The following is a 55,842-nucleotide window of genomic DNA, read 5'->3' as shown; positions in this document are numbered from 1 at the left end:
CGGTGGCTACCGCGCCGCCGAGGGTGTCGTGGGCTGCGGCCGGGGCGGTGGCGGGCAGGCCGGACTGGTAGACCGCCGTGGCGAGGCTGCCCAGCAGGGCGGTGCCGAGGGCGCCGCCCAGTTCGTAGCCTGTTTCCGAGATCGCCGACGCAGCACCGGCGCGGTTGACCGGGGCGGCGGAGATCACGAGGTCGTTCGTCAGAGTCTCCGACAGGGCCACCCCGCCGCCGACCAGGACGAACGCCACTACTACTGCGGCCAGTCCGGCGTCGGCTCCGATGGTGGTCAGGACCAGGAAGCCGGCCGCGCCGAGGAGCAGGCCCAGGCTGACCAGGACCGGCACCCGGACTCGGCGGGCGAGCCAGGCGGCTGCCAGGGCGCCGACGACGCCGGCGACCGTGGCGGGCAGCATCCACAGTGCCGCGGCCAGTGGCTTCAGGCCGAGCACCAGCTGCAGGTACTGCGGCAGCAGGAACAGCAGCCCGACCAGGGCGAACACGCCCAGCAGGTTCGTGATCACCGATCCGGCGAACTTGCGGTTGGCGAACAGGCCGAGGTCCAGCATCGGCTGGTCAAGCCGTCGCTGCCGGCGCACGAACGCCGCTCCCAGCGCGAGTCCGAGCACCATCGCGGCACCGGCCGACCAGGTGATCCCTTCCGTCGCGGCGATCTTCACGCCGTAGACGACCGGCAGCATCGTGCCGAGCGACAGCAGCGCCGACCACGAGTCGAAGCGGCCCGGGTTCGGATCGCGGAACTCCGGCAGCAGCAACGGGCCCGCGACGAGCAGCAGCACCATCACCGGCACGTTGATCAGGAAGACCGAACCCCACCAGAAGTGCTCGAGCAGCCAGCCGCCGACGACCGGGCCGACCGCCATCCCGCCGGAGAACGCCGCGCTCCAGATCGCGACCGCGGTGCGCCGCGTGCGGTCCTCGGTGAAGATGCTGCGGATCAGCGACAGCGTGGACGGCATCAGCGTCGCACCGCCGACGCCCAGCAGCGCCCGCGCGACGATCAGCATCAGCGGTGACGTGGCGAACGCCGCCAGCACCGAGGCCGCGCCGAACGCCGCACCACCGATGAGCAGCAGCCGCCGCCTGCCGATCCGGTCGCCCAGCGTGCCCATGAAAACCAGCAATCCGGCCAGGACGAACGAGTAGACGTCGACGATCCACAGCTGCTCCGCACCCGTGGGCGCGAGATCCTCGCTGAGATAGGGCAGGGCGAACCCCAGGACTGTCGTGTCCACGCTGATCAACAGGACCGGCAGCACCAGAACCGCCAAAGCCCACCACTGGCCTCCGCGCCGCACCATGGCGCACTCTTCCTTCCTTGTACCGTCCAGACGGTACAGTTTCGTTCCTGAGGTAGAAGGTAAACCGTCTGGACGGTATAGTCAAGGTGATGGCGAAACCTTCAGCACGAGAACGCATCCTCGGTTCGTACGAGGTCATCCTCGCCGACCGCGGCCCGGCCGAGATCACGCTCGACGCCGTCGCGGCGCACGCCGGGGTGTCCAAGGGCGGGCTGCTCTACCACTTCGGTTCGAAGGACGCCCTGCGCGACGGCCTGCTCGAACGCCTGGAGCGGCTCACCGACGAGGACCTCGAACGCGCGCGGAGCGCCCCGGAAGGCGTGGTCCGGCACTACCTGCGCTCGTCGATCACCGACGTCACGCGCGACCTCGCGCTGCACCGCACGACGATGGCCGCGCTCCGCCTTGTCCTCAACGACCCGATCGCGGCGGAGGTGTCGCGGCGCTGCACCGAGCGCACCCGCGAGCTGATGCTGGAGCACGTCGAGGACCCGGTGACGGCGGAGCTGGTGATGCTGGTCGGCGAGGGCCTCTACATGCGCGCGGCGCTCGGCGAAGAGGTGACCGACAGCCTGCTGGAGCAGATCGAGGACATCGCGGACCGGATCGAGGCCGGGGCGCCGGTCCAGGCGACGGTCGCCGCGGGACGACGGAAGGGCTGAGCCGCGGGGACCGCCAGGCACCTGACTTCAAGCCAGCGAGGAGAACTCCCTCCAGGCGTCACTCACGGACGACCACCTCAGCGAGCCAGCCCGTAAACCCGCTCGATCTCCACCGTCAGCACCAGCCGCCGATCCGCCACCATCGCCGCTCGGTACTCGTCCCAGTCCGGATGCTCGCCCGCCACCTTGCGGTACAGCGCGATCAACGCCTCCACCGCCTCGTCGTCCGGAGCCGAAGCGACCGGGGACAGCACCGCCCGCCCCTCCGCCACCGCGTATGACCAGCCGTTCGACGACGCCACGTGGTAGCTCACCCGCGGATCCCGGCGCATGTTCTTCGTCTTCGCGCGCGTGTCCGTGATCGACACCTGCAGCTGGCGGGCGTCGCGGTCGAAGTAATGCGACACCGTCGACAGCTGCGGGCGGCCGTCTCGTTTCAGGGTCGCCAGGACGCCGTGCTTGCCCGCCGCGATGAGGTCGTAGAGCGCTGTGTCGTCAGTCATACCCCTATGAAACCCCGGCGCGAAGGATCTGTTCCCGCCCTCAAACCGCTAGTGACCAGCGGCGTCCGCATACCGGGAGAAACCGGACGATACCCCTCCGGTTGAAATCTGCTTGCATGCGGCAACTAAAGTGTCTTGTGACACAACCATGGGCCGGCCGCTTGCGAAATACGCCGTACGGGCACACTCTTGCTTAAGGCAACTAGTTGCAGTCGCCAACCAATGGTTTGCTCCACCCCAAGGAAGACCCACATGGCACCTCAGAACTCCGCCGTCAGGCCAGAGGCCGACCTCGACCTTGCCGACCAGCTCGGGCACGAGCTGGTCCGGTTCATGCGCTTGATCACCAAGGCGAAGTCCCAGGTCGCCAAACACGGGCCGGACGGGATCGAGAGGGCCGCGTACGCGATCCTCTTCTGCCTCGTCCACGAAGGCCCGCAACGCACCAGCAAGCTGGCCGAGTTCCTGCACTCCGAGATCTCCACGATCAGCAGGCAGTCCAGCTCGCTCGTGCAGCACGGACTCGTCGAACGGCAGGCCGACCCCGAGGACGGCCGCGCCTGCTTGCTCGCCCCGACCGCCGAAGGCCTCCGCGTCTTCGACGAAAACCGCAAGCACCGCGCCCGGTGGCTCGCCGACGTGCTCGGCGATTGGAGCCAGGAGGAGCGCGAGACGCTCAACGAGCTTCTCGCGCGGCTCAACACAGGTATCGAAAAGAACAATCCGTCGCTGTCCGACACCGCGGCGACGGCACAGGCCAAGGGGGCCTCGAACGCATGACGTCCACCGTTGAAAAACAACCTCAGTCGCGAGGGGGAGCGCCCGCTGAAGACAGCGAGGGCGGTCCGCGGCTGACTCACCGCCAAATCGTCACGATCATCAGCGGCCTGATGTGCGGCATGTTCCTCGCCGCGCTCGACCAGACGATCGTGGGCACCTCGATCGTCCGGATCGCCAACGACCTGCACGGCTTCGACCTGCAGGCGTGGGCGACCACGGCGTACCTGATCACGTCGACGATCGCGACGCCGATCTACGGCAAGCTTTCCGACATCTACGGCCGCAAGCCGTTCTACCTCGCCGCGATCGCGATCTTCGTCGCCGGTTCGGCCGCCGCGTCGTTCTCGACCTCGATGTACGAACTGGCCGCGTTCCGCGCGGTGCAGGGTCTCGGCGCCGGCGGTCTGATGTCGCTGGCCATGACGATCATCGGCGACGTGGTCCCTCCGCGGGAACGCGCTCGCTACCAGGGCTACTTCCTCGCCGTGTTCGGTACTTCGACCGTGCTCGGCCCGGTGCTCGGCGGCTTCTTCGCAGGCTTCGACACCCTCGGCGGCCTGCACGGCTGGCGCTGGGTCTTCCTGATCAACGTGCCGATCGGCATCATCGCGCTGTTCGTCGTCGCGAAGGTGCTGAACGTCCCGCACAACCGCCACGACCACAAGATCGACTGGTGGGGCGCGCTGACCATGGTCATCGCCGTGGTGCCGTTCCTGATCGTCGCCGAACAGGGCCAGAAGTGGGGCTGGGGCGACCAGAAGTCGATCTGGATGTACATCATCGGCGGCGTCGGCATCGTGTTGTTCATCGTCGTCGAGAAGCTGATGAAGGACGCCGCGCTGATCCCGTTGCGGCTGTTCAAGAACTCGACCTTCACCGTGGCCATCATCGGCGGCGTGATCGTCGGCGTGGCGATGTTCGGCGCGATCACGATGATCCCGCAGTACCTGCAGGTCGTGCAGGGCTACACGCCGACCGAATCGGGTCTGCTGATGCTGCCGCTGATGGTCGGCATCATGTCCAGCTCGATCATCTCCGGCAAGATCACGTCGAAGACCGGGCGCTACAAGATCTTCCCGGTCGTCGGCACGATCCTGATCGCGGCGGGCGCGTTCTTCTTCGCCATGGTCAAGTACGACACCCCGATCTGGCACCCGCTGGTCGCCGCGCTGATCATCGGCCTCGGCCTCGGCCAGTGCATGCAGACGCTGATCATCGCGGTGCAGAACGCGGGCCCGCGCAAGGACATGGGCGTGTCGACCGCGTCGGCGACGTTCTTCCGGCAGATCGGCGGTACCGCGGGGGTCGCGGTGTTCCTGACGATTCTGTTCAACGTGCTGCCGGGCAACATCACCAAGGCGTTCGGCGGCCACCTGCCTCCGGGCGGGGGCGCCAACCTCGGCGACCTGTCGAGCAACACGAGCGTCATCCAGACGCTGCCGGAAGCGGTGCGCACGCCGATCCTGATCGGCTTCACCGAGTCCATCACCACGGTGTTCTGGGTCGCCGGCGGCGTCGCGCTGCTGGCCACGCTGGTGCTGCTGTTCATGAAGGAGATCCCGCTGGCGGGCATGAACCCGGCGGCGGCCGCGGTCGAAGGCGGCGAAGCGCTGCTGGAAGACCTGGACGAGCCGGTCCCGGCCCAGGAAGAGACCGCTGAGCTGAAGACGGCGGGTTCGCTGTTCGAGGAGGCCCCGAAGGAGCCGGTGCTCGTCGGAGCCGGCGGCAGGCACGCCCTGACCAACGGCCACGGCGACGCGCAGGCGGTGGCTGACGCCCGTCCGATGCCGATCACCAACTCGGTGGCCGACGCGGAATTCGGCACGGCCACCGGCTCGGGCGGCGTCCCGGTCACCGGCCACGTGCGCCGCCAGGACGGCAGCCACGTGAGCGCGGCCGCGCTGACCCTGATCGACCAGCAGGGCCGTCAGGTGGCGCGGGCGACCGGCAACGGCGACGGCAGCTACTCGATCCCGACCCAGGGTCCGGGAACGTACGTGCTGATCGTGTCCGCTCCCGGGCACCAGCCGCAGGCCTCCAGCGTGGTAGTCGGCGGGCACCCGGCGAACCTGGACGTCACGCTCACCGGTTCCGGCGAGCTGACCGGCGTGGTCCGTTCGATCGGCACCGCGACCCCGCTGGCGAACGCGACGGTCACGCTGACCGACTCGCGCGGCGAGGTCAACGGCGCGTTCATCACCGCCGAGGACGGCGTCTACACCTTCAGCGGTGTCGGCGCCGGGCAGTACACGCTGGTCGCGAGCGGCCCGCACTACCGCCCGGTCGCGGTCACGCTGACGGTGCCGGACAGCGGCGTGCTGCGCCACGACGTCGAACTCGCCGGCGCGGTGCTGCTCCAGGGCGTCGCGCGCACCGAGGGCGACCGGATCGTGCCGGACGCGCGGATCACCGTGCTCGACGCGAACGGCAACGTCGCGGCGGTGGCCCGCACCGACAGCGAGGGCCGCTACGTGGTCAGCGACCTGCCGATCGGGTCCTACACGGTCGTGGCGAGCGGATACCCGCCCGCCACCAGCCAGGTGACGCTGAACGACGGCGAGGCCCAGCACGACGTGCGGCTGAGCTACGACCAGGCGCTCGACGAGCTGGCCGACCGGTCATGAGCGGGGGCCTGCGCGCACAGCTGCGCTCGAACGGCGGATGGCCGGTCGAGAACGCGGTGCTCACGGTCACCGACTTGAACGGGCGCCAGGTCGCGCGGCAGGTCACGGACGCGAAGGGGGCGGTGGTCACCGACCCGCTGCCCCCTGGCGTCTACACCGCCGTGATCACCGCGCCGGGGTACACGCCGCTGGCCCGTACCGTGCAGATCGGCTCCGACGGGGCCGGGCTGCTCGGCGACATCGCGCTCGTGCCGGTTTCCGGCGCGGTCGAGCTGCCGCCGGAGGGTCCGTGGACGATCGACCCGATGCACTCGTCGGTGGTCGCCACCGCGCGGCACATGGGCATCGCGAGCATCAAGGTGCGGTTCCCGGACGTGGCGGGGCGGATCGAGGTCGCCCGGCCGGTCGAGCGCTCGAGCGTGCGCGCCGAGATCAAGGCGGGCAGCATCGAAAGCGGCATCAAGATGCGGGACGACCACCTGCGTTCGGCCGAATTCCTCGACGTCGACGCGTATCCGCTCATCACGTTCGAAAGCACCGGGCTTTCCCAGCTCGGCACGGACAACTGGGCGTTGCGCGGTGTGCTGACGCTGCACGGCGAACGCCGCGACGTCACGCTCGACCTGCGCTACACCGGGCACGGCCCGGACCCGTGGGGCGGCGTGCGTGCCGCGTTCCACGCCGAAACGCAATTGCACCGCAACGATTTCGCGATCAACTACAGCGCGATGGTGCGGGCGGGCGTGGCCGCGATCGGCACGACCGTCAAGGTGGAGCTGGACATCGAGGCGGTGCAGGGCGAGTCCCTGCCGCAGTTCTAGAGAAAACCGCGACAGGCCGCCCGGGAACTGTCCCGGGCGGCCTGTTCGTTGTCCTGGGCGAAAAGGGTGAACAGTCTGGTTACCCCAGGAATACCCAAAGTCACCGAATGCGGAGGATTCGATGGTTGCGTACTGCAGCCGGTCCCAGCCACGTAGGCTCTTCGCGTGAACCTCGACGCCGCCCAGCCCGCGCACGCCGCGGGAATCGGCCTGAGCTGGCTGGACACCGCCGGCCCGGTGCTCGTCTGGGTCATCGTGCTGTCGTTCGTGCTCATCGAATGCGCGCTCATCATCGGGCTGTTCCTGCCCGGCGATTCGCTGCTGTTCGGCGCGGGCGTGGTGCTCGCCCAGCACGGCTCGGACCTCAACGCGTGGCTGCTGTCCGCGGCCGCGTTGCTCACCGCCGTGGTCGGCAACCAGATCGGCTACTACATCGGCCGCGGCGCGGGCACCACGCTGATCGCCCGGCGCGGCGGGCGGATGCTCAACCGGCACAACCTCGAACGCGCGCAAGCTTTCCTGGACCGCAAGGGTTTCTTCGCGATCGTCGCGGCACGGTGGATCCCGTGGATCCGCACGCTGGCCCCGCTCATCGCCGGCGCCGCGCGGATGGATTCGCGGCGGTTCCTGCTCGCCACCACCGTCGGCGGCCTGCTGTGGGTGCCGACGCTGGTGCTGCTCGGCTACTACGGCGCGGGTCTGCTCGACGCCATCCCGTGGGTCAAGACCGCGGCGCTGTGGGTGAGCATCGCGTTCTTCGTGTTCGGCACCGCGTACGGCGTGCTGCGCTACCGCCAGGAAATGCGGCGTCCGGTCGACGAACCCGACGACGCGCACGCCTGAGTTTTCAGGCCGGGTCGGACCAGACTTCCAGCTGGATGCCGTCCGGATCGCGGAACACGATCACCGCGGAACCCGCGAAGGTCTGCGATTCCGTCGCGGGCAGGTAGGAAACGCCGTATTCGCGCAGGCGGTCCTCCCATTCGGCGACCTCGGCCCGGGACGACACCGAGAACGCGACGTGGTCCAGACCAGTGCGTCTTTCGTCGAACGCGGGCCGTTCGGTGTCCGGATGCTGGACCAGCACCACGGAGAATCCGTCTCCTGCCGAACGCAGAACTACTTTGCGCACCCCGGTTTCCGGGTCTTCGCGCCGATGGCTTTCCTCGAGGTCGAGCACCCGGACGTACCAGGGAACACTTCGGTCCACATCGGTCACGGTGAGCGCCAGATGGTGCACAGACGTGAGCTTGGGCATGACTTTCGCGGCCGTCCTTTCAACCCCTCGTTCCAGACTCGCACACCGGGACAACCGCTACGGGCGAGTTCACCGAGTTCCGGGGTCAATCGTGATCTGCCCGTCTCCGGGCGTCTCACTGTCCGAGATGGATCAGCGGCCGCCGCCGACCTCGAGCACCGCGCCGACGGTGAAGGACGCCTCCGGGGACAGCAGCCACAGCACGGCCGCGGCGATCTCTTCCGGCTGGCCGGCGCGCCCGAGCGGGATGACCGGACTGAGCCGTTCGACCCGGTCCGGCATTCCCGCGGCGGCGTGCAATCCGGTGTCGACCAGGCCGGGGGACACGACGTTGACCCGGATTCCCTCGTCGGCGACCTCTCGTGCGAGGCCGAGGGTGAGCGTGTTGACCGCCGCTTTGGACGCCGCGTAGTGCACCCATTCGCCCGCCGACCCGTTCCGCGACGCCGTGGACGAGACGTTCACGATCGCTCCGCCGGACCCGCCGTAGCGCGTCGACAGCCGTCGCACCGCCTCGCGGCAGCACAGGAAAACGCCGGTGACGTTGATGTCCAGCACCCGTCGGACGGTCTCGACGCTCTGCTCGTCCAGCCTGCCGGGCGTGTTGCCGGTGACGCCCGCGTTGTTCACCAAGCCGACGAGCGGGCCCAGCTCTGCCGCCGCCGAAAAAAGGTCGCTGACCTGCTGTTCGTCGGACACATCGGCGCGGTGCGCAAGCGCTTGCGCACCGTGGGACCGCACCCGTTCGGCGACCTCCTCGGCCGGCGCCGGGTCGCCGGAGAAGTTGACCACCACGTCGTAACCGCGGGTCGCGGCCAGTTCGCAGATCGCCGCGCCGATGCCCCGGCTGCCGCCGGTGACGACCAAAACCCCCACGGGTCACTCCTTACGAACGAGGCTTGAGCGGCTCCACGAACTGGGCGTCGAGCCACCGCATCTGCGCCATCCACATCCACCACGTCGCGTCGTCCGGACAGTGCTGCCCGTCGACCGCTTCGCCCCGCAGCCATGCTCCCAGCAGCGCGGTGATGGCCGTGCACACGTCGAGCAGCGCGCGTCCCCACCACCACTGGTGCATCGGAGTGTGCAGCTCGAGGACACCGCCGTGCTCCGGCAGCACCGACAACGCCCAGTCCAGCCGGGTCCGGACCTCGCTGAGCACCTCCGGTTCGAGCTGCGGTTCGCTGGTGGTCTCGCGCATCCGCTCGACCAGCAGCGCCAGCCTCGGATCCGGCCCCTGACCAGCGGGTTCGGACAACCGCCGGTCGACCAGCGTCCGCAGCCCGTTCAGGTGCGTGCGCACGAGCGGGACATACGGCGGGTACAGCACGGCGATCCGGGCTTCGCCGGCCCGGTCCCAGGTGACCGCGCCGGCGTAGGGATCCGTCGTCGCCGGATCGTCGAACATCACCCTGCTCAGAGGGCGAAATTCGTCAGCGGCAGGTTCTCGAGCACCAGGTCGGCGCGGTCGCGGGTGTTCGCGATCAGGTCCGCGTTGCGCTGGTCGGAGCCGAGCGCGCGCTGCCGGGCCTCGACCAGCGAACGGCCGTAGCGCCGGTGCCGGGACACCAGCCGCTCGATCCGCTCCGGCTCGTCCGGCGCGAGGAACCACGCCTCGGTGAGGTACTGCCGCACGCCGCTCCACGGGTCGTCCGGAAGCAGCAGGTAGTTGCCCTCGGTGATGACCAGCTGCACCTCGGGCGCGACCGGGACGGCGCCGGCGATCGGCTCCTCGATCTCGCGGCGGAACTCCGGCGCGTACACCGTCTCGCGGCCCTCGGCGAGCCGGCGAATCAAGTGCACGTAGCCGGCCGCGTCGAAGGTGTCCGGCGCGCCCTTGCGGTCGGTGCGGCCGAGCCGCTGCAGTTCGACCTGGGCCAGGTGGAAGCCGTCCATCCCGACGACCGCGGCCCGCGAACCGAGCGCGTTGGCGATCGCCCAGGCCAGCGTGGTTTTCCCGGAGGCGGGCGCGCCGATGATGCCGAGCACGTGCCGTTCCCGCGGTTTGGCCAGCTTCTCGGCCCGCGCCAGCAGATCCTCGAACGCCGTCATCGCACTCCCTCTTCTCTGCTCTTCGCCAGTTCCCCGACCGGCCCCGTCCACGAACGCGGACCGACATGCCGGACCCGTTCCGCTGCCACCGCGTTCGCGTATCCGATCCAGTCGGCGACCGCGCCTTCCCGCGTCGCGACCGCGTACGCGAGCGCACCGTGCCACACGTCTCCGGCCCCCAGGGTGTCCCGCGCTTCGACGAGCGGCACGGGGACCTGCCCAGAGTCTTCCGTAGTGCTCCAGGCGACCGGCTCCGGGCCCGCCGTCGTGATCGTCACTGACACTCCGCGTTCGGCCAAACTCGGTGCGGGAGCACGGAACCGCGCGGAACAGGCTGCCACGTGAACCAATGGCAGCAACTGGTCCAGTACCGGTTTCCAGCTGCCCGCGTCGAGGACGACCGGCACTTCGCGGGCGCGGGCTTCCTTGGCGACAGCAAGCGCTAGCTCAGGATGATGGCCGTCGACGAGGACCGCGTCCACGCGCTCGAAAATCTGGGCGAGGTCAGGCAGTTCCAGCGGCTCGTCGGAGGCGGCGTTGCGGGAGACGACGGTGCGTTCGCCGTCGCCGTCCCGCACCACGACCGCGCTGACCGGCGGCGCCTGCGTGCGTTCCGGAGCGAGGTCGACCAGGTCGACGCCGCAGGCTTCGAGGTCAGCCCGGGCGAGCGCGGCCAGCGGGTGCGCACCGAGAGCCGTCACGAGAGTCGCTTCGGCCCCGAGCGCCGCGACGGTCACCGCGGCGTTCGTCGCCGGCCCACCGGCCGCGACATCCACCTGCAGCGACTGCACTTTCTCGCTCGGCTCCGGGAATTCCGCGACCCGCTGTACGACATCGACGGTGCACAACCCCGCCAGCAGCACTCGCACGTCAGGTCAACCCGGCGTGCGTGGTGGACGCGACCTCGACGACTTCGCCGTTGTCGTCGAGCTTCAACGCGCCGGTGAGCAGGCCGACCACCTGGTTCATGCTGTGCGTCTTCGGCGTCACCACGGCGACGCGCTTGCCGAGCCGGTGCACGTGGATGCGGTCGGCGATTTCGAAGACGTGCGGCATGTTGTGGCTGATCAGCACCACCGGCAGGCCGCGGTCACGGATCCGGCCGATCAGTTCCAGCACCTTCGCGGATTCCGCGACGCCCAGCGCGGCCGTCGGCTCGTCCATGATCACCGCTTTGGTGCCGAACGCCGCCGCGCGCGCCACCGCGACGCCTTGCCGCTGCCCGCCGGACAGCGTTTCCACCAGCTGGGTAATGGATTTGACCTTGATGCCGAGGTCGTCCAGGATCCGCTGCGCCTCGGTGCGCATGGTCGCGCTGTCGAGCTTGCGCAACCCGATGCCGAACGGTCCCTTCAGCCGCTTTTCCCGGCCCAGGAACATGTTCGACGCGATGTCCAGCGCCGGCGCGACCGCCAGATCCTGGTACACCGTCTCGATTCCGTAGTGCCTCGCGTCCAACGGGGACTTGAAGTGGACCGTCTTGCCGTCCACTTTGATCTCGCCGGCGTCCGGCACCACCGCACCGGACAACGCCTTGATGAGACTGGACTTCCCGGCACCGTTGTCGCCGACCACGGCGAGCACTTCGCCTGGGTAGAGGTCGAAATCGGCGCCGTCGATGGCGGTGACCCGGCCGTAGCGTTTCACCAGGCCGCGCGCGGAAAGGGTCGGCTGCTGCTCGTTCGAGGAAGTCATGACTGCTGCTGCCTCCGTGCGATCCGGTCCACGACCACCGCGGCGATCAGCAACGCGCCGGTCGCCAGGTCCTGGTAGTTGCCGTCCACGCCCATCTGCGTCAGCCCCGAACGCAGCACGGCGACGACCAGCGCGCCGAACAGCGTGCCCAGCACCGAACCGCGTCCGCCGAACAGGCTCGTGCCGCCCAGCACCACCGCGGTGATCGAGTCGAGGTTGCCGAGCTGGAACTGGTTCGGGTCGGCGTTCGGCGTGCGGCCGAGCGCCTGCCACGCGGCGATGCCGAAGCACAGCCCGGCGACGAGGTAGACCGACAGCACGGTGCGGTTGACCTTGATCCCGGACAGCCGCGCGGACTCCGGCGCGTTGCCGACGGCGTAAACGTGCTTGCCCCACGCGGTTTTCGTGAGCGCGTACCAGACGGCGAGGAACATGAGCAGCGCGAGCGTCATGCCGTAGGTGATCGGGATGCCGCCGAAGAGGTACCGCTTCGTGCCGAGCCAGGTGAGCAGTCCGTCGGACACCGGAACCGCCTGGCCGCCCGCGATCAGCTTCGCGACCGCGGTCAGGCCGGTGAACGTGCCGAGCGTGATGATGAAGGCGGGCAGCTTGATCCGCGTCGCCAGGGTGCCGATGAACAGGCCGACCACGACGGTCAGCGCGACTCCGGCCAGCAGGGCGAAGAAAACGTTCGTGACCGCGGCCAGTTTCGCCATCACCAGCGTCGCCACGACCATCGACGACGCGTTGGAAAGGTCGATGCCCGCGATCAGGATGATCAGCGTCTGGCCGAGCGCGAGCGTGCCGACCACCAGCGACTGCTGGACCACTGTGGACAGATTGTCCAGGTCGAAAAAGGTGTCCGTGGCAAACGAAAACACCAGGACCGCCACGACCAGCGCCAGCGCGGGACCGACCGCGGGGGCGCGGAGGAAGAACTCGCCGAGCGTTTCGCGCTCGCGGTTGTTGACCGTCGCGGTCGTCATTTCCCGCCTCCCCAGCAGTTCTGCAGGCCCCACGCGGTGTCCTTGCTCGGCACCCCCGGCATCGGGTGGTCGGTGATCGCGGTCGAGCCGGTGTTGACGAACCCGCTCGGCTTCTTGCCGGTCTTCGCGTACTCGACCGCCGCGAGCACGCCCTGTTCGGCCATCTTCCGCGGGAACTGCATCACGGTGACGGCGAACTGGCCGTTCTTGACGTTCTGCACGCCCTCGCAGCCGCCGTCGATCGAACCGACGGTGAGCTGGTTGGTGAGGCCGCGCGCTTTCAGCGCCGCGTACGCGCCGCGGCCCATCGGCTCGTTCATCGTGTACACCGCGTTGAGGTCGGTGGTGCGCTGGAGGAGGTTCTCCATGCCCTGCTGGGCGAGGCTCTGGTCGCCGTTGGCGTTGGTGTGGCCCTTGATCTCCGGCGCGCCGTCCTTGAGCCCGATGCCCTTGAGGAACCCGCCGTGCCGCTGGGTGTCGACCGAACTGCCCGCGGTGCCGTCGACCATCAGGAGCTTCGGGTCCGCGCCCTTCAGCGCCGCCTTGACGTACGCGCCCTGCTGCTCGCCCGCCGCGAAGTTGTCGGTGGCGAAGGTGGCGTCGACCGCGTCCGGCGGTTCGGTGGCGGTGTCGAGGGCGATCACCAGGATGCCGGCGTCGCGGGCGTCCTTGATGGCCTTGAGCACGCCGGTGGACGAGCTCGGCGTGATCAGGATGGTGTTCACGCCCTGCTGCATCAGGTTCTCGATGGCGCGCACCTGACCGTCGTTGTCGCCGTCGAACTGCCCGGCGAGCGCGCTGAAGTCAGCGCCGTTGGCCTTGGCCGCGGCGGCCGCGGCGCTGCGCAGTTCGACGAAGTACGGGTTGGTGTCGGTCTTCGTGACGAGGCCGACCTTGGCCTTGCCGCTGCCGCCGGTTTTGGAGCTGCCGCCCCAGTGGCGTTCGACGGTGCACCCGGCGGTGGAGACCGCGACAGCGGCCGCCAAGGCGAGTGCGGTGAGACTCCGGTGTCTCATGGAGATGCCCTCCGAATCGAGGTGCGAGCTTGCCGATGGACGGGAAGGTAGACAGACTCATGCCATGACGCAAGCGTTTGCGCAAACGCTTGCCAACGCTCCTGGTTTCGCTCTCTCGATGAAGGACAGACATGCCGCGACCCCGCTCCGCCCGCCCGACCCAGCGCGACATCGCCGAAATGGCGGGCGTGTCGATCACGACGGTCTCGCACGTCGTCAACGGCACGCGGGCGGTGGCCGAGGAGACGAAAGCCGCGGTGCTGCGCGCGATCGAGACCACCGGGTACACCGGCGACGCGATCGCGCGCTCGCTGGTCACCGGGGGCACGCGGTCGATCGGGATGGCGATCTCGCTGGTCGCGAACCCGTACTTCGCGGCGCTGATGCACGCGATCGAGCGGGAGGCGTCGGCAAACGGATACACCGTGCTGCTGGCGGACACGCACGACACCGCGGGCACCGAACGGGACGTGGTGCGCGCGCTGCGGTCGCGCCGGGTCGACGGGCTGCTGATCACGCCCGCGCCCGGCGACGGGTCGGTGCTGGGCGAACTGGTGTCGCTGGACGTGCCGACCGTGCTGATGGACCGGCTCACCACCCGGACCGACATCGACCAGGTCGGCGCGGAGAACATCCAGGCGACGTCGGCGCTGACCGCGCATCTGGCGTCGCTGGGCCACCGCCGGATCGGGATGATCTCCGGCGCGCCCGGTCTGACGACGAGCGACGAACGCGTGCTGGGCTACCGGCTCGGCCTCGGCCGGTCAGGATTGAGCTGGTCGCCTGACCTGGTGGCGTGCGGACAGTCCTCCCGCGACGGCGGCGGCTTGGCGTTGAGCACGCTGCTGGCGCTGCCGGATCCGCCGACCGCGCTGGTGGTGGCGAACGACAGCATGATGGTCGGCGTCCTGCACGAGGCGCGGCGACGGGGTTTGCGGATCGGCCAGGACCTGCCGGTGGTGGTGTACGACGACGTCGAATGGGCCGATCTCGTGGACCCGCCGCTGACGACGATGGCCCAGCCGATCGACGAAATCGGCCGCCGGGCGGTGCAATTGCTGCTCGCTCGACTGGCGGATCCCGGCCGACCGGCCGAGACTGTGCGGTTGCCGCCGACCTTGCGGCACCGGGCTTCGTGCGGGTGCGCGTCGTGACTGCCCCGCGTAACCAGGCCCGCGGCCGTTCACTCACCTCAGTGATTCTCGGGACCCGATCGTCTCGGACCCTCTCTGGTGCGGCCCGACAGTGGCTACTGTTGGGTAGGTATCGACGACGAGGGCCATGAAAAATGACCGTTCTGGCGCCGGAGGTCTCCCACTGGGACCTGCCGGTCACCCATCGGTTCGGGGTGGCATTGGGGAGGCACGCCAGCCCGTACCACGACCAGCTGCTGCGTGCCATCCGCGGCGCTGCCGCGCGGGCGGGTTGCGACCTGCTGCTGGCCGACACCAGCGACTGTCCGCGCGCGGAAGCCGAAGTGCTGCGCGCACTGCAGGCGGACAGGATCGACGGCGTCCTTCTGGTGCCCGCGCCCGGTGACGAGGCGGTCGTGAACGGTCTCGTGCGGACGGGTGTGCCGACGGTTCTGGTCGACCGGATCGCCGGCCGCAACGACGTCGACCAGGTCGGTTCGGAGAACTTCCAGGCCATGTCCGCGCTGGTCGAGCACCTGGCCGCGCGCCGGCACCGGCGGATCGCGTTGATCACCGGCACCGAAGGCACCACCGTCAGCGAAGAACGCGCCCTCGGTTACCGCCTCGGCCTAGGCCGCGCCGGGCTGCGCTACAACCCGGAGCTGGTGGCGTCCGGCCAATCCACCGCAGGCGGCGCGGCCCGCGCTGCCGCGAAACTCCTGGACGGCTGGCCCTCGCCGACTGCCTTGGTGGTCGCGGGTGAAGCGATGCTGATCGGCGTGCAGTGGGAAGCACACCGCCGCGGCATCCGGATCGGATCGGAACTGGCGGTCGTCGGATACGGCGACATGGACTGGGCGCGCACGGTTTCCCCTGGCGTGACGACGATGGCACAACCCATCTCGGAAATCGGCCGCCGGGCAGTGCAGCTGCTGTTGGCACGCTGCCGCGAGCCGGAGCGCCGACCGGAGTCCGTCCGCCTCGCGCCACGGTTCTTGCACCGCGCTTCGTGCGGCTGCTGAGCTTTACAGGGTCGCCGCGGCCTCCAGCAGCATCCACCCTCCAATTTGGACAGACAGATCCCGCTCCGCCTTGCCCGGCGGGTTCGGGGCTGGCTTGCCCCAGTACGCGCTGAACAACGGTCCGGTTTTCTCTTGTGCCGCACCGTTCCAGCACGCTTCAGCTGAGTTTTGGACCAGCCTTTTCGCTGTTTCCGCTTCCGGCCTAGGCAGTTTGTTGGCCTTGTTGGCCGCGAGCGCGAGGTAACGGGCGGCGATCGCCGAGAAGAGCCCGCCGTCGCCCCCCTCCGATCCCGGGAGAATCCCTTGTGGTGCAAGGTGTTTCTCCACCGCGCGGATTGTGCGTGCGGCGTCGTCCCAGCGGGACTGTTCCAGACATGCGCCGAGGTAAACCCCTTGGCAGTACGAGAAAATATGCTTGACCACTTCGCCGGTGTCCGCCCGGATCCCGTCCCAGACCAAGCCGGTCTCCGGGTCTACGAGGGTGTCAGTGAGCCATTGCGTCATGGCGCCGGCGCGTTGTTGATCACCCGTCCGGGCATGAAATATAGCGGCGGGCCCGTTCGCGGGGGTATTCTTGAAGGAGTCGCCGCGCCGCCACCAAATTCCCCCGCCAAGGTCTTCTGTCCAGCCTTCGTGCAGCCGTTTGCTGATCGCCTCGATCGGTTCGTCCACTGTGGATAGTTGGAGTTGACGCACTCGCTGCAGCGCGAGCCCTAGCCAGGCTATGTCGTCGTAGTAGTCGTTTACCCAGGAACCGAAATTGCGCCGGTGCACCGTCGCGATGAAGCGGTCGATCAGCCGCGCGCGTTCGTCGGTGGGCTGACGGAGCTGCGCGTCGACGAGACTGTCGAGGAGATGGGCCTGCCACCAGTAGTTCCAGTGCCAGTGCAACCGCTGACTAATGGTGGGCGGCCACCCACTCCGACCTAGGACGGTGCCCGGGAGAGCCCATAGGCGGCGGAGGTGTCGGGCGCAGACCGCCTGTTCGGCTGAGGCGGCGCGTTCGAGTGCTGCGGCACGCTCGGCTGAGGCGTGGCTCTCGGCTGCCGCGGGTTGCTCGCTCGCTGCGGCACGCTCGGCCGGTGCACCCTCAGCCACCGCCGCCGCGGTGCGCTCGGCCGGGTCGATTGCGTCATTGGCTTGGTCGACTGTGCGCTCGGCCGGTGCCGCACGCTCAGCGGGATTCGCCGCGCCCGCAGCCGCATTCGGCGTGCGACCGGCAGAGTCGTCCGAGGGCGATGCGGCAGGGCCGGGCGCATCGCCACGCGCAGCAGAATCGGCGGGCTCGGCTGGATCGGCGGTCATGACCTGATTCTGCCTGCGCTGCGGAGAACTTGCCTCTCTACGCACACTCCCGTCTGAGCCGCGCGATCGGCGCTAGGCCTGGGTTCTCGTGAGCGGCCCCGGTTCTAACCGGCGTAGCCACTCACGAAGCACCCCATCGGTGGCAAAGCGGCGAAGTCACCAAGCCTTGGAGAGGTCCGCATGCTGTCGGATCCACGCGTGCATCACGATTCCGGCCGCAACCCCCGCGTTGATAGACCTTGTCGTGCCGAACTGGGCGATGGAGACCACTTTCGCCGAGTCCGTCTGTGCGGCTTCGGACAGACCAGGGCCTTCCTGGCCGAACAGCAGCAGGCACTTCCGGGGCAGTTCGGCGGTTTCCACCGGCTCTGCGCCGGGCGTGTTGTCCACCGCTACCACCGTCAAGCCCTCTGCGGTGGCGAATTCCAGCAGCGTCGCGACGTTCTCGTGGTGGCGGAGGTGCTGGTAGCGGTCCGTCACCATCGCGCCTCGGCGGTTCCAGCGGCGGCGGCCCACTATGTGCACTTCCGCGGCGGCGAAGGCGTTCGCGGTGCGGACGACCGTGCCGATGTTGTGGTCGTGCTGGAAGTTCTCGATCGCGACGTGGAACGGGTGTCGTCGGGTGTCCACATCGGACACGATTGCTTCGCGGCGCCAGTAGCGGTAGGCGTCGACCACGTTGCGGCGGTCGCCGTTGGCCAGGAGTTCGGGGTCGTAGCGCGGGTCGTCCGGCCAGGTGCCTGGCCAGGGGCCTACGCCTACCTCCTCGCGGTTCACCCACTCGGTGGGGCCCGCTTCGGGTTGTTCCGTCGTCACGAAGGACGATTCTCGCTCAGCCGAGGCTGACGCCGTGCGCCGGACTGTCGTCGTGGCGGTGGCGCCACCTCAGGTAGGCGCCCAGGTACGAGATCACCAGCACCGCCAGGGCCACCACGACCACCACTGGCAGCAGCGAGCGCGGGATCACCGTGCCGTAGAGGTAATACGCGTTGAACCCGCCGGGCAGGTCGCCGAGACCCTGCTGATGCCGGAAGAAATCTTCCAGCGCGGTGAGCGGGCACGGAATCGGCGTGACATTGACCAGCACGCCCCACACCGCGAAGAAAATGTGCACGAAAACGACCTTCGGCCACCGCCACGCGAGGAAGCCGCCGAAGCCGATGAAGAGCAGGGCGAGGATGTGCACCGCCACGGTGACATCGGCCAGAACATGCGCGACCGTCGTGTCCACCTTCGCCCCCTTCCCAGTGCACCTACCAGCGACGTTACTCCGATTACCCGTCCAGGGAGCGGGAAATAGGGGGACCTGATGTGATGTTCGACCCACCGGAGCAACGAGTTCACCCGGCAGGTAACGGAGGGATCACTCCGGGTAGGAGACGGGGCGGAACACCCGGCACGAAGGGACCCGACGCGCCGTAAATGACTTCGTTCCGTGCGCGCGAATCGACGGAGAAAACGAGGGAAAAGCGGGTTGACGAACGCGGAAGAAGGACCTCAGGCCGGCGAGCCGGTGCCGCCGAAACCCGGCCAGAGGGTGACCCCATTGAGCTTGAGGTCGTCGGGCAGCTGGCCATCGCGGCGCCCGTCCGCCGTCGCCCAGACGACCTCGGAGTCGGGGTAGAGAGTCACCACGAAGCCCACGTCAGCGGGGTGCGCGTACTCGATCGAGAGCACGTCGTCGACGCTGAGCACGACTTCGTCGCCATAGGGTTCGACGTTCCAGGTCCGGGGCTTGTCGTCGTTGTTGGTCACCTGGATCCGGATCATCCGCGCCCTCCCGTGGCTCGAAGCCGACGATACGCGGAAAAGGGCGTTCAGCCAGTGAACGCTGCTCCGTCGATGTCCGTCACGACCAGGCGGATGGTTGCGTCCGCCCACTCGGTCCCGTCGAGTACCTTGCGCACCTGGGCTTCGGCGGCCGACAGCAAGGGCGGCAGCGGCAACCGCAGAGCGACCACCCGGATCTCCACCGATTCCGCGGTCAGATCCACTGACCCGCCAGCGGGATCGGTCGGCAGCCAGCTGATTTCCGCGGCCACGCTCGTCGCGGGGCGGAGGCCGTCGACGGCCGACAGGGCGTCGGCGAGTCTTCCGGTCAGCGAACGCGGATCGGTCACTTCCGCCCCACTTCGATGTCCAAAATGGACACTCGGACGGCGTCCACGGAGCGGCCGGTCTGCGCGAGGACTTCCCGGAACACCGCGCGCTGCACCGCGCGGCCCACGGCGGCGGCCTGGTCCGCACCCGAGATGACCACGTCGACCTCGACCGTCAGGCTGTCCTCGTGGGCACGGACCCGGACGCCGTCCGCGGGAGCCGGTTCCAGGCCCTTCCAGCGTTGCCTGGCTTCGCGGGCCCACGCGGTCGCCAACCCGCGCAGGCCGGGTTCCAGGCGCACGACTCCGGCGGTTTCGGCGGCCGCGCGGGCGGCAACGCTCGCGATCACCGGGGCGGCGATCACGTATTCGGCGGTCATTCCCCGTCCTCGTACACGTCTTCCACCAGCAGATCCAGGCTGACCAACGAAATACCCACCCGCGAGGTCGCGGCAGCGGACACCAGTTCTCGTACGCGGGCCAACGTGTCAGCGCCGCTGGTGTTCCCCAGTCGCGCCGCGAGGGTGAGTTCGACCTCGACCTGGGCCGCGCCCGACGAATCGACGCCGACCTTTCGCACTCGCACCCGGCGGGCGCGGACGTCGCCGGCAGAATCGGCCGCATAGCGGAGCACGACCGCGACGGCTTGTTCGCTCACTTCGACCGAACCCGGTTCGGCGGCGGCGAGATCCAGCATCTGACCGCGGCGCACCTCAGCACGGACGGCCGACATGATCCGGCCGAACAGGTCCGGCGGGGTCGGGTCGGGCTCGTCGATCAGTTCCTGCGTCGCCGAGCGCAGGGCCAGCAGGCTTTCCCGCGCGGTACGGCAGTGGACGCACTCCGCCTGGTGGTCGTCGGACTCGTCCAGGCTCTCCCAGAGCGTTTCCAGTTCCCGGCCGCACGGCAGTTCGTAGTCCTGGTTCACCTCCACGGCTTCATCACCTCCGCCAGCTGCGCACGGGCCCGGGCGATGCGCCCCCGGACCGCGGTGGGGTTCGCGCCGACGATCTCGCTGATCTCGTCGTACGACCGGCCGTGCACTTCACGCAACAGCCAGCACGCCCGTTGCTGCGGGGTGAGCGTCTGAAGCGCCTCGTCGAGCGCCGCGAGCTGGCCGCTGACCTGCACCGCGTGCTCCGGCTGCGTGTCGCGGCGCGGCGATTCGGCCAGGTCGAGATCGACGTCAGCTTGCGGGCGGCGCGCCCGGATCACGTTGAGACAGCGGTTGGTCGTTCCGCGGTACAGCCAGCCGACGAACGCGTTGTCGTCGTTCAGCTGCGCCAGCTTCCGCCACGCGCCGAGGAACGCTTCCTGCACTACGTCCTCGGCGTCGCCGCGGTGATGCAGCATTTTCAGGGCAAGCCGGAACATCGGGCCCTGATAACGCTGCACGAGCTGTTCGTACGCGCGCACGTCGCCGTCTCGCGCACGGCCGACGAGGGTGGCGTCGTCGAGCGGGACACTGGTCGTGGTCACGGCACCCCCTTCCGTCAGGGGGACACCGCGTGGCGGGCATTCGTCACGCACGCATTGTGGGTGACTGTGCTCACTTCCGCTCGGTTGACTCCTCAGCTGAGCCCGAGGTCGTCCTTGCTCAGCAGGTACCGGTACTCGAGCCCGGCCTTCTCGATGGCTTCCCGCGCGCCGGTGTCGCGGTCGACGACCGTCGCGACGCCGACCACGGTGGCCCCGCCTTCGCGCAGCGCCTCGACCGCGGTGAGCACGCTGCCGCCGGTGGTGGAGGTGTCCTCGACGGCCAGCACCCGCTGCCCGCGCACCTCCACGCCCTCGATCCGGCGCTGCATCCCGTGTTCCTTGATCGCCTTGCGGACGACGAACGCGTCGAGCACCACGCCCTCGGCGGCGGCGGAGTGCAGCATCGCCAGCGCCACCGGGTCCGCGCCGAGGGTGAGCCCGCCGGTCGCGACGTAGTCCCAGTCAGCGGTGAGCTGCCGCAGCAGCTTGCCGATGAGCGGGGCGGCCGCGTGCTGCAGCGTCGCCCGCCGGAGGTCGACGTAGTAATCGGCTTCCTTGCCCGAGGCCAAGGTGACCTTGCCGTGCACGACGGCCAGTTCGCTGACCAGCCTGGCCAGTTCGAGTTTCGCAGTTTGATCCAACCCGGGGTACGCCACGGCCGAGAGTCTTACACACGGCACCGACAACTTCCGCGCGTCACTCCCCGGTCGCGACGGCCGTCACCGGACGCGTCCGCGTCGCCACCCAAGCGGGCAGGACCGCGGCGACCAAGGCGAGTACGATCGCGGTCGCGACGATCACCAGGTAGATGGAGATCGGCCCGTCCGGCAGCACCCGTCCGGTCGCGACGAGGCAGAACGGCACGATCGCGCCCGCCGAGACGACGGTGCCCAGCAGGATGCCGATCGCGGCGATCAGGCCGCCTTCGCTGGCGGCCATCCGCAGCACCTGGCCGCGAGTGAAACCGCCGAGGCGCTGCAGGCCGAACTCCCTTCGCCGCCGTGAGGTGGCCATGACCAGGGTGTTTACCACGGAGATCACCGTGTAGCCGACGATCATGCCGACCAGCAGGTAGTTCACCCACGCGCCGGTCTCGTCGTTCTTGGCGTTCGCGGCGGCCAGCGTGCTCCGGTCGCCGACGGAGACCGGGAGACCGGCGGTCGCGGCGGTCAGGCTGTGCGTCAGCCGGGCCTGGTCGACACCGGGCTCGGCGCGGACGAGCACCTGCCGGGGGAGACCCGCGGCAGTGTGCGCGGCGAGCAGGTCGGCGGGCAGGAGAAGCTGTTCGGCACCATCCCGCTGCTGCACGATCGCGACGATGCGAAGGGTCCGGTCGGTCCCGTCGCCGAGACGGAGCGTGACGGAATCGCCGACGGACCGGGAGACTTCGGCGGCGTCGGGCAACGCGATCGTGTCGCCTTTGAGGTCGGCGAGATTGCCTTGCACGACCGCGGCCGCGTTGATCGTCGCGTCAGTGAGGCCGAGCGCCGGGTAGCCCTTCTTGGTCTGGTTCTCGTCGAACGGCGCGGTGATGAACGCGCGGCTGCTGACGTACGACGAGACCGCCGCGACGCCGTCCGCGTGCCGGACGCGGTCGAGGGCCTCCGGAGAAATTCCAGTGGGGCCCGCGACAACCGCGTCGGCGCGGAGGTCTTCGGCGAAGGCCTGCGCGGAAGCGGCGGTGGTCGTGGTCTGCAGGTAGATGTTGGCGGTCGCGATGCCGACGGCGAGCATGATCGGCGTGACCGCGCCGGCCACCCGGGTGGCCGCGTTGCGCGTGTTGGTGATCGCCAGCCAGCCGGTGACGCCGCTGATCAGCCGCATCGGGCCCTGCAACAGGATCGCGGTCAGCTTCGTGACGCCCGGGCTGATCATCGCAACGCCGATCGCCCACAGCATCACTGCCGGACCCGCCGTGCTCGCCGCGATGGGTCCCGTCATCACCGCGAGCGTGACGATGCCCAGCGCGGTCCCGCCGCCGAAGCACAGCAGCGCGACGATCAGCCGCACCGGAGTCAGCCAGCTCCGCGGCACGGAGGCCTCGGCGAGCGCCTCGGTCGGCCGGATGCGACCGACCCGGAATCCGGCGACCAGCGCGGAAATCCCGACGGCGAGCATCGTCGCACCCGCCGCGATGATCATCGGGATCCAGCCCTGGTGGAACTGCACCTCGGGCGAGATGAACCCGCCCGAGGTGAACTGTTCGAACAGCCATCGGCCGAACACCGGGCCCAGCGCGGCCGCGACTCCGGTCGCGAGCACGCCGATGACCAGCGCTTCGCCGAGAACCATGCGCCGCAACTGCCGCGGTGTCGTGCCGATCGCGCGCAGCAGAGCCAATTCCCGCTGCCGCTGGCGCACCGACAGCATCAACGTGCTGGCGATGACGAACACCGCGACCGAAATCGACAGTCCGCCCGCGACACCGGCCAACGGAATCAGCCGTGCGCCGCTCGTTTGCGCCTCCGGGAATTCAGCGAGGCCGCGCTCATCCCCAGTCAGCACGGACACCCCCGACCCGAGGTGCAACGCGGCCGGATTGTCAGTGACGACGCCGAAGTAGTCGACCTTGCCGGGGTGGCCGGAGAGCTGATCGGCCACGTCGTCGGCGAAGAACGCGTCGGAACCATCAACCGTCCGAGCGACACGGTAGTGATTGATCTTCCCTTGCACCGCAAGGTCGACCGTCGCGCCAGCCGACACACCGCTGGCGGCGGGCAGCACCACTTCGCCGTCTCGCGGCGCGGGTCCGAGCAGCCGAGCGGACTCCCAGCCGTGCGCGACGAGAGGCTGTTTACCCAGCGATACCGGGAAATTCACCTCACCGACCACAGTGGACACACCAGGCGTCGCGCGAATCGTCTCCGCCATCGACCGGTCCAGGCGGACCCGCTCAGACAGCGCGACCGACTGCGTCTTGGGCTTGTCGGAGTGCTTCTGCAGCTCGAAATCCTGTTGTCCGGTAACAACTGCCGTCGCCCAAGCCAGCCGGTGCGGCGGCGTGGCGGACCGGATCCCGGTCTCCATCAGACCGGCGCAGGCGGACACGATCACCGCGCCGAGGAAGGCGGCCACGAACGCGGCGATGAACCCGCCGGTGCGGAAACGCAAGGTGCGCAAGGCAAGACTGAACATCAGAAGCCGCCCACCGGCGTCCGGTCGGCCCAGGCGCCGAGGTGCGTCATGCGTTCGGCGACCGCCGTCGCGGTCGGCCGGTGCAGTTCGCCTGCGACGCGGCCGTCCGCGAGGAAGACGACGCGGTCCGCGTAGGAGGCCGCGACCGGGTCGTGCGTCACCATCACGACGGTCAGCCCGCCGCGCACCGATTCCGAGAGCAGGCCGAGGATTTCACTCGCGGTACGGGTGTCCAGCGCGCCGGTCGGCTCGTCGGCGAACAGCACGGCCGGGCGGCTGACCAGCGCGCGGGCGATCGCCACCCGCTGCTGTTGACCACCGGACAACTGACCCGGCAGGTGCTTGCGCCGGTCGCCCAGCCCGACGTGCCCGAGCATCTCGGCGACGCGGCGGCGGTCCGGACGACGACCGGCCAGCCGTAGCGGCAGCACGACGTTCTGCTCGACGGTCAGCGCGGGCAGCAGGTTGAACGCCTGGAAGACGAATCCGACCTTGTCCCGGCGCAGCTTCGTGAGCCGCGTTTCGGAGAGCTTGCCCAGTTCCTGGTCGTCGAGCAGGACCGAACCGCTCGTCGGCCGGTCGAGTCCGGCCGCGCAGTGCAGGAACGTGCTCTTGCCCGAGCCCGACGGGCCCATCACCGCGGTGAACCCGCCGCGCGGGAAGGACAGGCTCACCCCGTCCAGTGCCGTGACCCGGCCGTATTCCTTGCGGACGGATTCAAGCCGCACCGCTTCCCCAGTCGCCATGGGGAAAACGCTATGGCTTGCCGGGGGAAAACACCCTGGGGCGCACACGCCGGGACGGGGTAGGGCTGTCCCTACCGCTAGGTGCGGCGGCGGTTGCCGAACCCGCCGGCGAGCTTGCGCAGCACCGGACGCGGCAGCAGTCCGCCGATCCCGACCAGGGCCTTGTACTGCAGGCTCGGCACCGAGATCACCTTGCCGCGGCGCAGGTCAGCGAGGGCTTCGTCGACGACCTGGGCCACGTCGAGCCAGAACGCCTTCGGCCCCTCCCGCTGCAGCCCGGCGCGCTCGTGGAACTCGGTGTGGGTGAAACCGGGGCACAGCGCCATCATCCGCACGCCCTTCGGCAGCGACATCGCGATGCCCTCGGTGAACGACGTGACCCAGTTCTTGCTGGCGGTATACGTCGAGCCGCGGCCGGAAAAGAAGCCCGCGACGCTGCTGACGTTGATGATGTCGCCGCGGCCGCGCTCGACCATGCCCGGCAGCGCCGCCCGGGTCAGCTGCAGCACGGCGGTCACGTTGACGTCGAGCTGACGCTGCAGGTCCTCGGCCGGGATCTCCCAGAACTCGCCGCTCAGCCCGAACCCCGCGTTGTTGACCAGCAGGTCGACCGGCCGGGTTTCGAGCAGCTCAGCGACCCGGCCGCGACCGTCCACTTCGGACAGATCGGCGGACAGCACGGTCACGTCGACGCCGTGCTCCGCGCGCAGCTTCTCGGCCAGCGCGGTCAGCCGCTCCTCGTCCCTGGCGACGAGGACGAGGTCGTGCTTCTCGGCGGCGAGCCGGCGCGCGAATTCCGCGCCGATGCCCGCAGTGGCTCCCGTGATCACAGAACTGGTGGTCATGTGGGTGAAGCTACCCGTTTTTCAGCTGCGTTTGCGCTGGTGGCGCAGTATGGTCCGGCGCATGGGCAAGCACACCAAGCGGACGCCCGGATATCTGCCCCGGATGGCCGCCGGTGCGGCGCCCCTCGCTCTGTTGCTCGCCGGCCCGGCCGCGGCGCTGGCGGACACCCCGCGCGGGGGACTGCCGCTCGACCTGCACCAGCACGGTTCCTCCTCCGACCTCCAGTTCACCCGCGACGAGACGGTCACGACGCGCGATCTGCCCGCGTCCTCCGCTTCGAACCTGCACCAGGCGCTCGCTCCGGACGCCGCCGGCCAGTCCCAGACGCACGACCTGCGTCTCGGCGAGGCAGGCCGCGCGTTCACCGGCAACGACCTCGGCGCGCACCACACGCAGCCGTTCGACGGTGCGCACGTAGCCGGTCTGGACCAGTCCATGCGACACGGCGTCCGGCTGCCCCACGGCGTCGAAGCGCTCTCCAGCAGCAAGACCGGCGCCGAGTCGGGTCTGGCCGGCCGGTTCTCCGGCGACCTGATGAGCGGCAGCCGCGTCGAACGCACCTCCGCGGACGCCGTCGACCTCGGCCCGGCGGGCTCGGTCGTCGCGAACTCCGACGAAAGCGTGCTCGGCCAGTTCACCGGCAAGCTCGACGTCGCGCGGCTGGAGTCCACCGAGCGGCACAGCGTGTCCGGCGACCTCGGCCCGGTGCACACGCTGGCCGCGACGAGCCAGTCGACCGCCGAGCGCACCGAGCGGTTCCACGGCGAACTGTCGGCCGCGGACATCGCCTCGGCGCGGGCGAGCACCGCTTCTACCGTGGGTGTCCCGGTTACCCGGAGCCAGCACGTGGGCGCCGAGGTGCTCGGAAATCCGGTCATCGACAACGGATGGACAGTTTCCGGGCCGCCGTTCACTTTTTCGCCCGGCTGAGTTCACCGCCGGGCCGGGTCCGCTTTCGGCAACCGAGTCCGGAGCGTTTCCGGATCGTGAAACGGTCCTCGGCCGAAGCCGTCGTGAGCTGCGGGGCGTCACCCGTTCGCCGTAACGAAGGGCGGGTTTCCTTTACCCACCGTGGCGGTTCGGCGCGCGAATCCGGGCTCGACCAGGTGGCGCCGCCACCGGGAGAGTCCCCAGCGGGAGGCCCGCATCCGCTTGGATAGCCTGCTGGGCGTGGTCGACCTCGAATCCGCTGCCGCCGAATCGGCGTCTCCGACAGCTGCCGGCAAGAGCAAAGCCGGGCGTCGGGCGCGGCTGCTCGCTGCGGTTTTCGGGATCGCCGGCGCGATTCTCGCGATCGCGATCCCGTTCCTGCCCGTCACGCTCGAGCAAACCACCCTCGACTGGCCGACCGCACAGGGCGGCACCAGGGCGGTGTCCGCCCCGCTGACCGCGCAGGCGCCGATCTCGCTCGACGCGAAGGTCTCGTGCACGACCGCGCGGGCGCTCGACGCGCGCACCGACGGCAACGCCGTGCTGTTCAGCACCAACCCGCCGAACTCCAGCATCGGCACCGTCACCGGGATGGCCCTGCAGGTCGGCGACGGTCAGCTCACGCTTTCCTCACAGGGCCAGCAGCTCGGCGCGGCCCCGATCGGCGAGGGCGACTGCACGATCACGGTGCATTCCGACCCGAAGCACACGACCGCGTCCGTCGGCGGCACCCACCTGGCGGACGTCAGCGACGACCACCGGCCGCAGCTCACCGGCTTCTTCTCCGACCTCAACAACCAGGACGACACGCACGGCCTCTCGGTCTCCGCGCAGGTCGACAACCGCTGGGCCAGCACCGCGACCGGCATCAAACTGGCCGCCATCGTGCTGTCGGTGCTCTGCTTCATCGGCGCGGTGCTCGCGCTGTACCGCCTCGACCGGCTCTCCGGCCGACGCGCGCCCCGGCTGGCCAAGCGGGGCTGGTGGAAGCTGAAATTCCTCGACATAGCCGTCCTCGGCACGCTCGGCGTCTGGTGGCTGATCGGCGCGATGACCGCCGACGACGGCTACTTCACGACCATGGCGCTCGTCCGCGGCGACGCCGGGTACATCGGCGAGTACTACCGGTGGTTCGCCGCGCCGGACGCGCCGATGGCGTGGTTCGTCGACATCTACGCGGCCATGACCAAGGTCAGTTCGCTGACGCCGTGGATGCGGCTGCCGTCGCTGTTGATGGGCGTCGCCTGCTGGATGCTGATCAGCCGGGGCGTGCTGCCCCGGCTCGGCAGGCAGGTGCGGATCAGCAGCGCGGCCGGCTGGGCGGCGGGCGCGGTCTTCCTCGCGTTCTGGCTGCCCTACGACAACGGCCTGCGCCCGGAAAACCTGGTCGCGCTGCTGTCGCTGATCACCATCTGCGCGGTCGAACGCGCGGTGGCGACCCGGCGGCTCGGGCCGGCGGCGGTCGGGCTGACCGTCGCGGCGCTGTGCGTTTCGGTGAACCCGCACGGGCTGATGGCCGTGCTGCCGTTCGTGGTCGGGCTGAAACCATTGGCGAAGATCGTGCTCCGGCACGCCCGCCAGTTCGGCTGGGTGCCGGTGCTCGCGCCGGTCGCCGCGGCCGGACTGGTGATCCTCGCACTCATCTTCTGCGACCAGACGCTGAGCGGCGCGCTCGAATCGGTGCGGCTGCGGTCTTCGCTCGGGCCGACCGGCGCCTGGTACAACGAGCTGGACCGCTACACGATGCTGTTCAGCAACGGCCCGGACGGTTCGATGACGCGCCGGTTCCCGGTGTTGTTGATCTTCCTCTGCCTGGCGACCTGCGCGGTCGTGCTGCTGCGGCGCGGCAACATCCGCGGTGCCGCGCTCGGCCCGAGCCGCAGGCTGCTCGGCATCAGCGCACTGTCCTTTGTGGTCCTCGCGCTCGCCCCGACCAAGCACTCGCACCACTTCGGCATGCTGGTCGCGGTCGGCGGTCCGCTCGCCGCGCTCACCGCGTTGTCGACGAGCACGACCGTGCTGCTGTCGCGCCGCAACCGCGCGGCGTTCTTCGCCGGGCTGATGGTGATCGTCGCGCTCGCTTCGACCGGGCCGAACGCCTGGTGGTACGTCTCGGCGTGGGGCGTGCCGTGGTTCGACCTCCCGCCGCAGGTGTTCGGCATCAAGCTGAGCACGATGGCGCTCGTGGCGGCCGCGGTCGCGCTGGCGATCGCGGCGATCGAGCACATGAAGCACAACGAGCACGAACCGTTCGTGCCGCCCGCGCCGGTGCCGCGGTCCGACCTGGAAAACCGCGGCCGGGCGCTGCGGCTCGGGCTCGCGCCGCTGTCGACGGTGTGCGCGATTCTCGTGCTGTTCGAGATCGGCAGCATCGCCAAGGGCATCCAGAAGCGCTGGGACACCTACAACATGGGTGCCGACAACATCCGCCAGCTGGCCGGGAAGAGCTGCGGGCTGTCCGACTACATCAAGGTCGAGCGCGATCCGAAGGCCGGCATTCTCGAAGCCGCGCCGCAGCAGCCGCAGAACGCCGCGCCCGGCTGGCAGGTGCCCGCAGGCGCCGACCGCGGGACCACGCCGCAGGAATGGCTGACCAGCACCCAGAAGGGCTTCGTCACCAACGGCGGGCTGCCCACGGACGACAAGTGGAAGCCGCCGCACGGCTTCGGCAAGGACGCCGCGCCGATCTGGGGCAGCTACCACGAGTCCGGCGACGGCGCGGGCGACCTGCGCACCCAGTGGTACTCGATCCCGGAACGCGCGCGCGACGGCTCGGTGCCGATCGTGGTCGCGCTCGCCGGCAAGACCGAGGACCCGAACGGACTGACCGCCGAATTCGGCAAGAACACCCCCGCCGGGTTCGAGGTGCTCAGCCGCGAGAAGCTCGACGCGAAGAAGAAGGACACCGACTGGCGGGACGCGCGGGTCAGCGTGCCCGAAGGCGCCGACCAGGTGCGGATCGTGGCGAAGGGCCGCGGGCTCGGCAGCGAGGGCTGGGTCGCGTTCAGCGCGCCGCGGGCGCCGAAGATCGCGAAGATGACCGACGTGGTCGGGAAGGACCCGGTGTTCCTGGAGTGGGCCGCCGCCGCGCAGCACCCGTGCCTGCGCCCGTCCTCGATCCACAACGGGATCGCCGAGATGCCGAAGTACCGGATCAGCGCGGGCGACGACCTGCGCACGGTCGGCCGGTACTGGTCTTCGCCCGCGGGCGGCGGACCGTTCGTGTGGATGAACGCGAGCGTCCAGATGGAGGCGTTGCCGACGTACCTGGAAGGCGACGTCGACCGTGACTGGGGGACGTTGTACGAGGTGACGCCCGACGTCGCGAACGCGCTCCCGGCTTCGGCGGCGCTGCATCAGCAGTCGGTGACGCACTCCGGACTGTGGTCGCCTGGACCGCTGGCCAAACCCGCCAACCCGACCGGCGAGACGTAAACCGGCTGTGCCGCGAAGGGCCCCTTGAGCCGCTCAAGGGGCCCTTCGCGCTTTTCAGCAGCGGTATCGGGTGAACTGCTCGTTCATGATCAGAAACGCGCCGAGCCCGTGGAAGTCGTTCGTCAGCCGCTTCCGCGCGAAGTAGAACTTCAGGTCCCCGACGTTCGTCCCCTCGCAGATGTCGGCGATGTTCGTCAGCCCGTCCGACCCGATCGACACCTTCTGCAGCACTCCCGCGTAGCCGCGCTGGGCGACCGAGGCGTAAGAAGCGGGCAGATATCCGCGCTCGATGCCCCGGGAGACGGTGAACGCGTACATCGAGGACGCGGACGTCTCCAGCCAGTTCCCGTCGTCCCCGCCGTGGTCGACGACCTGGTACCACCGGCCGGTCCGCAGATCCTGGAACCGGCGGTATCCGTCGGCGAGGAACTGGACGATCCCGACCAGCTCCGGCCTGCGGGGATGGTCGGCGGGCAGCACCTCGAGGATGTCGATCGCGGCCATCCCGAACCAGCCGATCGCGCGGGCCCAGTGGAAGCTGGAGTGCTTGCCGGGCCCGGTCGCCCACGGCTGGGCGCCGCTTTCGTCGTAGGCGTGGTAGATCAGGCCCTTCGCGGGTTCCTTGAGGTGTCCGAAGTAGACGGACAGGTTCTTGGCGGACTCCTCGTAGCAGTACGTCGGGTCGTGGAAAACCTTGCCGTACAAGGCGAGGAACGGTTGCGCCATGTACACGCCGTCGCCCCACAGCTGGTGCTGTCGGCTGACCGCGTGCCACATCCCGCCGTCGCTCGTGCGCGGATAGGTTTCGAAGCGTTTGCGCAGCTGATCGGCGGCCTTGCGGTACTTGGCGTTGCCGGTTTCGTTGTACAGCAACGGAAGCATCTGGCAGGCACGCATCGAGTCGAGGCTGCTGAAGCTGTTGGAGATGCCGTCGTCGGTGATGAACCGGTCGTACCAGGCGACGAGGTAGTCGAGGTACTTGCGCTCCTTGGTCCGCCGGTAGAAGAGGTACTGGCCGTAGAAGTAGAGGCCGAGCGGATAGCTCCAGCCGCCGATGGACGCCGGGGTGTAGCGCTTCATGGTGGAGTCGATGACGGCGCGGGACCAGTCGCGCGCGCCCGCGGCCGCCGCGACCCCGGGCAGCGCGAGCGAGCCGAGCGCCGCCGCGGTCCCGGTCAGTACCGATCTTCTCGAGAGGGACATGGGGGTGTCCTTCCTGCTGTCGGCGGCGGCGGGAAAGGCTGTCGAACGACCTCTACCCGGCGCGGGAGCGGTCCGGCAAGGTTCCTGTCCGGGATGTCCGGCGCGATCGCTGGATAGGCGCAGCGGGGCGTCCGGTCAGCGGGAACCCGTCCGCAATGGACACCCGAGCCGGGCGATTAGCCGATTTGTCGACGCGACCTGGCGGGTTCCGGCCAAACGGGGCGCGCCGACACGGTGCGGCCGTCCCGGTAGGAGGGCTCGGCAGCGATACCCTGACCGGCGTGGGTATCTCGGCGTGGATCTGGTTCGTCATCGCCGCCGTCGCGCTGGTGGCGGGGCTTGGCCTGCTCTTCGCGGACCGGGCCAGGGAGGGCTCGCGCAACCGTGAGCGGCAGCGCTGGGCCCAGTTGCGCGGCTGGCAGTTCGTGGAAGAGGACGAACGGCTGCCCCGGCAGTGGTCGGGAGGCGCGATCGGCTACTTCGGAGCCGACGCGGCGGTGAACGTCGTCGCGGGCTCCACCTTCACCTCCGACGGCCGCCGTCCGGTGTTCATCTTCGACATCGAGTCCCAAGGCCAGGTGCCCGCGGTGGTCGTGGCCGTGCGCTGTAACAAGACGCACCGGGTGCCGGTCGAGATGTGGCTGTCGAGCGTGCCGTTCCAGCGCGAGAACATGCCGGAGATGCTCGGCCCGATCGGCCAGCGCTACGCCTTCGCGGACGACTCCGAGGGGGCGCGCCAGGTCATCACCCAGGACCTGGTGGACGCGGCCGACCAGCTGGGCGGCGACGTCGGCGTGGCGTGGCTGGAGAACGAGTGGGTGCTGGCGAGCGTCGTGCCCGGGGCTGGGCCGTCGCGGCTTGAGCGGCTGCTGCGCGATCTGGGCGAGATCGCGGACATCGTGGACCCGTTCGACGAGGACTACGACTCGAACCGCACGTGGACGCCGTCTGCGGGGACTCCGGCTGCGCCTCCGACCAGCGCTCCTTCTCCGGCGGACACGCAGGCGACGCGGCCGGTCGATACTCGCGCAGTGGAGACGTCGGCGCCGTCGCCGGCGGACACCCGGATGACGGAGCGGCAGCCGTCTCCGCCCGCGCCGCGCACTCCGCCGCCGGGTGGGGGCGCGACTCCGACGGCTCCCGCGCGTCCGGTGGAACCTGGGCACGGCGAGGACACCTGAGGGTTTGGTTTTGGAACCGCCCGGCCGCGCTACTGCGGCCGGGCGGTTTCGCGTTCCGGGCTGGCAACTTGTGCCCGAGTCCTGCGACGAAGGGTTCGTGAGGGGAGCCTTCAAGCGGCGGCCCGCGTCGCGCTTACCTCCAAACGTCGTGAAGGGCTCCTTGAGGGAATCTAAGTCCCTTAAGGAGCCCTTCACGGACCACACTCAGACCCGCGACACCGTCAGCGTGTCACCGGTTTCCAGTTCCGGCAGGTCCACCCGCACGGTGTCCCCGTCCCGGACTTCGCCGGCGAGCAGTTGCTTGGCCAGCTGGTCCCCGATCGCCGACTGCACCAGGCGGCGCAGCGGGCGGGCGCCGTAGATCGGGTCGAAGCCGTTCAGTGCCAGCCATTCCCGGGCGCCGTCGGTCACCTCGAGGTGCAAACGGCGCTGGGCGAGCCGCTTGGCGAGCCGGGCGACCTGGATGTCCACAATGGACGTCAGTTGCTCGGTGCCGAGCGCGTGGAACACCACGATGTCGTCCAGCCGGTTCAGGAATTCCGGCTTGAACTGCCGTTGCACGACCTCCATCACCGCGTCGCGGCGCTGGCGTTCGTCGAGTGCCGGGTCCGCGATCGCTTGCGAGCCGAGGTTCGACGTCAGGATCAGGATGGTGTTCCGGAAGTCCACCGTCCGGCCTTGGCCGTCGGTGAGCCTGCCGTCGTCGAGGACCTGCAGGAGCACGTCGAACACGTCCGGGTGCGCCTTTTCGACCTCGTCCAGCAGCACCACCGTGTACGGGCGGCGCCGGACGGCTTCGGTCAGCTGGCCGCCCTGGTCGTAGCCGACGTAACCCGGGGGAGCACCGACCAGGCGGGCCACCGAGTGCTTCTCGGAGTACTCGCTCATGTCGATGCGCTGCATCGCGCGCTCGTCGTCGAACAGGAACTCCGCCAGCGCCTTCGCCAGCTCGGTCTTGCCGACGCCGGTCGGGCCGAGGAACAGGAACGAGCCGGTCGGCCGGTCCGGGTCGGCAACGCCGGCCCGTGCGCGCCGCACGGCGTCCGCGACGACCTGGACCGCCTGGTCCTGGCCGATGACGCGGCGGTTCAGCTCCTCCTCCATCCGGAGCAGCTTGCCCGTCTCGCCTTCCAGCAGCCGTCCGGCGGGAATACCGGTCCATGCGCTGACCACGTCCGCGACGTCGTCCGCGCCCACCTCTTCCTTCAGCATGACGTTCTGCTTGCTGGCCTCGTTCGCGGCCATCGCGGCCTCGAACTCCTTCTCCAGCACCGGAATCCGGCCGTACCGCAGCTCGGCGGCCTTGCCGAGGTCGCCGTCGCGTTCGGCGCGTTCCGATTCGCCGCGCAGTTGCTCCAGTTGCTCCTTCAGCTCACGGACGGTCTCGATCGAGCCCTTCTCGTTCTGCCAACGGGCGGTCAGCGCGGTGAGTTCCTCGCGCTTCTCGGCCAGTTCGGCGCGCAGCGCGGTGAGCCGTTCCAAGGAGGCAGCGTCGTCCTCTTTGGACAGTGCCATCTCCTCGATCTCCATGCGCCGCACGGCCCGTTCGACCTCGTCGATCTCCACCGGACGCGAGTCGATCTCCATCCGGATCTTCGAAGCGGCCTCGTCGACCAGGTCGATCGCCTTGTCCGGCAGGAACCGCGCGGTGATGTAGCGGTCCGACAGCGTCGCGGCGGCGACCAGCGCGGCGTCCGTGATCCGGACCCCGTGGTGCACCTCGTAACGCTCCTTCAGCCCGCGCAGGATCGCGATGGTGTCCTCCGGCGACGGCTCGCCGACCAGCACCTGCTGGAAACGGCGCTCCAGCGCCGGGTCCTTTTCGATGTGCTGGCGGTACTCGTCGAGCGTGGTCGCGCCGACCATCCGCAGCTCGCCGCGGGCGAGCATCGGCTTGATCATGTTGCCCGCGTCCATCGCGCCCTCGCCGGTCGCGCCCGCGCCGACGATGGTGTGCAGCTCGTCGATGAACGTGATGACCTCGCCCGCGGAGTCGGTGATCTCCTTGAGGACAGCCTTCAACCGCTCCTCGAACTCGCCGCGGAACTTGGCTCCGGCCACCATCGACCCGAGATCGAGTGCGACGACTCGCTTGCCGCGCAACGATTCCGGCACGTCGCCCGCGACGATCCGCTGGGCGAGGCCCTCGACGATCGCCGTCTTGCCGACGCCCGGTTCGCCGATCAGCACCGGGTTGTTCTTGGTGCGCCGGGAAAGCACCTGCACGACGCGGCGAATCTCGGTGTCGCGGCCGATGACCGGGTCGAGTTCACCGGAACGGGCCCGCTCGGTCAGGTCGACGCCGTACTTCTCCAGCGCCTTGAACGTGCTTTCGGGATCCGCGCTGGTGATCCGGGCCGACCCGCGCACCTTCGCGAACGCCTCGCGCAGCGCGTCCGGCGTGGCGCCGTGCCGCTTGAGCAGGTCCGCGACCTGGGCTCCTTCGGTGGCGAGGCCGACGAGCAGGTGCTCGGTCGACACGTACTCGTCACCGAGTTCGGTGGCGAGCTTCTGCGCCTGCGAGAGCGACTTGACCGCGGGCGCGTCGAACTGCGGCGTCGACACGGTCGCGCCGGTCGCCGACGGCAGTCCGTTGATGATCGGCTCGAGCTCCTTGTGCACCGTCTCCGGGTCCGCCCCGACCGCGGTCAGCAGCGGTGCGGTGGTCCCGTCACCCTGCGCCAGCAGGGCGCCCAGCAAATGGGCGGCCGACACGTGCGGGTTGCCGGCCACGGTGGCCGCCTGCGCCGCGGACGAGATCGCCTGCTGGGTCTTCGTGGTCGGGTTGAAAGCGTCCATCCCTCACCTCATGCGTTTGTGGAAATACCTGGTGACAGGCCCGACCAAGGCCCGTCGACAGGTATAACGTCAGCAAAGTTGAGTCTGTTCCGCTCAACTCTGAATTGGTGCCACCGCGGCCGCGGGCAGCCTCGGTCCCAGCCTGCCGAGCCCGAGCGCGGCAAGGCAAGCGCAACCCCCGACCAGCACCCAGGGTAACCAAGCCGCCACGGAAAACAACGACACGATCGCTGGAGCGAGCACCTGAGCCACAGTGAACGCGTATTGGAACGCGGCGAGGTAACGGCCCTTCGCTTCGGGCGGCGCTGCGGCCTCGGCGAGCGCACCGGAACGCGGCCCGAACACCAGGTCGCCAGCGGCGAACACGAGCGTGGCGGCCAGCAGGTACGGCACCTGCCAGCTTCGCGGAACCAGCAGCACGCCGACGCTCGTCAGGCACCACGCGGCGAACAGCGCGGACCCGGCGCGCATCGCGCTGATCCGGCTGAGGCCCCGGGTGAGCCGCAGCGCGACCGTGCCGCCGGCACTGGTCAGCACGGTCAGCAGGAACAGGATCGCGCCGGGCAGCCAGGTCGGCGCGTGCAATCGGTCGAGCACGAACACCGGGGTGCCGATGAGGAAGAAGTCGAGCGACAGCCCGAACAGCCCGCTCAGCAAGATCAGAGTCAGGTACGGGCGGTTGCGCCACACCCCGCTGCGCACGCGCGCCGCGGGCGCGAACCGGCGGCCGGGCGGGATGAACACCGCGACGAGGCCCGCCGCCGCGAGGAAAGTCAGCACGTCCACGAAGAGCGCGATGGGGTAACCGCTGTCGCCTAACCAGGTGAGCAGCGCCGACGACATCAGCCCGCCGAGCCCGAACCCGCCCGCGCGCACCATTCCGACCTCGGCGAACGGCCGGTCCTTCGGCACGTCCCCGGCGACCGCGGCGACGAGCGCGAACAGGCAGCTGAAGAACAATTGTTGCCCGGCACCAAGAAGGATGGCGGCCACCACAACTCCGCCGATGTCGTGCGCGAACAAATACGCGCTGATTCCGGCGGCCTGCAACAGTTGCGAGGCAAGAACTCCGGCTCTCGGCCCAGCGCGATCCACCAGCCGCCCGGCCAGCGGAGGCATGAGAAGCCCTGCCGTGGTGCCCAAAGTGACCGCGGTGCCCGCTTCGACGAGCGGGATTCCGATCACCCGCGTCACGTAAAGCAGTGCGAGCGGAAGGAAAAGTCCGGAACCGAAGTTGTCGATCCCCATTGCCAGCAACATCGCGACCCTGCTTCGCGTCACATATTCGACGCTACCTCCGGGAGAGGGGGACGAGGCAGGGCCGGGAGGGCGCATCGCTTGGCGGCAAATGCCACTCCCAGTAGAAAGCTCGTGAGTGTCTGCCGCGGTGAGAACCGCGGCAGACACTCACGAGCCCCTTTAGTCGACGCTGAGTGTTCCTTGGTGCCTAACGAACTCTCGTTCAACAGCCTCGCTCAGTTCGACGTCGTGCTGTGCCGCCGCACCGTCGCCGACCGTCATCGTCTCGGCGTGCGGCGTGTATCCGTGTGCGGACACAGTGAGCGTGTAGGCGCCCGGTTCGATTCCTGTGAAGCGGTACGCGCCGTCGCCGCCCGCGATGTGCGTTGCGGTGACAATGCCCAGGCGGTCCGTAAGAGTCAGGACCGCGCCTGCGACCGCGGCGTGGCGACCGGCCGCGCGTACGCGACCCGAGATGGTGCCCTGGCTGTCCAACAGCAAGTCGTGCCAACGCGCGTTGCCGTTAAGCCGCACGGTCGACACCGCGGGCCGCGTCGAACCAGCTGTCGCCAGAAGGACGTGCTCGCCCACAGTGTCCGCCGACAACTCATACTCGCCCGTACGTCCCGTACGGCCGACGTCGACCTGACGTCCGGTCATGTCGGTGAGCGTGAGCACGACACCGGACACTGGACGACCGCCCGCGTCGAGAACCCGGCCGCGCAGCACGGAGGTCATCTCGACCGGAGCTTCGACCACCGAGACGGCCTCGACCGAAACCGCCGCCGGAGCCGGTGCCGGCGCGTCCGCGTCGAGCGTCCGGCGCAGCGGCACCTCCTTGATGAACAGCACCGCGAGGAAGGTGACCACGGCGATGCAGCCCGCGACGAAGAACACCGTGCCGGTCGCGTCGCCGAAGGCCCCGCGCACCACCGGCTGCAGCGCCGGCGGGAGCGACGAGATGGCGAACGTGCCGCCACCGCCGGACACTGCGCCGCCCGAGTGAATACCCATCTGCGACAGGGAGTTCGCGATGTTCGTGGCCACCCGGGCGGCGAGCACCGCACCGAGCGCGGACACGCCCGCCGCGCCGCCGAGCGACCGGAAGAACGTGACGACCGAGGACGACGAACCGATGTCCTTCATCGCGACCGTGTTTTGGACTACCAAAACCAGGTTCTGCATCAGGAAGCCCAGTCCGAGGCCGACCAGCGCGAGGTAGACGCCCATCAGCGTCAGGTTCGTCGCGTGGTCCACTGTCGAGAGCAGGAACAGCCCGGCCAGCAGCGAAACCCCGCCCGCGACCATGAACGGCTTGGTGCGCCCGGTGCGGGAAATGACCTGCCCCGCGCCGGTGGAGGCGACGGCAAGCCCCAGCACCATCGGCAGCGTCATCAGGCCGGCGTGCGTCGGCGAGAAACCGCGCGCGATTTGGTAGTACTGGCCGAGGAACACCGAACCGCCGAACATCGCGGTGCCGACCGCCAGCGAGGCGAGCACGGACAGCGTGAAGGTGCGGTTGCGGAAGAGCCGCAGCGGAACCACCGGCTCCGCGACCCGGGATTCGACGAGAACCGCCAGCGCCAGCGCGACGATCGCACCGCCGACGTACGCGGCGCTCGACCACGAAACCCAGCCGAAGCTGCCGCCCGCCAGCGAAACCCAGATCAGCAGCAGCGCGACGCCGCCGACCAGCAGGGTCGCGCCCAGCCAGTCGATCCGCACCTTGCGCTTGAGCACCGGCAGCTTCAGCGTCCGGCCGAGCACGATGAACGCGACGACGGCCAGCGGCACGCACACCCAGAAGCACCAGCGCCAGCCGAGCGGCGAGTCCACGATCAGCCCGCCGATCAACGGGCCGGACACGGTCGCGACGGCGAACACCGCGCCGGTGTAACCGGTGTAGCGGCCGCGGTCGCGCGGCGCGATCATCGCCGCGATGACGACCTGGATCAGCGCCTGCAGCCCGCCGAGCCCGATGCCCTGCAGCGCGCGGTAGGCGATGAGTTCGGGCATCGACTGCGCGATGCCGCCCAGTGCCGATCCGACGGTGAAAACGACGATCGCGATTTGGTACAGCAGTTTCTTGCTGAACAGGTCGGAGAGTTTGCCCCAGATCGGGGTGGTCGCGGTCGACGTCAACAGCGTCGCGGTGACGACCCAGGTGTACTCGCTCTGCGAACCGTGCAGGTCGGCGAGGATCGTCGGCAGCGCGTTGGACACGATGGTCGACGACAGCAACGCCACGAGCAGGGCCAGCAAAAGGCCGGTGAAGGCCTTGAGGATTTCCCGGTGCGTCATCGGCTGCCCGGATGCGGTGGTTTCCACTTTTCGCTACTTCACTTTCCCGACTGCGGCGCGCCGGCGCAGTACCCGGACGGGCCGAGCGTCGCGCGCAGACCTTCGTTCAATTCGGCGAGCTGCGACGTGAGGCCGGAGATCCGGTCCTCGTCCCAGCCGCCCAGTGCCGTCTCGAAGAACTCGAGGTACTGCTTGCGCCAGAGTTCGAGCCGGGCGAGACCGGCCTCGGACACGCTGATCAGCGACGCGCGGCCGTCCTCGGGGGCGGGGCGGCGCTCGATCAGCCCGGCGGCCTGCAACTGGGCGATCTGCCTGCTGATCACCGACAGGTCGACGAGCCTGCGCTTCGCGACCTCGGACGGACGGGCCTCGCCGTGCTTGGCGAGGTCGGACAGCAGCATCGCCGAGGCCGGGTGCAGCCCTGGCTCGTTCTGCCACGCCTGCATGATCCACAGGTGCTGGAGCTGGGCGGACGCCTTCAGTTCCCGCAGCAGTTCGAGCCGCACGTCGTCAGCTGGGCTCATCGTTCCTCCCGGGCCTGTGCCCACTTGCTTGTATTCTACAAGTTTAGCTGCCGAAGGTTGCGTAGGACAACTATCTAATCGGTGAGCTGCCCCACGTCCTGACTGGCCGGTAACCCGACCGGAGCAACGATGCGGGCTTTCCGCCTCAGTGCGGCTACTCTGCGGACCAGACGCCCCGCGATGCCGACGCGGCGAGCACGTCGTGGACAACGAGGAGCAGGAGTGGCGAATTCCCCCGCGCGGCGGCGCGAGCCGAATCCGACAACCTCGGCCGCCCTGCTCTCGTGACCCTTCCCTCCCAACCCCCCGGCCTCCGGTCCCGACCCATGAACGACGACAGCCCGATGACAGCCGATTCGATCAGCCCGCTCCCGCGGACCTCAGCCGCGCCCCGGCAGGCGCCCGCCGCCGTCGTCGCGATGGTGCAGCTCATCCGCGACACCTGGGCCAAATCGGAGCCGTACGCGCCGGAGATCTCGCAGTTCTTCTACGGGATGCTGTTCACCCTCGCGCCCGCCACGCGCGATTTCTTCCCGATCAACATGGAAGTGCAGGGCGGGCGCATCATCCGCGCGCTGGCCCGCGTCGTGCAGATGGTGGACCGGCCGGACGACCTGCTGCCGTTCCTGCGCCAGCTCGGCCGCGACCACCGCAAGTTCGGCGTCGCCCCCAAGCATTACGAGGCCGTCGGGACCGCGCTGCTGGCCGCGTTGAAAAACCACCTCGGCCCGGACTGGACGCCGGAGGTCGAGCGCGCGTGGGCGGAGGCGTTCACCATCGTCGCGCGCGCGATGCAGGAGGCCGCGGCGGCGGACGAGAACCCGGCGTCATGGTCGGCGACCGTGGTCGAGCACCGGCGGCTCACCTGGGATCTCGCGCTGGTGCGGGTGATCCCGGACCAGCCGGTGCCGTATTCGCCCGGCCAGTACATGAGCGTCGAGGTGCCGCAGCGGCCGCGGTTGTGGCGGTATCTGTCGCCCGCGAACGCGCCGCGCGAGGACGGCGGCATCGAATTCCACGTGCGCGCGGTCGACGGCGGCTGGGTGTCACGGGCGATTGTGAGCCACACGCAGGCGGGCGACGTCTGGCGGCTCGGTCCACCGTTGGGCCGGATGACCGTCAACCGCGAACAGTCGCGCGGGGTGCTGATGGTCGCGGGCGGCACCGGCGTCGCGCCGCTGCGCGCGATCCTCGACCATCTCGCGCTGTGGGGCGAGAACCCGAAAACCCGGCTGTTCTACGGCGGCCCGACCCGCGAAGACCTCTACGACCTGGAAGAACTGCGCGCGCTCGCCGCGACCAACCCGTGGCTCACCATCACCCCGGTCGTCGAACGCGGCGACCATCTGCCCGGATGCGAACACGGCACGCTTGCCGAGGCGGTCACGCGGTACGGCGCGTGGCCGGACCACGACATCCTGGTGTCCGGTTCGCCGGCGATGATCCGCGCGACGGTGTCGCGGATGCTGGTCGCGGGCAGCGCGCTGGACCAGATCCAATACGACCCGTTCACGGCGGACTGAGGCGATGGACATCCGGATTCCGGTGGCGGACGGGGAAATCGACGGCTATCTGGCGGTGCCGTCCGGCGACGGCCCGTTCCCGGCGGTCGTGCTGATCCACGATATTTTCGGGCTCAACCAGGACGCGCGCGAGATCACCGACCGGTACGCCGCCGCGGGATATCTCGCGCTGAGCCCCGATCTGTACTCGCGCGGCGGCATGATCCGGTGCGTCAAGCGGACTTTCCAGGAGATGCTCGCCCGCGAGGGCCGGGCGTTCGCGGACATCGAGGCGGCGCGGGTGCTCGTCGCCGGACGGGACGACGCGACCGGCAAGGTCGGCGTCGTCGGGTTCTGCATGGGCGGCGGGTTCGCGTTGGTGGCTGCCTCGCGGGATTTCAACGCTTCCGCCCCGTACTACGGGGCACTGCCGAAGGATCTGTCCATTTTGGACGGAGCCTGTCCGATCGTCGGCAGCTTCGGCGGCAAGGACCTCTCGCTGCGCGGTGCCGCGGCCAAGCTCGACGCCGCGCTCACCGAACGCGGGATCCCGCACGACGTCAAGGAATATCCCGACGCCGGGCACGGTTTCGCGAACCACTACCGGCCCGCGCCGCTGGCCGCGGTCGCCCGGATCGCCGGGATGGGCTACCACGAGCCCTCGGATTCCGACGCCTGGCGACGCGTGATGGCGTTCTTCGGCGAGCACCTGAAGTAGTCAGCCGAGCGTGCTCACGTAGCCGAGCGCGCCGACCGCGACCGCGCCGAGGCAGGCGAGACCGAACGTGCGTCGGTCCGGGCGTTCGGCTTGTTTCAGCAACTGGACGCCGGAAGGCACCAGCGCCACGCACAGTCCGGCCGCGGCGACGATCGACCACGGTGTCGTTCCTTTGAGAACACCGAGCGGCATGAGCATCGCCGCGGCGAGTGCTGCTGCGCGCACCCGTCCGAGCACTCCGGCGCGATAGGCGGCGAAAGCCAGCAGCGGCCAGCCGAACATGATCGTGAACGACAAGAAGCTGAACAGGTGCAGGTCGCCGTAGGCGTCCGCGACGAACGCGGTCGCGTAGTCCGCTCCGCGATGCCGCGCGAGATCCGTTGCGGCCTGGTCGAATCCGGCATGGAAGACCCGCTCCGCCAGGCCGACCAGCACCAGAGCGCCGGACCACGCCGCCCAGCGCGGCTTCTGCATCGCGATCTGACGGACCACTGTGGACACTGCGAAGAGCAGAACCACCTGACCGGCCACGAAACAGGTTGCAGCCGCGGTCATCTGGGCCGGATGCTGCACCGAAGCGGCCAGCTGGTGCGGGAAGAAGAAGGGATACGGCAGGCGCAGCAGCACGCCGGCGAGCACGAGCACCGGGCCGAGGACGAGCGCCGCTCCGCCGAGGCGAGGGCCGGGAAAGGTCGACATGCCGCTCACCGTGCCCGGCCGGGCGCCCCGCGCACATCGGTCCGGGGCGGGCAGTTCCCCGCCGCGGAACCAGCCCAGGGGATGACCCACCACAGCACGATGTGCGCGCCCGCCGCACTGGCTAACGTGGGGTTGCCCATCCGACCGAAAGCAGGCCAACCCTGAAGCGGCACGTAACCTTTGCAGCCAAGTCATTCGGCCGTGGCGGCGGCCGGATCAGCAACGATCGGCACACTATGTCCCCTCTGCGAGTGAGCGACGTCGCGCTGGCGGCCGGCCTGCTCGTCGTGGACGTGGGGCTTGCCGGAAACCTGCTGATCGGCGAGGAGCCCTGGCGGCTGCCCGTATCCGCGGTGATCGCGACGCTCATCGCCGCCGCGGTCCTGCTGCGGCGGCGGGCTCCGGTTCCGCTGTTGATCGGCACCGTGGTCGTTTCCGCGGCTGCTGGGGCTTTCGGACTGCTGTGGGATCCGTTCGTCGGCGCGGCCGCCGTGCTGTACCTCGTGCGTCCGCCGCGGGCTTTGCCAGCCGCGGCCGGGGTTGCGGCGATGTCTGCGGCTACCGCGGTCGTGGGGCAGTGGTGGTACGCGTTCGGTGTCCCGCTGGCGTTGCTCACCTGGGGACTCGCCGAAGCGGTGCGGTCCCGGCGCGCGCAAACGGCGCGGCAGGAACGGCAACGCGAACACCGGATCCTGGTCGACGAACGCGTCCGGATCGCACGCGAACTGCACGACGTCGTCACCCACGGGATGGGCTTGATCGCGGTGAAGGCGGGGGTCGCCAACCACGTCGCGGACAGCCGCCCGGAAGAAGCGCGCGACGCGTTGCGGGTGATCGAGGAGACCAGCCGCGCGGCGCTCGGCGAGATGCGACGGTTGCTGCAGGTGCTGCGCGACGAGACCGACGAAACCCCGGCCGATCCGCTCGCCGCGTTGCCGCAGCTCGCCGAACGCGCGCGGCAAGCCGGGGTCGACGTCGAGTTGTCCGTCCTCGGTACCGCGCAGGTGCCGGAGCCGGTCGCGCTGGCCGCGTACCGGATCGTGCAGGAAGCGGTGACGAACGTTGTGAAGCATGCCGCGCCGGCCCGGTGCCGGGTGGTCGTGGCGGTCGCCGCGGAGGAGATCCGGATCCAGGTCACCGACGACGGCACGGCCCCGATCGGCGAGCTGCGGCTCGGGCACGGACTGACCGGCATGCGCGAACGCGTCGCCCTCTACGGCGGCGAACTGGTCGCCGGCCCCGGCCCGGACGGCGGGTTCCGCGTCGCCGCCACGCTGCGGTGCGCCGATGAGTGACCAAATCCGGGTCGTCGTCGCCGACGACCAAGCCTTGCTGCGCGGCAGTTTCCGGCTGCTGCTCGACAGCGAACCGGACTTCACCGTAATCGGCGAAGCCGCGACCGGGGCCGAGGCCGTCGAGCTGGCGGTGACGGAAGAGCCCGACGTGGTGCTGATGGACGTCCGGATGCCGGTGATGGATGGCATCGAAGCGACCCGGCTGATCGGCGAGCGCGCGCCGGACGTGCGGGTGCTGGTGTTGACCATGTTCGACCTGGACGAGCACGTCTTCGCCGCGCTGCGCGCCGGGGCGACCGGCTTCCTGCTCAAGGACACCCGGCCGGCCGACTTGTGCGCGGCGGTGCGCGTGGTGGCCGCCGGGGACGCGTTGCTCGGCCCGTCCATCACCCGGCGGCTGGTGGCGCAGTTCGCGCGGATCCCGGACGCCCCGCCGCGCGCGGACGTCGCTGCCTTGGCCCCGCGGGAACGCGAGGTGCTTACGCTGGTGGCGAGCGGACTGTCCAATGTGGAGATTACCGAGCGGATGCAGCTGTCGATGGCGACGGTGAAGACCTACGTCGGACGGCTGCTGGCGAAACTCGACGCCCGGGACCGCGCGCAACTGGTGATCGTGGCGTACGAATCCGGGTTGGTGCGCGCCCGGAACTAGCGCCACACCGCCTCGGCGCGGTCGCTGGCCTCCGGGGTGAAATAGTCGCCGGTCTCCAGGTCTTCCAGCAACGTCGCGTGGCTCGGCGTCCAGCCCAGCAACTCCTGGGTGTGCGCGCTGGAGGCGGGCACGTCGAGCGAGAAGAACCTTGCCAGGAACGGGTTGCCGAGGTGTTCGGCGGCTTCTTCGAGAGTCAAGGACGTCGTGGGGATGTCCAGCAACTGCGCGATCTTCTCCGCGACGCTCTTGATCTCGACAATTTCCCCGACCCCGTGCAACATGCTCCCGGCAGGCGCCTTCTCCAGTGCCAGCCGGAAAAGCACCGCCGCGTCCTCGCGATGGACAGCGGGCCAGCGGTTCGTGCCATCGCCGATGTATGCCGAAACGCCTGCTCGACGCGCGCCTGCGATGAGTGCCGGGATGAAGCCGTGGTCGCGCGGTCCGTGCACAGTCGGCGCGAGCCGCACCACACTGGCCCGGACGCCACGGTCGGCGAATCCGAGACACGTTTGCTCGCCGGGGATGCGGAAGTAGGCGACCGAATTCGGATCGGCCGGGTCGAGTTCGGTGCTGACCTGGTCGGCCTTCAGCACCAGGGTGCCCGACGTGCTGACGAACGGTTTGCCGGTGCCGACCAGGGCCTTGCCCAGCGCGTCGATCGCCTCGCAGTCGCGGCGGATGAGGTCGTCGGGATCGGCGTAGCTGCCGCCCTGGGCCATGTGCAGCACGCCGTCGGCGGCTTCGGCACCGCGGCGCAGGCTGTCGAGGTCGTCGAGCGACCCCCGGTGCGGTGTCGCGCCGAGCGATTCCAGCCGCGCGGCGGAGGCGTCCGAACGAGCCAGCCCGGTGACCGAGTGTCCGGCCCGGACCAGCTCGGCGACGACGGCGGGACCGGTCTGGCCCGAGCCGCCCGTGACGAAGACATGCATGAAAGGCTCCTTAGTGTCAGTCACTGACTCTACGCGTAGCGACAGTGACTGACGCAATGTGGCGTCAGTCACTGCCGCAAAAGCCGGGTAGGCTCGGGACGTGCCACGGAGCGGAGCAGAAGCGCGCAGCCGCCTCAAACAGGCGGCGCTGGAGCTGTACCGGGAAAACGGGTTCGACAAGACGACCACCGCGGAGATCGCCGCCCGGGCAGGCGTCACCGAGCGCACGTTCTTCCGGCACTTCCCGGACAAACGCGAGGTGCTCTTCGACGGCGAAGCCGACCTGCGCGAGGACCTCACCCAGTCGGTCGCCGATGCCCCAGACGGCCTTGCGCCGCTGGAAATCCTGCTGCGCGCCTTCACGAAGGCCGGGCGGATCATGGAGCGCAACCTGCCGTTCGCCGAGCCGCGCCGCGATTTGATCGCCGCGACGCCGACGCTGCGCGAACGCAACCTCGCCAAGGCGGCGACCATCGCCGAAGCACTCGCGGAAGCCTTGCGGCAGCGCGGAGTCGAGGACCGGCTGGCGCGGCTGGCGGCACATGCCGGATGGGCGACGTTCCATCACGCCACGCAGGCGTGGATCAGCGATCCCTCAAGGAGTCTCGACGACTATCTGGCGGAGGCGTTCGCTGACCTGCACACGCTCGCCGAAGTCCACTCAGGACAGTAAAACGGCCCTCCCGCACCAGGCGGGAGGGCCGTGAAGAAATGCTCAGCGGCGCTTGGGTTTCCACACCACCAGCGAGGTGGTTTGCCGCAGCGGCACCAAATCCTTGCGATAGGACGCGTGCACCGCGGCGGCGGCTTGTTCGGCGGCCGCGTACGCGGCGGCGAGTTCTTCGGTCAGCTCGTGCACCCGGGACTGCAGCGCGTCGACCTGGTTCTCCAGTTCGATGATGCGCTTGATCCCGGACAGGTTGACCCCGTCCTCCTGCGAGAGGCGCTGGACCTCGCGCAGCAGGGCGATGTCGCGCAGCGAGTAGCGCCGCCCGCCGCCGGCGGTGCGGCCCGGCGAGACCAGGCCGTGCCGGTCGTAGGAGCGCAGCGTCTGCGCGTGCAGCCCGGAAAGCTGGGCCGCCACCGAAATCACGAACACCGGGGTGTCCTCGTCCGCGCCGTGCGGGAGTCCCGGATTACCGCCGAACATCACCCTCACCTGCCTTCGAGCAACTCGGTGATCTCAGGCCGCGGGTCGTGGCCCTTCATCGCCTCGGCGTAGGCCTCGAGTGCCGACCGCGCCGCATCGTCGAGCTTCGCCGGGACCGCCGCCTCCAGGGTGACCAGCAGGTCGCCCTGCGCGCCGTCCCGCTTCTGAATGCCCTTTCCGCGCACTCGCAACACTCGTCCGCTCGCGGTACCCGCGGGCACCTTGAGCGACACCTTGCCTTCGAGCGTCGGCACCGTGACCGTGGTGCCCAGCGCGAGTTCGGTGAAGTCCACCGGCACGGTGAGCGTGAGGTTGAGGTCCTTGCGCCCGAACAGCTTGTGCGGGGCCACGTGCACGCGCACGTACAGGTCGCCCGCCTGCGCGCCGCCCCGGCCGGGTTCGCCCTGGCCCGCCAGCCGGATCCGCTGGTCGTCCTTCACGCCCGGCGGGATGCGCACGGTGAGCGTGCGGGTGCGGGTGCTGACGCCCTCGCCGCCGCACTCCGGGCACGGGTCGTCGATGATCTTGCCCCGGCCGCGGCAGTCCTGGCACGGCTCGGAGAACGCGAACGCGCCCTGGCTCCGGCTGACCAGCCCGGACCCGCTGCAGGTCGGGCAGACCCGCGGCGAGGTGCCCGGCTTCGCGCCGTTGCCGCCGCAGGTGGAACAGGTGGCCGGGCTCGACAGCCGCAACGGCAGCGTCGCGCCCTTGACCGACTCGAGGAAATCGATCCGCACGTCGGTCTCGACGTCCGCGCCGCGCTGCGGCCGGTTCGCCGTGGCACCCGCCGCGCCGCCCCGGCCGCGGCCGAAAATGCCGCCCAGGATGTCGCCGAGCCCGCCGAAACCGCCCTGCTGACCCTGTGCGCCCGCCTGATTGAACAGGTCGCTCATGTCGAACCCGCCGGCGCCGCCGCCACCGGGGAAGCCGCCGAATCCGCCCGCGCCGCCGGAGCCGAAGAGCGTGCGCGCCTCGTCATACTCCTTGCGCTTGGCCGGGTCGGACAGCACGCCGTACGCCTCGGACACGGCCTTGAACTTGTTCTCGGCCGCGGTGTTGCCCGCGTTGGCGTCCGGGTGGTTTTCCTTGGCCAGCTTGCGGTAGGCCTTCTTGATCTCGTCCGCGGTCGCGTCGGAGGAGACACCCAGCTCTTTGTAGAAGTCCTTGCCGATCCACTCCCGAGCACTCATCGGGTGTCTCCTCCTTTCGCTGCAAACCGATTGTTACTGCTGGCCGGACTCATCGACCGAACCGTCGAGCGGCAGTTCGCCGCCGACCGGCGGATCGACCGGCTGCCCCGCCGGGGCTTCGCCGGGCTCGTGGTCGGTCACGCCGACCAGAGCCGCGCGCAGCACCCGCTCGCCGAAGCGGTAGCCGCGACGCATCACCAGGGTGACCGTCGGGCCCTTCACGTCCGGGGACGTGGCGTGCTGCACGGCCTCGTGGATGCTCGGGTCGAACTCTTCGCCCTCGGCCCCGAACGCTTCCAGGCCGGACCGCTCCAGGCTGGAGACCAGCTTGTCGGCCACCGCCTTGAACGCGCCGGTGAGGTCGCCGTGCTGCTCCGCGCGCTGGAGGTCGTCCAGCAGCGGCAGCAGATCGCCGACCACGGACGCCTTCGCGCCCTGCACCACGGCCTCGCGGTCGCGGTCGACCCGCTTGCGGTAGTTCGCGTACTCCGCCTGCAACCGCTGCAGGTCGGCAGTGCGCTCGGACAGTTGCTTTTCGACGTCCGAGGCGGCCGGAACGGCTTCGTCCACGGAATCGCCCAGCGAGGGGCCCGCGTGCTGCACGGGCTCCTCACCGGCCGGAGTTTCCTCCGCGGCGGGCGGGCGGACCTCGCCGGTCTGCGGGTCCACCCGTCGCCGATCCCGCACGACTACCGGTTCCTCGGGGCCAGGACCCTCGGTCTCGGAGTGGCGGGGGGTCACTTCTTCTCGTCCTCTTCCACGATCTCGGCGTCGACCACGTCGTCCGCCTTCGACTTCGGAGCGTCGCCCGCGGCACCGGCCGCGCCCCCGGCACCCGGAGCGCCCTCGGCGCCGGCCGCGCCCGCGTTCGCGTACAGCGCGCTGCCCATCTCCTGCGAAGCGGTGTTCAGCTTCTCGATGGACTCGCGGATCTTGGCCGAGTCGGTGCCCTTGAGCGCCTCGTTCGCCTCGTCGATCGCGGTCTTGACCTTGCCCTTGAGGTCCTCGGGCAGCTTGTCGTCGTTGTCCTTGACGAACTTCTCGGTCTGGTAGACCAGCGTCTCCGCCTGGTTGCGGGTCTCCGCTTCCTCACGGCGCTTCTTGTCTTCCTCGGCGTGCGCCTCGGCGTCCTTGACCATGCGCTCGATGTCGTCCTTCGGCAGCGCGGAGCCGCCGGTGATCGTCATCGACTGCTCCTTGTTCGTGCCGAGGTCCTTCGCGGTCACGTGCACGATGCCGTTGGCGTCGATGTCGAAGGTGACCTCGATCTGCGGCACGCCGCGCGGGGCCGGCGGGAGACCGGTCAGCTCGAACATGCCGAGCTTCTTGTTCGCCGCGGCGATTTCGCGCTCGCCCTGGAACACCTGGATCTGCACCGACGGCTGGTTGTCGTCCGCCGTCGAGAAGATCTCGGACCGCTTGGTCGGGATCGTGGTGTTGCGCTCGATCAGCTTGGTGAAGACGCCGCCCTTGGTCTCGATGCCCAGCGACAGCGGGGTCACGTCGAGCAGCAGGACGTCCTTGACCTCGCCCTTGAGCACGCCCGCCTGCAGCGCGGCGCCCACGGCGACGACCTCGTCCGGGTTCACGCCCTTGTTCGGCTCGCGGCCGCCGGTCAGCTCCTTGACCAACTCGGACACCGCCGGCATGCGGGTGGAACCGCCGACGAGGACCACGTGGTCGATGTCGCCGACCGCGATGCCCGCGTCCCGGATGACGTTGTTGAACGGCTGCCGGGTGCGCTCCAGCAGGTCCGAGGTGATCTTCTGGAACTCGGCGCGCGACAGCGTCTCGTCGAGGAACAGCGGGTTCTTGTCCGCGTCCACCGTGATGTAGGGCAGGTTGATGCTGGCGGAGTTGGAGCTGGACAGCTCGATCTTCGCCTTCTCGGCCGCCTCGCGGATGCGCTGCAGCGCCATCTTGTCCTTGGTCAGGTCAATGCCGTTGGCGGCCTTGAACTTGTCGACCAGCCAGGTGACGATGCGCTCGTCCCAGTCGTCGCCGCCGAGGTGGTTGTCACCGGAGGTCGCGCGGACCTCGACGACGCCCTCGCCGATCTCCAGCAGGGACACGTCGAACGTGCCGCCGCCGAGGTCGAAGACCAGGATGGTCTGTTCCTTCTCGCCCTTGTCCAGGCCGTAGGCCAGCGCGGCCGCGGTCGGCTCGTTCACGATCCGGAGCACGTTCAGGCCCGCGATCTGGCCGGCCTCCTTGGTGGCCTGCCGCTGCGCGTCCTCGAAGTAGGCCGGGACGGTGATCACCGCGTCGGTGATCTCCTCGCCCAGGTACGCCTCCGCGTCGCGCTTGAGCTTCATCAGCACGCGCGCGCTGATCTCCTGCGGCGTGTAGGCCTTGCCGTCGATCTCGGTCTTCCAGTCGGTGCCGATGTGCCGCTTCACGGACCGGATCGTGCGGTCGACGTTCGTGACGGCCTGGTTCTTCGCCGGCTGGCCGGTGAGCACTTCGCCGTTCTTGGCGAAGGCGACGATGGACGGGGTGGTACGGGAGCCTTCCGAGTTGGCGATGACCGTCGGCTCGCCGCCCTCAAGGACGGCGACGACCGAGTTGGTCGTGCCGAGGTCGATGCCGACCGCTCGCGCCATGGTGCTTCCTCTCGTGTTCTGGACTGGGTTGCTGCTATGTTCGTGACCTGCGGTTTCGAGGCACTCTTGAGTACCTTCTTAGCAGGTTCTCGAGGTCTCGCGCACGGCCCGGTTTTCCAGACTTGAGCCGACCGCGCTCAACCTTGCTATCAGGATAACGGCGGACCCCCCGGTCTTGTTCCCGGGTTCACCCGCAGAATTCGCCCCGCGGCGGTGTGACGCCACTCACCAGGTACCTGACCTCGGCCCGCCGCACGCACTCGGAGTTGAGCAGCCCGGTGTGGCCGTCGCCGAGGTAGGTGAGCAGCGCCGATCCGTCGATGCTCGCGGCGAGCCCGCGGGCCCACGGCAACGGCGTCGCCGGGTCGTGCGCACCGCCCACGACGAGGATCGGCGGGGCTCCGCGCACCGGATGCGGCTGCGGCGGGTTTTGCGCGGGAAGCGGCCAGCCGGTGCAGCCCGCGGAGAGGTCCCAGTACTCGCTGTAGCGCCAGCTGTGCGGGGCGACCGCGCGGATCACCCCGGCTGTCGCGCGCAGGTCCGCCCATCCGGTGAACGGCGACGGGAAGTCCTGGCAGCCGATCGAGCGGTACGCGCCGTAGGTCTCGCTCGCGAACGACGCGTGCTGGGCGAGCGTGCTCGCGTCCGAGTCCGCCAGAGCGCGGCTCAGCTCGGGCCACTCGGCGGGGAGATAGAGGTAGCCGTACGCACCGGAAGCCAGTTCCTCGCCGGTTGCCTTGCGGCCCAACGCTTTCGCGTACGCACCGTGGGTGACGAGGTCGTCGTAGCGGGCGAGCGCGTTCTTTCCGTGCAGCGCGCAGTCCGTCGAACGGTCGCACCACCCGGCGAACCGCCGCAAGGCGTCCTCGGTGGCGGCGGCCTCCTCGACCATCGCCTGCCGCATCGGCCGGGCATGGTCGATCGCGCCGTCGAGCACCATCGTGCGCACCCGGTCCGGATGCTTCGACGCGTAGACCGCGCCCAGTTCGGTGCCGTACGAGACGCCGAGCCAGGAGATCTTCTCCTCGCCGAGTGCGCCGCGGATCGCGTCGATGTCCTCGGCGGCGCTTTGGGTGTCGACGTGCCCGAGCATCGGGCCGGTCTTGGCGAGACAGTCCTCGCCGGCCGCGCGGTTGTGCGCGACGAAGGCGTCGTACTGCTGCTTGGTGGCCGGGAAGAGACCGATCTTCGGGTCGTGCAGCTTCGCCGGGTCACAGCTGATCTTCGGGTCGCTGAACCACACGCCGCGCGGGTCGAAGCCGATGATGTCGAAGCGGTCCCGCAGCGGTTTCCGCGCCGAGCCGATGACCTTGGGGTCGAGTCCGCCGAAGCGCACGAAGCCGACCCCGGACCCGCCCGGCCCGCCAGGGTTGACCAGCAGCGATCCGATCCGGTGCTGCTGGTCCGCCGCGGGCAGTCGGGTGAGTGGGATGTGCGCCGTGCCGGTTTCCGGATGGGCGCGGTCGATGGGCACTTCGACCTGACTGCATTGCGCGGTCGGCTCCTGCTCAGTCCCGCACGGTGTCCAGGTCAACGCCGGAGTCGGTGCGCTGACCAGCGGAAGCAGGGTCAGCACGGCGGCGGCCAGGTTCATGCCCGGCGCACCCGCGCCGTCCCGTCGTCGGCCGCGGTGCGGAGCACGACTGTCTCCGCGTTCCGGACGACCCCTTGCTGCACCGGGATTTCCACCACCGCGACCGGCGTCGTGGCCTGCGGTTCAGGCGAGTGGCCGACCGCCGCGGTGATCGCGAACGCCCCCACCGCGCCCGCCAGCACCGCGGCGAGCAGCCGCGTTTCGAGTTTGCGCATGATGTGTCTGTTCTCCCCTTCAGACGGCCTTGACGGTGACGCTGCCGCTGTCCGTGTTCAGTTCGAGCGTCTTCGCGTCCGGACCTGAGTTCTGTGGAATGTCGATGCTGCGGTGGCCGCTCTCGCTGTTGCCGGTGACCTGGTAGGACCCGGAGCGCGGCACGGACACCTCGACGCGGCCGGAGTCGGCCTGCGCCTTGACGTTGTTGGGCTGGGTCAGCGTGAGCTCGATCCGCCCGCTGCCCGCCGAGACGTCGACCGGCCCGTGCAGGCCGTCGCCCTCGATCCGGCCGGACTGGCTGTGCACCCGCACCTCGCCGACGTTGTGCAGTTCCGTCGAACCGCTGTCCAGCTGGAGCTTGACCAGCCCCGGAACGTCCTGCATCCGCGCCTGCCCGGAATCGGCGGTGACGTCGACGCTGCCGACGCCCGCGAAGTCCAGCGTGCCGGAGTCGGAGTTGCCCGTGACCGGAATGCCGGGCGGGACGATCAGCTCCATGTCGGCGGTGCAGTTGCGGCCGCAGTCGACGATGACGAGCTGGTCGCCCTCGACGCGGTAAGCGTCGCCGGGCGCGCCGCTGAAGTGGTAGCGGAGGGTCTGGTGCACGCGAGCCGCGCCGGGAGCCGTGCGGATGCGCACGTCGCCGGAGCCGTTCTCCAGCTTCACCCCGCGGATCTCCTGCGTCAGCGTCGCGTCCCGCGAAACCGTGGAACCGAACCCCCACCCGCCGAATCCGATCGCCACCCCAACGCCGATCACCGCGATGCCGGCCACTGCCAGAAGCGGGCGTGCCATGTCAGTTCCCCTCAGTACCACTCTCGGCTGTCTGGAGAGACGTTAGAAGGTGCGGGGCCCCGGGGACATCCGGTAAACCCCCCGAAACATCCCTGAGGCGGCGACCGGAGGGCCAGGGTCCTAACCTGGCGGCCGGAGAGCCCCGTTGATCAGGAGGAACCCATGCCCCAGCCGCCCAATCCGTACGACTACCTGCCGTCGGTTCCCTCGTTCACGCTGCGCAGCACGGACATCGCCGACGGCGAGACCCTGGCCCAGCCGCACCTGTCGGGCATCTTCGGCGCCGGCGGCGAGGACCGCTCGCCGCAACTGGCGTGGGAAGGCTTCCCGGAGGGCACCCGCAGCTTCGCGGTGACGGTGTACGACCCGGACGCCCCGACTGCCAGCGGGTTCTGGCACTGGGCCGTGTTCAACATCCCGGCTTCGGTGACTTCGCTGGAGGCCGGGGCCGGCGACTCCGCGGGGTCGGGACTGCCCTCTTCGGCGGTCACGCTTAAGGGTGACGGCGGGGTTCGGCAGTACCTGGGCGCCGCGCCGCCTCCCGGACACGGGCCGCACCGGTACTTCTTCGTGGTGCACGCGCTGGACGTGGAGACGTTGGAGGTGCCGGAGGACGCTACGCCCGCGTTCCTGGGGTTCAACATGTTCGGGCACACACTGGGGCGGGCCACGTTGGTGCCGGTTTACGAGAACAAGGGCTGAGGTGTCCGGGGTCGCGGTTGCGGCTGAGCAACCGCGACCCGACGTGGTTGGCGCGGTCGTCCTGAACGCCGAGGGACGCGCGTTCGTCCAGCTCCGCAGCGCGGACCGCGAGCTCTACCCGAACACGTGGGACGTCGTGGGCGGGAAGGTCGAGAACGGCGAGACGCCGAGGGAAGCGCTGGCGCGCGAGGTCGCCGAGGAAACCGGATGGCGGCTGCGCCGAATCGTCCGAGACCTCGGCATCTTCCGCTGGCCGGACAACGACGGCGTCGAGCGAACCGGTGCCTACTTCGTGATCGAGGTGGACGGGGACCTGGCCCGGCCGGTCCTGGAATGGGAGAAGCACCCGCGCTACACCTGGGCCGGGGTCGAGGACCTGGACATGCTGTGCGAGAACTGCGCGCCGGACGACACCTTGATCAGGGACGTCGTCGCCCGCGCACTGTCCTCAGTGGACTGATCAGTGGACCCCCTCGCGTTCGAGGTACCGCCCGTCCGCGTGCTCCGCGAACCCGAACTTCCGGTACAGCTCGTGCGCGTCCGACGTGTGCAGCATCCAACGGAAGTTCGCCCCCGGCCCGTGGTCGATCATCTCCCGCACGATCTCCTTGCCCAGCCCCGCGCCGCGCGCGTCCGCCACGATGAACACATCGGACAGGTAAGCCATCGCGACCCCGTCCGAGAACGCCCGCGCGAAGCCCACCTGCCGCCCGCTCGCTGACTCGTACGCCCCGACCACTCGCCAAGCGGTCCGTACCTGCTGCTCCACGTGTTCCCGGGTCCGCCAGCGAGACCAGTACGCCTCGGCGGACAGGAACTCCCACACGACGTCGAGGTCCACTCGCGCGACGTCGTCGTCCAGTTCGTAAGCACCCACAGTCCTCATGGCCGCAACATAATCAGCGGCGTCAAGCGGGTTTGAGCAGGTAATCCACCACCGGACGCAGCTCCTCCGCGGACGGCGGCTCGTCGTCGATCAGCCCCTGGATCAGCAGCCCGTCGATACCCGCGAGAAACACCCGGAACGCGACCTCGTCGTCATGCCGGACCATCGACGTCAACACATCCAGCCACCGCCGCGCCGCCGGGCGCAGCTCGGGTTTGCGCGCGGCCAGCAGATACAGCTCGTACTCCGCCATCGTGCGCCCACGCCGCGGCCCCAGCGCCTCCGCGAGCAGGCCAGCCACCTCTTCGGCACCGCGGCTGCCGCGCGACCGGGCGCGGTCGATCATCCAGTACACCTCGGTCGCCATGTCGCGCGCGCACGAGATGAGCGTCGCTACGAGCAGGTCGTCCAGCGAGGAGAAGTGATAGGTCGTGGACGTCGTCGGCACGCCCGCTTCAGCGGCGACCGTGCGGTGCGTGACCCCGGCGACGCCGTCGCGTTCGATCACTCGCAGGGTCGCCTCGATGATCTCCGTCCGGCGCTTCTCGCCGCGCGCCTTGCGGCCGTCCGTCTGGATTTTCACGACTGGCTCCCGACCTCGATGAGCACCACCCCGCCGACCACGAGCACCAGCCCGGAGATCATCGCGAGGTTGATCGGCTCCTTCAAGAACAGCACGCCGACCAGCGCGACCAGCGCCACGCCCGCCGCAGCCCAGATCGCGTAGGCCACCCCGATGGGCAGCCCGAGCTTCAGCACCCGCGACAGCGCGAAGAACGCCAGCCCGTACCCGACGACCACCAGGATCGACGGCGTCAGCTTGGAAAAGCCCTCGGAGAGTTTGAGCGAAATCGTGGCGGTCACTTCTGCGGCGATGGCCAAAGCGAGGTACAAGTAAGCACCCATAGCTCAACAAAGTACCTGAACGATCGTCCCACTTGCTAGCGAGGCGTGCACCACATCGGTGGGACTTGGGACCGTCGGACCGGTTACCCATCAGTAAGAAGCGTTACCCTGCTCGGCACCGGCGCGCTCGCGCGGCGGCACCACCACAACGGACGAAAGGCACCCGACGATGGGCGCTGTACAGCTGACGCTCGGGGGGATTTCCGTCCTCCTGGGCATCGTCGCCTGGGGAATGTTCATCGCGACCATTGCCCGCTTCGTGCGGGTGATCAAGCTCGGCCAGCCGGACGCCACCCGCAACGGCCCGTTCATGGCGCGCTTGATGACCCTCATCAAAGAGTTCGCGGCGCACACCCGCATGGCGAAGTTCCGCCAGGTCGCCCCGTGGCACTGGCTGGTCATGTGGGGCTTCCTGATCGGGTCGCTCGCGCTCTTCGAGGCCTACGGCGAGGTGTTCGTCCCGACCTGGGGCTGGCCGATCCTCGAGGACTGGTCGCTGTGGAGCCTCCTGATGGAGCTGCTCGGCGTCGGCACGGTCGTCGGCGGCGTCGCGCTCGCGATCATCCGGCAGCTGAACCACCCGCGCCGGGCCGACCGGCTGTCGCGCTTCGCCGGCTCGAACTTCAAGTGGGCCTACTTCGTCGAGGCCGTGGTGATCGTCGAGGGCATCGGCATCATCGGCGTGCGCGCGGGCAAGGCCGCGATGCACGTCCACGAGACGCCGACCTGGGCCGCTTTCGTCTCGAACCCGCTCAGCGAACTGCTGCCCTCGAGCGCGGCGCTGGTGTCGGTGTTCGCCTTCATCAAGCTGATGAGCGCCACGGTCTGGCTGATCGTCGTGGCCCGCACGATGACCATGGGCATCGCCTGGCACCGGTTCAGCGCGTTCTTCAACATCTACTTCAAGCGCGAG

At 69.4% G+C, this 55,842-nt stretch carries 56 protein-coding genes and 2 pseudogenes (2 of these 58 only partly in view); 19 read left to right on the top strand and 39 right to left on the bottom strand.

What is annotated here, in order from left to right; genetic code table 11:
- Window positions 1-1,318, bottom strand: the 5' portion of a protein-coding gene (locus tag DMP23_RS35290; RefSeq protein WP_337823626.1) for an MFS transporter. It extends 197 nt beyond the left edge of the window; the window shows 1,318 of its 1,515 coding nt (coding positions 1-1,318); its start codon is at window positions 1,316-1,318; the stop codon falls past the left edge of the window.
- An 89-nt stretch (window positions 1,319-1,407) separates the two neighbouring features.
- Between DMP23_RS35290 and DMP23_RS35285 the strand changes: the two genes are divergently transcribed.
- Window positions 1,408-1,980, top strand: a complete 573-nt coding sequence (locus tag DMP23_RS35285) for a TetR/AcrR family transcriptional regulator (protein ID WP_037808838.1) — start codon at window positions 1,408-1,410, stop codon at window positions 1,978-1,980.
- A 77-nt stretch (window positions 1,981-2,057) separates the two neighbouring features.
- On the opposite strand, the gene DMP23_RS35280 is transcribed toward DMP23_RS35285, so the two are convergent.
- The gene (locus DMP23_RS35280; protein WP_134664355.1) at window positions 2,058-2,483 is read right to left on the bottom strand and encodes a PPOX class F420-dependent oxidoreductase; all 426 of its coding nucleotides are present in this window, start codon (window positions 2,481-2,483) and stop codon (window positions 2,058-2,060) included.
- A gap of 252 nt (window positions 2,484-2,735) precedes the next feature.
- Between DMP23_RS35280 and DMP23_RS35275 the strand changes: the two genes are divergently transcribed.
- The 4 genes from DMP23_RS35275 to DMP23_RS35260 all read left to right on the top strand — a co-directional run bounded on the left by DMP23_RS35275 (window position 2,736) and on the right by DMP23_RS35260 (window position 7,551).
- Window positions 2,736-3,263, top strand: a complete 528-nt coding sequence (locus tag DMP23_RS35275; protein WP_037808841.1) for a MarR family winged helix-turn-helix transcriptional regulator — start codon at window positions 2,736-2,738, stop codon at window positions 3,261-3,263.
- Window positions 3,260-5,887: an MFS transporter gene (locus tag DMP23_RS35270; protein WP_337823625.1), complete on the top strand. Its 2,628-nt coding sequence runs from the start codon at window positions 3,260-3,262 to the stop codon at window positions 5,885-5,887. The genes DMP23_RS35275 and DMP23_RS35270 overlap by 4 nt, the downstream gene beginning before the upstream one ends.
- A complete protein-coding gene (locus DMP23_RS35265) occupies window positions 5,884-6,708 on the top strand; it encodes a YceI family protein (RefSeq protein ID WP_037808843.1) in 825 nt (274 codons plus the stop codon). The genes DMP23_RS35270 and DMP23_RS35265 overlap by 4 nt, the downstream gene beginning before the upstream one ends.
- A gap of 165 nt (window positions 6,709-6,873) precedes the next feature.
- Complete coding sequence (locus DMP23_RS35260) at window positions 6,874-7,551, top strand: DedA family protein (RefSeq protein WP_037808846.1); 678 nt, start codon at window positions 6,874-6,876, stop codon at window positions 7,549-7,551.
- Between the two features lie 4 nt (window positions 7,552-7,555).
- Here DMP23_RS35260 and DMP23_RS35255 read toward each other — a convergent pair whose 3' ends face one another.
- From DMP23_RS35255 to DMP23_RS35220, 8 genes are all read right to left on the bottom strand, one after another.
- Entirely contained in the window at window positions 7,556-7,966 is a 411-nt protein-coding gene (locus tag DMP23_RS35255) for a VOC family protein (RefSeq protein WP_043834805.1), read from the bottom strand.
- 132 nt (window positions 7,967-8,098) lie between these two features.
- Entirely contained in the window at window positions 8,099-8,842 is a 744-nt protein-coding gene (locus tag DMP23_RS35250) for an SDR family oxidoreductase (protein WP_337823624.1), read from the bottom strand.
- A 10-nt stretch (window positions 8,843-8,852) separates the two neighbouring features.
- Window positions 8,853-9,374, bottom strand: coding sequence for a hypothetical protein (locus DMP23_RS35245; RefSeq protein WP_037808850.1), 522 nt, complete (start codon window positions 9,372-9,374; stop codon window positions 8,853-8,855).
- A gap of 8 nt (window positions 9,375-9,382) precedes the next feature.
- Entirely contained in the window at window positions 9,383-10,018 is a 636-nt protein-coding gene (locus DMP23_RS35240) for a nucleoside/nucleotide kinase family protein (RefSeq protein WP_009084950.1), read from the bottom strand.
- Window positions 10,015-10,881 (bottom strand): PfkB family carbohydrate kinase, encoded by an 867-nt coding sequence (locus DMP23_RS35235; protein WP_337824477.1) that lies wholly within the window; start codon window positions 10,879-10,881, stop codon window positions 10,015-10,017. The genes DMP23_RS35240 and DMP23_RS35235 overlap by 4 nt, the downstream gene beginning before the upstream one ends.
- Window positions 10,882-10,888: 7 nt before the next feature.
- Window positions 10,889-11,713 (bottom strand): ATP-binding cassette domain-containing protein, encoded by an 825-nt coding sequence (locus tag DMP23_RS35230; protein WP_037808853.1) that lies wholly within the window; start codon window positions 11,711-11,713, stop codon window positions 10,889-10,891.
- Entirely contained in the window at window positions 11,710-12,699 is a 990-nt protein-coding gene (locus DMP23_RS35225; protein WP_009084957.1) for an ABC transporter permease, read from the bottom strand. Before DMP23_RS35225 ends, DMP23_RS35230 begins: the two co-directional genes overlap by 4 nt.
- Window positions 12,696-13,715: a substrate-binding domain-containing protein gene (locus DMP23_RS35220; protein WP_037808854.1), complete on the bottom strand. Its 1,020-nt coding sequence runs from the start codon at window positions 13,713-13,715 to the stop codon at window positions 12,696-12,698. The genes DMP23_RS35225 and DMP23_RS35220 overlap by 4 nt, the downstream gene beginning before the upstream one ends.
- A gap of 131 nt (window positions 13,716-13,846) precedes the next feature.
- On the opposite strand from DMP23_RS35220, the gene DMP23_RS35215 reads away from it, so the two are divergent.
- The 3 genes and pseudogenes from DMP23_RS35215 to DMP23_RS48130 form a co-directional block, all read left to right on the top strand.
- On the top strand, window positions 13,847-14,869 hold the full coding sequence (locus tag DMP23_RS35215; protein ID WP_037808855.1) for a LacI family DNA-binding transcriptional regulator: 1,023 nt from the start codon (window positions 13,847-13,849) through the stop codon (window positions 14,867-14,869).
- 134 nt (window positions 14,870-15,003) lie between these two features.
- Complete coding sequence (locus tag DMP23_RS35210; RefSeq protein WP_337823623.1) at window positions 15,004-15,870, top strand: LacI family DNA-binding transcriptional regulator; 867 nt, start codon at window positions 15,004-15,006, stop codon at window positions 15,868-15,870.
- A pseudogene (locus tag DMP23_RS48130) lies at window positions 15,777-15,983 on the top strand (hypothetical protein); the annotation flags it as partial. The gene DMP23_RS35210 and the pseudogene DMP23_RS48130, both read left to right, overlap by 94 nt.
- On the opposite strand, the pseudogene DMP23_RS35205 reads toward DMP23_RS48130, so the two are convergent.
- The 12 genes and pseudogenes from DMP23_RS35205 to DMP23_RS35150 form a co-directional block, all read right to left on the bottom strand.
- Window positions 15,976-17,175 (bottom strand): annotated as a pseudogene (locus DMP23_RS35205) (glycoside hydrolase family 76 protein); the annotation flags it as partial. The pseudogenes DMP23_RS48130 and DMP23_RS35205 overlap by 8 nt on opposite strands.
- A 156-nt stretch (window positions 17,176-17,331) precedes the next feature.
- Window positions 17,332-17,991 (bottom strand): TrmH family RNA methyltransferase, encoded by a 660-nt coding sequence (locus tag DMP23_RS35200; RefSeq protein WP_037808860.1) that lies wholly within the window; start codon window positions 17,989-17,991, stop codon window positions 17,332-17,334.
- 16 nt (window positions 17,992-18,007) lie between these two features.
- The gene (locus DMP23_RS35195; protein WP_037808862.1) at window positions 18,008-18,406 is read right to left on the bottom strand and encodes a DUF2784 domain-containing protein; all 399 of its coding nucleotides are present in this window, start codon (window positions 18,404-18,406) and stop codon (window positions 18,008-18,010) included.
- Window positions 18,407-18,672: 266 nt separating this feature from the next.
- Window positions 18,673-18,945, bottom strand: coding sequence for a hypothetical protein (locus DMP23_RS35190; protein ID WP_037808864.1), 273 nt, complete (start codon window positions 18,943-18,945; stop codon window positions 18,673-18,675).
- A 47-nt stretch (window positions 18,946-18,992) separates the two neighbouring features.
- Window positions 18,993-19,295 carry a hypothetical protein gene (locus tag DMP23_RS35185; protein ID WP_051728641.1) on the bottom strand — a complete coding sequence of 101 codons (303 nt, stop codon included), beginning with the start codon at window positions 19,293-19,295 and terminating at the stop codon, window positions 18,993-18,995.
- Entirely contained in the window at window positions 19,292-19,654 is a 363-nt protein-coding gene (locus tag DMP23_RS35180; RefSeq protein ID WP_037808867.1) for an Asp23/Gls24 family envelope stress response protein, read from the bottom strand. The genes DMP23_RS35185 and DMP23_RS35180 overlap by 4 nt, the downstream gene beginning before the upstream one ends.
- Window positions 19,651-20,208: a hypothetical protein gene (locus tag DMP23_RS35175; RefSeq protein WP_037808868.1), complete on the bottom strand. Its 558-nt coding sequence runs from the start codon at window positions 20,206-20,208 to the stop codon at window positions 19,651-19,653. The genes DMP23_RS35180 and DMP23_RS35175 overlap by 4 nt, the downstream gene beginning before the upstream one ends.
- Entirely contained in the window at window positions 20,199-20,753 is a 555-nt protein-coding gene (locus DMP23_RS35170; protein ID WP_037808869.1) for an RNA polymerase sigma factor, read from the bottom strand. Before DMP23_RS35170 ends, DMP23_RS35175 begins: the two co-directional genes overlap by 10 nt.
- Before the next feature lie 92 nt (window positions 20,754-20,845).
- Window positions 20,846-21,409, bottom strand: coding sequence for an orotate phosphoribosyltransferase (pyrE, locus tag DMP23_RS35165; protein ID WP_037808870.1), 564 nt, complete (start codon window positions 21,407-21,409; stop codon window positions 20,846-20,848).
- Window positions 21,410-21,449: 40 nt separating this feature from the next.
- Entirely contained in the window at window positions 21,450-23,873 is a 2,424-nt protein-coding gene (locus DMP23_RS35160; protein ID WP_443111308.1) for an ABC transporter permease, read from the bottom strand.
- Between the two features lie 14 nt (window positions 23,874-23,887).
- Window positions 23,888-24,634, bottom strand: coding sequence for an ABC transporter ATP-binding protein (locus DMP23_RS35155; RefSeq protein ID WP_238603795.1), 747 nt, complete (start codon window positions 24,632-24,634; stop codon window positions 23,888-23,890).
- A 77-nt stretch (window positions 24,635-24,711) separates the two neighbouring features.
- Window positions 24,712-25,479, bottom strand: coding sequence for an SDR family NAD(P)-dependent oxidoreductase (locus tag DMP23_RS35150; protein WP_337823621.1), 768 nt, complete (start codon window positions 25,477-25,479; stop codon window positions 24,712-24,714).
- Between the two features lie 61 nt (window positions 25,480-25,540).
- On the opposite strand from DMP23_RS35150, the gene DMP23_RS35145 reads away from it, so the two are divergent.
- On the top strand, window positions 25,541-26,410 hold the full coding sequence (locus DMP23_RS35145; protein ID WP_337823620.1) for a hypothetical protein: 870 nt from the start codon (window positions 25,541-25,543) through the stop codon (window positions 26,408-26,410).
- Window positions 26,411-26,650: 240 nt separating this feature from the next.
- Window positions 26,651-29,845, top strand: coding sequence for an arabinosyltransferase domain-containing protein (locus DMP23_RS35140; protein ID WP_337823619.1), 3,195 nt, complete (start codon window positions 26,651-26,653; stop codon window positions 29,843-29,845).
- A gap of 54 nt (window positions 29,846-29,899) precedes the next feature.
- Here DMP23_RS35140 and DMP23_RS35135 read toward each other — a convergent pair whose 3' ends face one another.
- Window positions 29,900-31,048: a glycoside hydrolase family 88/105 protein gene (locus DMP23_RS35135; RefSeq protein WP_337823618.1), complete on the bottom strand. Its 1,149-nt coding sequence runs from the start codon at window positions 31,046-31,048 to the stop codon at window positions 29,900-29,902.
- Between the two features lie 281 nt (window positions 31,049-31,329).
- On the opposite strand from DMP23_RS35135, the gene DMP23_RS35130 reads away from it, so the two are divergent.
- Window positions 31,330-32,229, top strand: coding sequence for a hypothetical protein (locus DMP23_RS35130; RefSeq protein ID WP_337823617.1), 900 nt, complete (start codon window positions 31,330-31,332; stop codon window positions 32,227-32,229).
- A 204-nt stretch (window positions 32,230-32,433) separates the two neighbouring features.
- On the opposite strand, the gene clpB is transcribed toward DMP23_RS35130, so the two are convergent.
- The 4 genes from clpB to DMP23_RS35110 form a co-directional block, all read right to left on the bottom strand.
- Entirely contained in the window at window positions 32,434-35,028 is a 2,595-nt protein-coding gene (clpB, locus tag DMP23_RS35125; RefSeq protein ID WP_037808889.1) for an ATP-dependent chaperone ClpB, read from the bottom strand.
- Between the two features lie 93 nt (window positions 35,029-35,121).
- The gene (locus DMP23_RS35120) at window positions 35,122-36,309 is read right to left on the bottom strand and encodes an MFS transporter (protein WP_337823616.1); all 1,188 of its coding nucleotides are present in this window, start codon (window positions 36,307-36,309) and stop codon (window positions 35,122-35,124) included.
- A gap of 138 nt (window positions 36,310-36,447) precedes the next feature.
- On the bottom strand, window positions 36,448-38,568 hold the full coding sequence (locus DMP23_RS35115) for an MFS transporter (protein ID WP_337824476.1): 2,121 nt from the start codon (window positions 38,566-38,568) through the stop codon (window positions 36,448-36,450).
- Between the two features lie 38 nt (window positions 38,569-38,606).
- Window positions 38,607-39,092 (bottom strand): MarR family winged helix-turn-helix transcriptional regulator, encoded by a 486-nt coding sequence (locus DMP23_RS35110; protein ID WP_037808892.1) that lies wholly within the window; start codon window positions 39,090-39,092, stop codon window positions 38,607-38,609.
- A gap of 344 nt (window positions 39,093-39,436) precedes the next feature.
- Here DMP23_RS35110 and DMP23_RS35105 point away from each other — a divergent pair, with 344 nt between their 5' ends.
- Both DMP23_RS35105 and DMP23_RS35100 read left to right on the top strand, forming a co-directional pair.
- Complete coding sequence (locus DMP23_RS35105; RefSeq protein ID WP_199817392.1) at window positions 39,437-40,615, top strand: globin domain-containing protein; 1,179 nt, start codon at window positions 39,437-39,439, stop codon at window positions 40,613-40,615.
- A 4-nt stretch (window positions 40,616-40,619) separates the two neighbouring features.
- Complete coding sequence (locus DMP23_RS35100) at window positions 40,620-41,312, top strand: dienelactone hydrolase family protein (protein ID WP_336156871.1); 693 nt, start codon at window positions 40,620-40,622, stop codon at window positions 41,310-41,312.
- Here DMP23_RS35100 and DMP23_RS35095 read toward each other — a convergent pair whose 3' ends face one another.
- Window positions 41,313-42,011, bottom strand: a complete 699-nt coding sequence (locus tag DMP23_RS35095) for a hypothetical protein (RefSeq protein WP_336156872.1) — start codon at window positions 42,009-42,011, stop codon at window positions 41,313-41,315.
- A gap of 251 nt (window positions 42,012-42,262) precedes the next feature.
- On the opposite strand from DMP23_RS35095, the gene DMP23_RS35090 reads away from it, so the two are divergent.
- Window positions 42,263-43,306: a sensor histidine kinase gene (locus DMP23_RS35090; RefSeq protein WP_337823615.1), complete on the top strand. Its 1,044-nt coding sequence runs from the start codon at window positions 42,263-42,265 to the stop codon at window positions 43,304-43,306.
- The gene (locus tag DMP23_RS35085; protein ID WP_037808895.1) at window positions 43,299-43,958 is read left to right on the top strand and encodes a response regulator; all 660 of its coding nucleotides are present in this window, start codon (window positions 43,299-43,301) and stop codon (window positions 43,956-43,958) included. Before DMP23_RS35090 ends, DMP23_RS35085 begins: the two co-directional genes overlap by 8 nt.
- On the opposite strand, the gene DMP23_RS35080 is transcribed toward DMP23_RS35085, so the two are convergent.
- Window positions 43,955-44,887, bottom strand: coding sequence for an SDR family oxidoreductase (locus DMP23_RS35080; protein WP_337823614.1), 933 nt, complete (start codon window positions 44,885-44,887; stop codon window positions 43,955-43,957). The genes DMP23_RS35085 and DMP23_RS35080 overlap by 4 nt on opposite strands.
- A 100-nt stretch (window positions 44,888-44,987) precedes the next feature.
- Here DMP23_RS35080 and DMP23_RS35075 point away from each other — a divergent pair, with 100 nt between their 5' ends.
- Window positions 44,988-45,560 (top strand): TetR family transcriptional regulator, encoded by a 573-nt coding sequence (locus DMP23_RS35075; RefSeq protein WP_134664311.1) that lies wholly within the window; start codon window positions 44,988-44,990, stop codon window positions 45,558-45,560.
- Window positions 45,561-45,602: 42 nt separating this feature from the next.
- Here DMP23_RS35075 and DMP23_RS35070 read toward each other — a convergent pair whose 3' ends face one another.
- From DMP23_RS35070 to DMP23_RS35040, 7 genes are all read right to left on the bottom strand, one after another.
- Window positions 45,603-46,037 (bottom strand): heat shock protein transcriptional repressor HspR, encoded by a 435-nt coding sequence (locus DMP23_RS35070; RefSeq protein ID WP_037808901.1) that lies wholly within the window; start codon window positions 46,035-46,037, stop codon window positions 45,603-45,605.
- 5 nt (window positions 46,038-46,042) lie between these two features.
- Window positions 46,043-47,227, bottom strand: a complete 1,185-nt coding sequence (dnaJ, locus tag DMP23_RS35065) for a molecular chaperone DnaJ (RefSeq protein ID WP_037808903.1) — start codon at window positions 47,225-47,227, stop codon at window positions 46,043-46,045.
- 33 nt (window positions 47,228-47,260) lie between these two features.
- The gene (gene grpE, locus DMP23_RS35060) at window positions 47,261-47,968 is read right to left on the bottom strand and encodes a nucleotide exchange factor GrpE (protein ID WP_043831583.1); all 708 of its coding nucleotides are present in this window, start codon (window positions 47,966-47,968) and stop codon (window positions 47,261-47,263) included.
- Window positions 47,965-49,830 (bottom strand): molecular chaperone DnaK, encoded by a 1,866-nt coding sequence (dnaK, locus tag DMP23_RS35055; RefSeq protein WP_337823613.1) that lies wholly within the window; start codon window positions 49,828-49,830, stop codon window positions 47,965-47,967. Before dnaK ends, grpE begins: the two co-directional genes overlap by 4 nt.
- 187 nt (window positions 49,831-50,017) lie before the next feature.
- Window positions 50,018-51,424 (bottom strand): alpha/beta hydrolase, encoded by a 1,407-nt coding sequence (locus DMP23_RS35050; RefSeq protein WP_337823612.1) that lies wholly within the window; start codon window positions 51,422-51,424, stop codon window positions 50,018-50,020.
- On the bottom strand, window positions 51,421-51,639 hold the full coding sequence (locus tag DMP23_RS35045; RefSeq protein WP_037808913.1) for a hypothetical protein: 219 nt from the start codon (window positions 51,637-51,639) through the stop codon (window positions 51,421-51,423). Before DMP23_RS35045 ends, DMP23_RS35050 begins: the two co-directional genes overlap by 4 nt.
- A 19-nt stretch (window positions 51,640-51,658) precedes the next feature.
- Window positions 51,659-52,435 (bottom strand): DUF4097 family beta strand repeat-containing protein, encoded by a 777-nt coding sequence (locus DMP23_RS35040; protein ID WP_337823611.1) that lies wholly within the window; start codon window positions 52,433-52,435, stop codon window positions 51,659-51,661.
- A gap of 162 nt (window positions 52,436-52,597) precedes the next feature.
- Between DMP23_RS35040 and DMP23_RS35035 the strand changes: the two genes are divergently transcribed.
- Window positions 52,598-53,137, top strand: a complete 540-nt coding sequence (locus tag DMP23_RS35035; protein ID WP_037808916.1) for a YbhB/YbcL family Raf kinase inhibitor-like protein — start codon at window positions 52,598-52,600, stop codon at window positions 53,135-53,137.
- 1 nt (window position 53,138) lies between these two features.
- Window positions 53,139-53,597 carry an NUDIX hydrolase gene (locus tag DMP23_RS35030; protein WP_337823610.1) on the top strand — a complete coding sequence of 153 codons (459 nt, stop codon included), beginning with the start codon at window positions 53,139-53,141 and terminating at the stop codon, window positions 53,595-53,597.
- Here the strand turns inward: DMP23_RS35030 and DMP23_RS35025 are convergent, their stop codons facing one another.
- From DMP23_RS35025 to DMP23_RS35015, 3 genes are read right to left on the bottom strand one after another with little or no spacing between them, the layout of a single operon-like run.
- Window positions 53,598-54,023, bottom strand: a complete 426-nt coding sequence (locus tag DMP23_RS35025) for a GNAT family N-acetyltransferase (RefSeq protein WP_337823609.1) — start codon at window positions 54,021-54,023, stop codon at window positions 53,598-53,600.
- Window positions 54,024-54,045: 22 nt separating this feature from the next.
- Window positions 54,046-54,606 (bottom strand): TetR/AcrR family transcriptional regulator, encoded by a 561-nt coding sequence (locus DMP23_RS35020; protein ID WP_009085017.1) that lies wholly within the window; start codon window positions 54,604-54,606, stop codon window positions 54,046-54,048.
- Entirely contained in the window at window positions 54,603-54,929 is a 327-nt protein-coding gene (locus DMP23_RS35015) for a DMT family transporter (protein WP_337823608.1), read from the bottom strand. Before DMP23_RS35015 ends, DMP23_RS35020 begins: the two co-directional genes overlap by 4 nt.
- A 169-nt stretch (window positions 54,930-55,098) precedes the next feature.
- Between DMP23_RS35015 and DMP23_RS35010 the strand changes: the two genes are divergently transcribed.
- Window positions 55,099-55,842: the 5' portion of a (Fe-S)-binding protein gene (locus tag DMP23_RS35010; RefSeq protein ID WP_037808921.1), read on the top strand. Its footprint extends 1,548 nt past the window's final position; only the first 744 of its 2,292 coding nucleotides appear in the window; the start codon lies at window positions 55,099-55,101; its stop codon lies off the right edge, out of view.

This window comes from Amycolatopsis sp. A1MSW2902 (assembly GCF_017312175.1).
In the GTDB taxonomy this organism is placed as follows: Bacteria; Actinomycetota; Actinomycetes; order Mycobacteriales; family Pseudonocardiaceae; genus Amycolatopsis; species Amycolatopsis nivea.
Note: the sequence above shows the minus strand (reverse complement) of the source record. Positions and strands in the feature narration are given on the sequence as shown.

Coding starts and splice junctions, on each gene's coding strand:
- DMP23_RS35285 (WP_037808838.1), top strand. CDS start 1,408: ATGGCGAAACCTTCAGCACGAGAACGCATCCTCGGTTCGTACGAGGTC.
- DMP23_RS35280 (WP_134664355.1), bottom strand. CDS start 2,483: ATGACTGACGACACAGCGCTCTACGACCTCATCGCGGCGGGCAAGCAC.
- DMP23_RS35275 (WP_037808841.1), top strand. CDS start 2,736: ATGGCACCTCAGAACTCCGCCGTCAGGCCAGAGGCCGACCTCGACCTT.
- DMP23_RS35270 (WP_337823625.1), top strand. CDS start 3,260: ATGACGTCCACCGTTGAAAAACAACCTCAGTCGCGAGGGGGAGCGCCC.
- DMP23_RS35265 (WP_037808843.1), top strand. CDS start 5,884: ATGAGCGGGGGCCTGCGCGCACAGCTGCGCTCGAACGGCGGATGGCCG.
- DMP23_RS35255 (WP_043834805.1), bottom strand. CDS start 7,966: ATGCCCAAGCTCACGTCTGTGCACCATCTGGCGCTCACCGTGACCGAT.
- DMP23_RS35245 (WP_037808850.1), bottom strand. CDS start 9,374: ATGTTCGACGATCCGGCGACGACGGATCCCTACGCCGGCGCGGTCACC.
- DMP23_RS35240 (WP_009084950.1), bottom strand. CDS start 10,018: ATGACGGCGTTCGAGGATCTGCTGGCGCGGGCCGAGAAGCTGGCCAAA.
- DMP23_RS35230 (WP_037808853.1), bottom strand. CDS start 11,713: ATGACTTCCTCGAACGAGCAGCAGCCGACCCTTTCCGCGCGCGGCCTG.
- DMP23_RS35225 (WP_009084957.1), bottom strand. CDS start 12,699: ATGACGACCGCGACGGTCAACAACCGCGAGCGCGAAACGCTCGGCGAG.
- DMP23_RS35220 (WP_037808854.1), bottom strand. CDS start 13,715: ATGAGACACCGGAGTCTCACCGCACTCGCCTTGGCGGCCGCTGTCGCG.
- DMP23_RS35215 (WP_037808855.1), top strand. CDS start 13,847: ATGCCGCGACCCCGCTCCGCCCGCCCGACCCAGCGCGACATCGCCGAA.
- DMP23_RS35210 (WP_337823623.1), top strand. CDS start 15,004: ATGACCGTTCTGGCGCCGGAGGTCTCCCACTGGGACCTGCCGGTCACC.
- DMP23_RS35190 (WP_037808864.1), bottom strand. CDS start 18,945: ATGATCCGGATCCAGGTGACCAACAACGACGACAAGCCCCGGACCTGG.
- DMP23_RS35180 (WP_037808867.1), bottom strand. CDS start 19,654: ATGACCGCCGAATACGTGATCGCCGCCCCGGTGATCGCGAGCGTTGCC.
- DMP23_RS35155 (WP_238603795.1), bottom strand. CDS start 24,634: ATGGCGACTGGGGAAGCGGTGCGGCTTGAATCCGTCCGCAAGGAATAC.
- DMP23_RS35150 (WP_337823621.1), bottom strand. CDS start 25,479: ATGACCACCAGTTCTGTGATCACGGGAGCCACTGCGGGCATCGGCGCG.
- DMP23_RS35145 (WP_337823620.1), top strand. CDS start 25,541: ATGGGCAAGCACACCAAGCGGACGCCCGGATATCTGCCCCGGATGGCC.
- DMP23_RS35135 (WP_337823618.1), bottom strand. CDS start 31,048: ATGTCCCTCTCGAGAAGATCGGTACTGACCGGGACCGCGGCGGCGCTC.
- clpB (WP_037808889.1), bottom strand. CDS start 35,028: ATGGACGCTTTCAACCCGACCACGAAGACCCAGCAGGCGATCTCGTCC.
- DMP23_RS35115 (WP_337824476.1), bottom strand. CDS start 38,568: ATGACGCACCGGGAAATCCTCAAGGCCTTCACCGGCCTTTTGCTGGCC.
- DMP23_RS35110 (WP_037808892.1), bottom strand. CDS start 39,092: ATGAGCCCAGCTGACGACGTGCGGCTCGAACTGCTGCGGGAACTGAAG.
- DMP23_RS35105 (WP_199817392.1), top strand. CDS start 39,437: ATGACAGCCGATTCGATCAGCCCGCTCCCGCGGACCTCAGCCGCGCCC.
- DMP23_RS35100 (WP_336156871.1), top strand. CDS start 40,620: ATGGACATCCGGATTCCGGTGGCGGACGGGGAAATCGACGGCTATCTG.
- DMP23_RS35095 (WP_336156872.1), bottom strand. CDS start 42,011: ATGTCGACCTTTCCCGGCCCTCGCCTCGGCGGAGCGGCGCTCGTCCTC.
- DMP23_RS35085 (WP_037808895.1), top strand. CDS start 43,299: ATGAGTGACCAAATCCGGGTCGTCGTCGCCGACGACCAAGCCTTGCTG.
- DMP23_RS35080 (WP_337823614.1), bottom strand. CDS start 44,887: ATGCATGTCTTCGTCACGGGCGGCTCGGGCCAGACCGGTCCCGCCGTC.
- DMP23_RS35070 (WP_037808901.1), bottom strand. CDS start 46,037: ATGTTCGGCGGTAATCCGGGACTCCCGCACGGCGCGGACGAGGACACC.
- dnaJ (WP_037808903.1), bottom strand. CDS start 47,227: ATGAGTGCTCGGGAGTGGATCGGCAAGGACTTCTACAAAGAGCTGGGT.
- dnaK (WP_337823613.1), bottom strand. CDS start 49,830: ATGGCGCGAGCGGTCGGCATCGACCTCGGCACGACCAACTCGGTCGTC.
- DMP23_RS35050 (WP_337823612.1), bottom strand. CDS start 51,424: ATGAACCTGGCCGCCGCCGTGCTGACCCTGCTTCCGCTGGTCAGCGCA.
- DMP23_RS35045 (WP_037808913.1), bottom strand. CDS start 51,639: ATGCGCAAACTCGAAACGCGGCTGCTCGCCGCGGTGCTGGCGGGCGCG.
- DMP23_RS35040 (WP_337823611.1), bottom strand. CDS start 52,435: ATGGCACGCCCGCTTCTGGCAGTGGCCGGCATCGCGGTGATCGGCGTT.
- DMP23_RS35035 (WP_037808916.1), top strand. CDS start 52,598: ATGCCCCAGCCGCCCAATCCGTACGACTACCTGCCGTCGGTTCCCTCG.
- DMP23_RS35025 (WP_337823609.1), bottom strand. CDS start 54,023: ATGAGGACTGTGGGTGCTTACGAACTGGACGACGACGTCGCGCGAGTG.
- DMP23_RS35015 (WP_337823608.1), bottom strand. CDS start 54,929: ATGGGTGCTTACTTGTACCTCGCTTTGGCCATCGCCGCAGAAGTGACC.